The sequence below is a fragment of the Corynebacterium sp. HMSC056F09 genome, assembly GCF_001815785.1.
GTDB classification, from domain to species: Bacteria; Actinomycetota; Actinomycetes; order Mycobacteriales; family Mycobacteriaceae; genus Corynebacterium; species Corynebacterium hiratae.
Genome location: NZ_KV821915.1, coordinates 1 through 55,535, shown reverse-complemented (window position 1 = coordinate 55,535; position 55,535 = coordinate 1). Strand labels below are relative to the sequence as shown.

The following is a 55,535-nucleotide window of genomic DNA, read 5'->3' as shown; positions in this document are numbered from 1 at the left end:
TGATAAGGTTGATGCAGCTTCGCTGCGCGACGATATCCCGTCCTTCCGCCCGGGCGATACCCTTGACGTCAACGTCAAGGTCATCGAGGGCAGCACCGAGCGTACCCAGCTCTTCAAGGGTGTCTGCATCCGCCGTCAGGGCGACGGCATCCGCGAGACCTTCACCGTGCGTAAGGTTTCCTTCGGCATCGGCGTTGAGCGTACCTTCCCGGTTCACTCCCCGAACATTGCCTCCATCGAGGTAGTTCGCCGCGGCCGCGTGCGCCGCGCGAAGCTGTACTACCTGCGCGACCTGCGTGGCAAGAAGGCCCGCATCAAGGAGCGCCGCTAATTTACAGCGCGTCACAGCCCTTCGCCTTATCCTCATCGCGAGGAAAGGTGAAGGGCTTTCTTTTTTGGCTTCATCCTTCTAGCGCGCGCCGCGCGGGGCCCACAAGGCCCGTGAGGATAAGACACATTGCTAGGATTTAGTCCGTGGAAAAAGAAAACGACTTTACTGAAGGTTCCCAGGGCGCTGGGGGAGAGGCGTCGGAAAGCGCGGCATCCCCAACTGAGGACAAGAAGCAGATGCCTTGGTTGCTGGAGACTGTCATCGTGGTGGTCTGTGTGCTCGCGGTCGTTGGAGTTTTCCAGAACTTCGTGGGCCGGCAGTATGTCATCCCGTCCGGCTCCATGGAGCCGACACTGCACGGCTGCGAAGGGTGTAACAACGACCGTATCTTCACCGAGAAGGTTTCCTATTACGGCGACAAGAGCCCGGAGCCTGGTGATGTCGTGGTCTTTAAGGGGACCCCGGACTGGGACAGCAATTGGGTGTCGCCACGCTCCGATAACCCGGTGATCCACCGTATCCAGGATGCCCTGAGCTACGTGTCGCTCACCCCGCCCGACGAGAACACCTTGGTAAAGCGCGTCATTGCCACCGGTGGCCAGACGGTGTCCTGCCAGGAGGGGGATCCGGCAGTCATGGTGGATGGCAAGCCTATTGAGCAGGATTATGTGCAGGATCCGCCAACCTATCGCGTTGATGAGACCACCGGTTCCTACGCCTGCGGCGGCGCGTATTTTGGCCCCGTGACCGTGCCTGAGGGAAATATCTGGGTAATGGGAGATAACCGCACGGCCTCCGCGGACTCGCGTTATCACATGCAGGACGAGTACCAAGGAACTATCCCGCTGGAGAACGTTCGCGGCAAGGTGATGTTCATCTTCTTCCCCTTCAACCGCATCGGTGGAGTCGATGACCCGGACATCCAGTCTTAGAATTCGCGATGTCTTATGGGCGCTGGCAGTTACCTTCGTGGCGCTGGCGCTGATTCAGGCCTTCGTGGGCAGGATGTACCTCATCCCGTCCTCCTCCATGGAACCCACACTGCATGGCTGCCCGGGATGTACGAATGACCGCATCGCCGTGCAGAAGGTGAGCTATTACTTCAACGACCCGCGTCCTGGGGAGGTCGTGGTCTTTTCCGGGCCAGACTCGTGGAACACGTCTTTTGAGGTGAAGCGTTCCCGCAACGTGCTCCTGCGCGGCATACAAAACCTTGGTGCCGCCGTGGGGCTCGTTCCCAACGGCGACAACATCTTGGTCAAGCGAGTCATCGCCACCGGCGGGCAGACCGTGTCATGCCAGGAGGGGGATCCAGCCGTGATGGTGGATGGCAAGCCCACCAACCAGGACTTCGTTCTGAATCCGCCGGAGATACCTGTTGATGAACGCGTGGGCTCGCAGGCCTGCGGTGGCGCCTACTTTGGTCCCGTCACGGTCCCGGAGGGTCACCTGTGGGTCATGGGCGATAACCGCACAAACTCGCTGGATTCGCGCGCGCACCTCGGAGACAAACTGCAGGGCACCGTACCCGTGGAGAACGTTCGCGGGAAGGTTGCCGCCGTGGTGATGCCGTTCAGCCGCGCCCAGACTATCGATGCTCAACCGGTGTAAACGCTATGCGCCGTCTCAAACAGAAGAGAACCTATGAGGTTGCGCTCTCCAAGGCGGGGCTGGGGCCTGTCGCGGGGGTGGATGAAGCCGGGCGTGGGGCCTGCTGCGGGCCGGTGACGATTGCCGCGTGCATTTTGCCCGATCGCATCATTCCCGGTTTGGAGCGGCTCGATGACTCGAAGAAGCTCACGCCGGCGGCCAGGGAGAAGCTGGAGCCGCTGATCAAACGTCGCGCGCTGGCGTGGTCGGTGGTGCACGTGGGAGCAAAGGACATCGATGCCTTTGGCATCCAGCACGCCAACCTGTCGGGGATGCGCCGCGCGGTGGCACAGCTTAAGGTCCGACCGGGCTATGTGCTGAGCGACGCCCTCTTTGTCCCCGGCCTGCCTACCCCGCAACTGCCGATCATCGGCGGCGATACTGCCGCACGCTGCATCGCTGCGGCAAGCGTTGTGGCCAAGGTGTCTCGTGATCGCTTGATGGATGAGCTCGCGCAGCGCTACCCGGGCTATGCCTTGGAATCGCATAAGGGGTATGGCACCGCCGCACACCAAGAGGCCATCGTGCAGTTGGGAGCGACGCCGGAGCACCGCATGAGTTATCGCAACGTTGCTGGGGCTCATGCGCAATTCCTCGCGCGCGCCTGAAGCCTGAGGCGGGGTGCGGGAACTAAGCTGGTGCTCAATCTGTGACACCGTGATCCCGGTTGATTGTGAGCGAAGGAGAAGCACACCGTGAGCGCTGAGGAACTCGATAACTACGAGGCTGAAGTCGAGCTGTCGCTGTACCGCGAATACCGCGATGTAGTCAGCCAATTCTCCTATGTGGTGGAAACCGAACGCAGGTTTTACCTGGCCAATGCGGTCGAGCTCATTCCGCATACGTCTGGACCGGACGTCTATTACGAGGTCCGCATGTCCGATGCATGGGTATGGGATATGTACCGCTCGGCGCGCTTTGTGCGCTACGTCCGTGTGATCACTTACAAGGACGTCAACATTGAAGAGCTGGACAAGCCGGACTTTGTCCTCCCAGAGTAAAGCTCATGTGCGGGGTGCGGGTGCCAATAAAGTGGTGAGCCCGGACTAGTTATCCACAGATTTGGTGGGGGGAGGCTCAAAGCTCTCGCCAGGGGGATACCGAGTGAGGTGTTCTGGAAGTGCCGTAAGGGGGTGTGCGGCACAGGAATTGTCTTGTGTCGTGCTTGCGGCGTGTTGTGTACACGTTCAATTCCAAGGAGCACCATAATGACAAAAAATCTAGCGACTTCCGTGCATTCACCGAGCGTGGGGCAGACCATCCGCCCTGCGGATGCACTGGGGAAAGCGGGGGAGAAGTTCGCCGCTGACTTTTACCGAGCGCGCGGGGCTCAGGTGATAGCCGCGAACGTCCACTACCGTGTGGGCGAGCTCGACCTCGTTGTGCGCGAGCCTGATGGAACCATCGTCTTCTGTGAAGTTAAAACCCGGGCAACCCGCAACTTTGGCGTCGCTGAAGCGGTAACACCGCGCAAGCTGAAGCGCCTTCGCAAGGCTGCCGCGCAGTGGCTGAGCGCAAGGCGGAGTACTACCCAGCCCTTAAGCAAGGTTCGCTTTGATGTACTCGGGCTCGTGTCCACAGGGGCTGAGAAGGGGGAAACCTTCGACGTGGAGTATTTCCAGGGAGTTGACCATGGCTCTCGGTAGGTGCGACACGATTGCGCTAGATGGCGTGCTGGCCAGGGTGGTCACCGTGGAAGCCAACGTGGGTCCCGGGCTGCCCGGTGTCCATGTGGTGGGACTGGGTGATGCCGCGATTTCGGAGTCGCGGGATCGCATCCGGACCGCGGTGAGCAACTCGCACCTACCGTGGCCGAAAACAAAGGTCGTGGTGTCCATGTCACCAGCATCGTTGCCCAAGGCCGGCGCACATTTCGATCTCCCCATGGCGCTGGCTATCTTAGCGGCAGGCCAGAGCGAGAAAAGTCGGCTCAGCGGGGCGCTCGTGCTCGGCGAGTTGGGACTGGACGGGCAGGTTCGCCCGGTCTCCGGCATCATCCCGGCGATTCTGGCGGCGCGCTCGCAAGGCTATGACACGCTGATCATTCCGGTTGGTAATGCGGCGGAAGCAGCATTGGTTCCCGGCATGCGAGTGCTGGTTGCCGAAACCCTCTGGGATGCTTTCGCTTGGGTATGCGGGAGTGATTGCCTGCCGGACGCGCAGCTGATCACGCACGCTGCGGCGCCCGCGCGCGAACAAGTTGCAGACTTCAGCGAAGTAGCCGGACAGCGGGAAGCCAAGTGGGCAGCAGAGGTTGCCGCGGCTGGCGGCCATCACGTGATGATGGTGGGGCCACCTGGTTCCGGCAAATCAATGATTGCTTCGCGTTTGCCGGGCATCCTTCCGCGCTTGACCACGGAAGAAGCGGTGGAGGCTACCGCGATCCACTCGGTGGCGGGAGCCGTTGGCACCGCGATTTCCCGGGTCCCTTTCATCGCGCCGCACGCTTCGGTCACGAGGGCCGCGCTGATTGGCGGTGGATCGGGGCGCCCGCGGCCAGGTGCGGTGAGTCTGGCGCACCATGGAGTGCTTTTTCTCGACGAGGTCAGCGAGGTTCCGGCGCAAGTACTGGATAGCTTGCGCGCACCGCTGGAAGAAGGACAGGTGCGCCTGACTCGGGCTAGCCGCGAGGTAATTTTTCCCGCCCGCTTTCAACTGGTGTTGGCTGCGAACCCGTGCCGCTGTGGCGCTGAGGAACCGTCACGCTGCGAATGCCGGGCAGCAGACAGGATGAACTACCTATCCAACCTTTCGGGCCCATTGCGCGACCGCCTCGACATCATTGTGTCTTTGTCTGGGCAATCCGCGGTACTGCACCCAGAAGGGGAGGAAACCTCCGCAGACATTGCTCAACGTGTGTCCGCTGCCAGGGAACGGATGAAGGCGCGCTGGGAGGCCGATGGGCTGGGAAGCGTAGTCAATGGCGCCGTGTCCGCCTCCTACTTGCGACGTCATCGCCCAGCAGCGGAGTCGGCCATGATTATGCTTGCTGCCTACTTGGCTGAAGGGGAGCTCAGCCAGCGTGGGGTGGATCGTGTGCTGCGCTTGGCGTGGACGTTGGCGGACCTCGATGGAACCGCCCGTCCTGAGCTTGACCACGTCAGCCGCGCACTCGATCTCCGTGGCGCTGACACGATCGAAAGGCTGGCCGCATGAGCGAACTCAACGTGTCGACCAGCCGTCACACCTGGGCCTACCTCAACCGCGTGGTGGAAGGACCCTCACCAACCCTCCACGGTCTGCTGACCCAATACCCGGCTGAGGAGATAGCGCGAGGAATCTATAAGGGAGAGGACTGGATCGGACCCCTGCGGCAGGCTACGGCATCGCGGCGGGACTGGCTACGACAAGACGAAGACCTCGCCGCCGCAGAGGCGGTCGGAGCCCGGCTCATCACACTCGATGACGCGGAGTGGCCCGGGGAGGAATTTGCCCGTGCCTTTGGGTTCTACCACCAGGGGCTCGTCGATGCCCCGGCGACGTTTGATGACCAAGCAGTCCCGCCCCACAGCCTCTGGGTTCGCGGCGGGAACCTGCGCGAAGCGGTAGCCCAATCCGTTGCCCTGGTGGGCACGCGCGCCGTGAGCCGGTACGGCTGGGAGGTGGGCTCACTTCTGGCTGGTGGCCTCGCAGCGCACCAATGGACCGTGGTGTCCGGTGGGGCAGTGGGGGTTGATACAGCGGTGCACGAGGCAGCTCTCGACGCAGGTGGGCAGACCGTCGCGGTAGCAGCCTGCGGTATCGACATTTCCTACCCGGCGCGCAATGCGCGTCTCTTTGACAGGATCGCCGGGAATGGGTGCATCGTGTCCGAGTTCGCGCCGGGCACACGGCCACAGCGCTTCCGCTTCTTGTCCCGCAACCGCCTCGTGGCGGCGATGACCAGCGGCACCGTGGTGGTGGAAGCCGGGTTTCGTTCTGGCGCGTTGAACACGCTGAACTGGGCGGAGGCTCTGGGCCGGGTTGCCATGGCGGTGCCGGGCCCAGTCACGACGTCTGGGTCCTTGGGGTGCCACCAACGCATCCAGGATGGGCGAGCGCAACTGGTGGCCTCAGTCGACGAAATACGTGGACTCGTGGGCAAAGTCGGGGAAGTGGACGCTGCGGGTCAGTATGAACTTGAGTTCCAGCCAACCCCGGTGCAGCGCTTGTCCCGCAACGAGCTCAAAGTGTATGACTCCACTCCGCCGGAAAGTGCGGAGGAGGGAGCGAGTGCGGAGGATATCGCGGCTGCTGCGGGAATGCGGGTGGCGCTGACCATCCACCTGCTCGTGGCGATGCAAAAGATGGGGGTGATAACGCGCTCGGGCGCGATGTGGCAGCGCACCTGAGTACACTCATGTGACATGAGTGGAGCAAGTGGTAACGCCGAACGGCGCGTGGGCGGCCAGCTGGAGGAAGCGATCGAGGACTTTGCGGATTACCAGCGCATCGTTCGCGGCCGCTCCGAGGCGACTGTCCGTGGTTACTGCTCAGACCTGCGCCTGCTGGCTGCCGACGTCCCGAGTTTCTCGTCATTTACTCTGAGCGCCCTTCGCGCATGGCTGGCGGGTGCCGTCGATGAGGGAAAATCTCGCTCCACGCTGGCGCGGCGTACCGCGGCGGTGCGCGCCTTTTCCACGTGGGCTGCGCGCGAGGGGCACCTCGAGACTGATGTCGCCCAGCGCCTGGCTACGCCCAAGGTGGGCAAGCATCTGCCCACTGTGATGTCGCCCGCTGCCGCCGGGGAACTGATGGGCAATGCGGTCTCCGCCGATGAGATCCATTTCCTGCGTGATAGCGCCATGCTCGAGTTTCTCTATGCCACCGGCGCGCGCGTAGCCGAATTGGTGAGCTTGGACATCGGGGATGTGGATCTTTCCCGCCGCACCGCGCGCGTGACTGGTAAGGGCAATAAGCAGCGCGTCGTTCCCTTCGGGGACGCGGCCCACGACGCGCTGCGCGCCTGGCTGAAGACGGGGCGCCCCGAGCTCGCCGGTGAAACGGAAGCGGTCTTCGTGGGCACGCGCGGACGCCGAATCGATGCGCGCCAGGTCCGCCGCGTCGTCGAACGCGCCGCACAAGTCACGGGCGCGCCGGGGCTCACCCCGCACGGCCTACGCCACTCCGCGGCTACGCATCTGCTCGAGGGCGGGGCCGATTTACGCATCGTGCAAGAGTTGCTCGGCCATTCTTCTCTGCAGACCACGCAGGTCTATACGCACGTTTCTGCCCAGCGCCTTAAGGACGTCTACGCTCGCTCCCACCCGCGGGCTTGAGTCGAATGACGGGCTCGCCGAGGAGATCCAGCGGGTTGATGTAGTCCTCGCGACCTTTAATTGCGCCCCAATGGAGTCCCGGATAGCCATCCACGGACGGCGCGAGCGTGCCGATCACGTCTCCTTCCTGCACTCGGTCACCTTTCTTAACCCGCGCGAACACTGGTTGATAAGTGGTGCGTAGGCCGTTGCCATGAGCAATCGAAAGGGCTGGCTTACCCGCTATGGAGCCTGCGAAGTACACAACGCCGTCGCCAGCGGCACGCACCTTACCGCCGACAGGTAGATCCAGATCGACACCGCGGTGCCCGGCCATCCACCGCTTCTCAGGAGGTTCGAAGCCACGCAAGACACGCGAAGCAACCGGCTCCCCAGTGGTGGGGTCGACGAAGGCGGCGGCGAGGGGGACGTCGGCAAGCGCGGCCCAAACGCATAGCAGGGCAGATAAACAAAGTAGACGGTGACGCATGACCTCAAGCCTGCGCGTGAGCGCGGCTCGAGGGAAGGGGCTGCGCTCCGCCTGTGGATAAACTGGTGCTGAAGAAACTCATGGTGCGCTAGGGAAAAGTTTGTTAAGTCTGTCAACAATCCAGCGGAGGTGATTCGGTCGCGCCGTTTGGAATCACCGTGTGTGCAGTACTAAGCTAGCCCACAGCAGTCTGTGCTCGGCACCGAGTGGTTACCACATGGACTGACTACGCGCGGCGAAGTAGTCGCTTCCTGGGTTAAGGAAGAGACAGTCCGTGGTTGACGTGGTCCCCAGGATAATGGGGTGTTAACCAGGGCCTTCGTTGCTAGGGTGCGGAATAAAACACCGCACAATTTTTGCAAAACCGAAACAACGTATAGAAAGCGAGCGAATCATGGCAGTTGTAACCATGCGCGAGCTCCTCGACGCTGGTGTCCACTTCGGTCACCAGACCCGTCGCTGGAACCCGAAGATGAAGCGCTTCATCTTCACCGACCGTAACGGCATCTACATCATCGACCTGCAGCAGACGCTGACCTACATCGATGAGGCCTTCGAGTTCGTGAAGGAGACCGTCGCCCACGGCGGCACCATCCTCTTCGTTGGTACCAAGAAGCAGGCTCAGGAAGCCGTTGCTGAAGAGGCTTCCCGCGTTGGTATGCCCTACGTGAACCACCGCTGGCTTGGTGGTATGCTCACCAACTTCCAGACCGTCTCCAAGCGCCTGAAGCGCATGAAGGAGCTGCAGGCTATGGATGCAGCTGAGGACGGCTACAAGGGCCGCACCAAGAAGGAAGTTCTGATGCTGACCCGCGAGCGCACCAAGCTGGAGCGCGTCTTGGGCGGCATCTCCGATATGACCAAGGCTCCGTCCGCACTGTGGATCGTTGACACCAACAAGGAGCACATCGCGGTCAAGGAAGCCCAGAAGCTTAACATCCCGGTTGTTGCCATCCTGGACACCAACTGCGACCCGGATGAGGTCGACTTCCCGATTCCGGGCAACGACGACGCTATCCGCGCCACCAAGCTGCTCTCCGGCATCATCGCCACCGCTGTGGATGAGGGCAAGAAGGCTCGCGAGGAGCGTCAGCTTGCACAGGCCAAGGAGGCTGCTGGCGACACCGCTGAGAAGGACGCCCGCGACGCCGCTGAGGCTGCCGCTGCGTCTGACCCGGCTTCCGCTGAGAAGTCCGAGGACGCCGAGAAGTCCGCAGAGTAATCTGCATACCTGAAGCCCCCGTACCGCGCGGCCCCTACTGTCCGCGGCGATGGGGGCTTTTCTCACGTGTTTTCCGAAGCTTGCGAAGGCGCGTGACACACCACAGGGGTGAAACACCACGCGGAGGGTTTCCTCCGTTGGGGGAGTGGGAGAAAGCTAACACCCCCTCAACGCGACGTGGTGGTAGCGATTCAGCTACGCTGTTTCAACGAATACCGTTTAAATCCAAGGAGGATCGCTCCAACTATGGCGAACTACACTGCTGCAGACGTAAAGGCATTGCGTGAGGCCACCGGCGCCGGCATGCTCGATTGCAAGAAGGCTCTCGACGAGTCCCAGGGTGACTATGACAAGGCCGTCGAGTACCTGCGCATCAAGGGCGCAAAGAACGTGTCCAAGCGCGCTGAGCGTGAGGCAACTGAGGGCCTGATTGCTGTCTCCGGCAACACGATGGTGGAGATCAACTGCGAGACCGACTTCGTGGCCAAGAACGAGGCTTTCAAGTCCTTCGCTGCCAAGATCGCTGAGGCTGCTGGTGAGGCCAAGGTCAACTCCGGTGAGGAACTCAACAACCTGGAGATTGACGGCAAGAAGGTTTCCGAGGTCGTCGACGAAGAGTCCGCAAAGACCGGCGAGAAGCTGCAGGCCCGCCGTGCCGTCACCATTGAGGGTGACAACGTAGCTGTGTACCTGCACCAGCGTTCCGCTGACCTGCCGCCGGCAGTGGGTGTCCTGGTGTCCTACGAGGGCAACGCAGAAGGCGCTCACGCAGTCGCTCTCCAGATCGCAGCTATGAACGCTGAGTACCTCACCCGCGAGGACGTTCCGGCTGAGATCGTTGAGAAGGAGCGCGAGATCGCTGAGGCCACCACCCGCGAGGAGGGCAAGCCGGAGGCTGCCCTGCCGAAGATTGTGGAAGGCCGCCTGAACGGCTTCTACAAGTCTGTGGTCCTGCTGGAGCAGGCAGCACTGTCTGACTCCAAGAAGACCGTTAAGCAGGTCGCAGACGAGGCTGGCACCACCATTACCGGTTTCGTCCGTTACGAGGTCGGCGTCTAAGCGCTTCTGAAGCTTTCGCAGTCATGGCCGCATGTCGTGCGGCGGCTGCCTTCCGTTCCCTCCTCCACTCCTTTTCCCTACGCCGTGTGGCCAAAGGAAAGAAGTGGGGGAGGGAGTTCGCTGTTTTAGCCTGCCCCTGAGGGTGGGGCTCGCACGCAGCTGAGTATTAGCAAGCGGCTTCCTATGGTTAAGATGGAACAGAATTATTCAAGCGCTTAACTGAAGCGTCGCCATGCGTGAAGGAGACGATGAAGACCGTGACCAACCCTGAACCGAAGCGAACCGGATACAAGCGAGTCATGCTCAAGCTGGGCGGTGAGATGTTCGGCGGTGGCAAGGTCGGCATCGACCCTGATGTGGTAGAAAACGTCGCCCGCCAAATTGCCGAGGTGGCGCAGCAGGGTACCGAAATCGCCGTCGTTATCGGCGGCGGTAACTTCTTCCGCGGCGCCGAACTTTCCCAGCGCGGCATGGACCGCGCGCGCTCCGACTACATGGGCATGCTCGGCACCGTCATGAACTCCCTGGCGCTGCAGGACTTTCTCAAACAGCAGGGCATCGACTGCCGCGTGCAGACCTCCATCAACATGGCCCAGATCGCTGAGCCCTACCTCCCGCTGCGTGCCGACCGCCACTTGGAAAAGGGCCGCGTCGTCATCTTCGGCGCCGGAATGGGCATGCCGTACTTCTCCACCGATACCACTGCGGCGCAGCGAGCCCTAGAGATCGGCGCGGAAGTCCTCTTCTTGGCCAAGGCAGTCGACGGCGTCTATTCGGCCGACCCCCGGACCAACCCGGATGCCGAACTGTATTCCGAAATCACCCCGCGTGAGGTTATTGAGAAGGGTCTGAAGGTGGCCGATGCCACCGCATTCAGCCTCTGTATGGACAACAATATGCCGATTTTGGTCTTCAACCTTCTCACGGAAGGCAATATCAAGCGCGCTGTCAACGGCGAGCAGATCGGCACGCTGGTCCAGTCCTAGTACAAATGGGCTGCGACCTGCTAAATTCTTTCCCAGAACTTTTGACTATTTCAAGGGAGTTGTAACCCTCATGATCGACGAGATCCAGCTCGAAGCTGAAGAGCACATGACCGCTTCGGTAGAGCACACCCGTGAGCAGCTGCTCACCATCCGCACCGGCCGCGCCAACCCGTCCATGTTTAACGGCTTGGTCGCTGAGTACTACGGGGTTCCGACCCCGATTACCCAGATGGCCACCATCTCGGTCCCTGAGCCGCGCATGCTGCTCATCAAGCCTTATGAGCAGTCCGTGATGAATGAGATTGAGAACGCAATTCGCAACTCGGATCTGGGCGTGAACCCGACCAATGATGGTCAGGTACTGCGAGTGACCATCCCGCAGCTGACCGAGGAGCGCCGCCGCGACATGGTCAAGATGGCCAAGAGCAAGGGCGAGGACGGCAAGATTGCTATCCGCAACATCCGCCGCCGTGCCATGGAGCAGCTGAAGAAGCTGCAGAAGGATGGCGACGCGGGTGAGGACGAAGTTATCGCCGCCGAGAAGGAGATGGAAAAGATTACGTCCGGCTACATCGAGCAGGTGGACCAGCTCGTAGCCAACAAGGAAGAAGAGCTCATGGAGGTCTAGCCTCCGCGCTCACAGAGTTTTGACTTGCCGCCGCGCCAGGCACCGACCAGCACGGCGGTCTTTTCTGTGTAGACCTTGACTTACCCCACGATTGAATGAGGAGCACGCGTGAGCACTGAGCACTCGAGCCGAATGCCCAAACCCAAAAACTCCGCGGGTCGAGACATGCCCGCGGCGATTGCCGTTGGTGTTGGTTTGGGTGCGCTCGTTGTCTTTGCGGTGTGGGCTGGACCCCTTGTGTGGTACCTCGTCGTAGCCACAGCGCTGGGCCTAGCCATGTGGGAGGTTCTTACTCGGCTGCGGGAGCACTCCTACTACGTTCCGCGGACGTTGCTCATCGTCCTGGGCCAAGCCATGGTGTGGGTCTCGTGGTTCCTTAATGCCTCCGGCCTCGTCGCGGTTTATGTGGTTGCGGTCTTGGCGCTCATGTTCGGCCGCCTCTTTCACAACGGCAGACACCGCCCCCCGATCAACTATTTGCGCGATATGTCCGTGGGTATTTTCGTTCTCACCTGGATCCCACTTTTTGGCACTTTTGCCGCGATGCTTTCGCGGGTGGAGACCCCCTTCGCCTCGGGGGCGGCGTCGATTGTCGTGTTTATGCTCTGCGTCGTCGCCTCAGACACCGGTGGTTTCATCGCCGGCGTGATGTTTGGATCGCACCCCATGGCCCCCGCGGTGAGCCCCAAGAAGTCGTGGGAGGGCTTTGCCGGCTCGGTAGTTTTCGGCACCCTGACCGGTGCATTGAGTTTCGCGTTCCTGCTGCACCACACTCCATGGGTGGGCGCGCTCATGGGCCTCGGGCTCGTTTTCTGCGCCACCCTCGGTGACTTGGTGGAGTCTCAGTTTAAGCGGGAATTGGGCATCAAGGATATGTCTGCCTTGCTGCCCGGTCACGGCGGCATCATGGACCGCCTGGATGGCATGCTGCCATCCGCGATGGTCACGTGGGTGGCAATGAGCTTCCTGACCACCCTGGCGCCGTAGGTCTTAGCGGCGCGCTTGCTTGCGTACCTGGCGGCGCAACTCGAACATGCGCCAGCCGCCCACCAGGGCCATAATGAGCGCGCCGGCAATGGCGCAGATGAGGTAAGTGACACCGGCGGGGAACTGCACTGACCAGTTAAGGAAGTTCAGCGGTACTTGGTGCTGGTTCTGCAGGATGAAGATGATAAGGACGATGAGCAGCAAGAAGCCCACGATGAGGGCAATCCACGTGCTGGCGGCGAAGGAGCCCTTGACCTTTCCGTCATTTTTATTGTCATAGTCGGTTGCGCGCGGAGCCGGCTCCACCGCACCGCCACCGGAAGTGGTTTCCGCAGACAGGTCGGTCAGCGGCTCGTCGGCCGGAGCGGTGGTGCGGAATTCCTCAGGGGAGTTTTCTGGATTCGTCATGCATCTATTAAATAGGTTGAGATGTCACTTTCGCCACTCCAGCAGAGCCTAGATTGGATAATGTGGCTGAAAACGTGGAAAATGGGCTCTACCATGGCTGAACCACTGAAACTGAATTTCTCCGCTCCGCGCCGCGGGCTACCCCCGAAGCACTTCGCGGACCTGACCGAGGCCGAGCGCATTGAGGCGCTCGCGGAACTTGGCCTGCCTAAGTTCCGGGCAAAGCAGCTGGCCAAGCACTACTACGTCCACCACACCGCCGATGTTTCCGAGATGACGGATATCCCGGCTGCCTCCCGTGAGGCAGTCCAGGAGCGTTTGTTCCCCACGCTCATGCAACCCATCCGGCAGACTTCCACCGACGACGGCGAGACCACCAAGTCCCTGTGGCGTTTGCACGACGGCACGCTGCTGGAGTCCGTGCTCATGCGCTACCCAGGGCGCGCCACCCTGTGTATCTCCTCCCAGGCCGGGTGCGGCATGGCCTGTCCGTTCTGCGCCACCGGCCAGGGCGGGCTGGACCGCAACCTGTCCACCGCGGAAATCGTGGAGCAGTTTAGGCACGCTGCTCGCCTTATGGAAGAGGAAGGCGGGCGCTTAAGCAACGTTGTCTTCATGGGCATGGGCGAGCCGCTGGCCAACTACAAGCGCGTGGTTCATGCGGTGCGCCAGATTACCGGACCTGATCTCAGCGGCTTCGGCCTGTCCCAGCGCAACGTCACTGTATCGACGGTGGGGCTGGCCCCGGCCATCCGCAAGCTCGCGGATGAGGATTTGTCCTGCACCCTCGCAGTGTCCCTGCACACCCCGGACGACGAGCTGCGCGATACTCTCGTGCCTGTCAACAACCGCTGGCCGGTCGAGGAGGTGCTCGACGCCGCCAAGTACTATGCCGATAAGTCTGGCCGCCGCGTCTCCATCGAGTATGCGCTGATCCGCGATAAGAACGATCAGGATTTCCGCGCCGACATGCTGGGCCGGAAGCTCCATGCGGCGCTGGGCTCCAAGGTTCACGTCAACGTCATTCCGCTTAACCCCACGCCGGGTTCCGAGTGGGACGCCGCTCCGAAGGCGCGCCAGGACGAGTTCGTTCGCCGCGTTATCGCGCAGGGCGTGCCGTGCACCGTGCGCGATACCAAGGGCGATGAAATCGCTGCGGCCTGTGGCCAGCTTGCCGCCGACGAGCGCGAGACGGCTTAAGCACCCTGCTTACAGTTTCCTAACAATAATTTTGCTGGAGAACAAAGCATTAATGGTTCTTGATACCGTTAATGCTTATGACTTATCCTTATCGTGCGGACTTAGCCGCTGATCCGCGCACCCAAGCTCTTGCGGTGCGCGACCTGCGCAAGTCCTTTGGTTCTCAGATCGCTGTCAATAGCCTCGACTTGGATGTTCCACGCGGATCCATCTACGGGATAGTGGGGCCCAATGGTGCGGGCAAGACCACGATGCTGACCATGGCCTGTGGTCTCCAGCGTCCCGATTCGGGCTCCAGCTTCATCGCTGGTCACAATGTGTGGGAGGAGCCCATTCCCGCCAAGCGGGCCATGGGTCTGCTCATGGATGGTGCGCCGGTCTTTGACCGCCTCACGGGCGCTGAGTATCTCCACTACCTCGGTGCTTTGCACAAGCTGGAACGCGCCGAGTCGCTGCGCCGTGCGCAGGAGCTTCTCGACGCCCTCTCCCTCTCCGATGCCGCCGACAAACGCATCGCGGATTATTCCGCCGGCATGACCAAAAAGATCCTCTTGGCCGGCGCCGTCCTGCACAACCCGGAGGTGCTCATCCTCGATGAGCCGCTGGAAGCCGTGGATCCGGTCTCCGGGCGCCTCATCCAGCAGATGCTGCGCGCCTATGCTGCGCGTGGCGGCACGGTTATTTTGTCTTCGCACGTCATGGAGCTTGTTGAGGGGCTTTGTGACCACGTTGCCATCATCAACGGCGGCCAAGTCATCACCGCAGGCCACGTTGAGGATGTCCGCCAGGGCCAAAGCCTGAGCGATCTGTTCATCGCGGCCGTTGGGGGACGGGATCTGGACGTCTCGAAGTTTGGGTGGCTGCGCTCCCCGTCGGCAGGTGAGCGCGAATGACGTCCACTCTGTTCAGGCTTCACCGCACCCTGTGGTGGCGCAGTGTCGCCTCCAACCCGTCGACGCTCATCATGGGGCTGATGATGCTTCTCTACGGGGCTATCGGTCTCGTTTCGCTCGCCTTCATGGTGTATTCCGATATCACCACCCCGGGTCACGGTTACCAAGCGCTGACCGTCGGGGTGGCAGGCGGCATGCTCATCTACGTTCTCCTCGCTCTTTTCATGCCGGCGGGGGAGAACCAGTTGAGCCCGACAACCCTGGGAGCTCTTCCTCTGACTCCCCGCGAGGTTCTTCCGGGCCTCTTCCTTTCCAGCTTGTTGACTACCCGCGCCATCATGTCGGTTGTCTTTTCCCTGGTATATGCGATCATCGGCAGCATCTTCCTTATACTGACGGGGCCTGGGTGGGCCGCAGTGCCCTTCGTCGTCGGCATGGTTCTCTCGTGTGCGACGACCATCATCTTCGGCGAATGCCTTGGCCAAGTGGCTTCCGCCATCGCGGATTCCCAGAAATCCCGCACCCAAATCGCGGCGATGGTGGTTATGGGCCTGCTCGTCTTTGGCATGCTGCAGGCGCAGAGCGTCCTGGAGTCTTTGCCGCCTCTTCACGCGGTGGGTGCCGTTAGCGCCTGGACCCCGTTTGGTGCAGGGGTGGGGTGGGCGCTCGCGCTTGCCGACGGCCACTTCCTCACCGCCCTAGCCCAACTGCTCATCGCGGTGGCCAGCCTTGGCCTGTTGGCATGGGGGTGGTCCCGTCAGATAACCGGCCTCATGCGCAATCCGGGAGCGGGTGGTGACGCAGCCAGCGAGGTGACGGGCAAGGGAGTATCCAAGTTGGAGTTGGGCGCGTGGTCTTATTCCAGTCCGGCGGCGATGGAATATACCCGCGCGTTGCGTTATCTCACCCGTGACAAGCGGCAAACAGGCATGCTGTACATGATGCCTCTGTTTGGCGTGGTGACGCTCTATCAGCTGTGGAAGGGCGATGATTTCACCGCCTATTTTATGCTGTGCTTCAGCGCAATCGTGCTCTCTTCGCTCTTGGCTAATGATTATGGCTTCGATGGGCCATCGAATTGGGTCCATATGGTGGCGCCGGTTGCCCCGCGCACCATCCTTCATGCGCGTCACCTCGCACACGTGACTATTCCCTTTATTGGGTTTGTTCTGCTCGCCGTAGTGGCTCTTGTCTTTAGCGAGAACTTCACCTTGGGCTTGTTGAGCACAGCTGTGGCCCTAGGCGTGTTCATCTCCACCGCGGCGGTGGGTTTGGGCCTGACCGTGCTTAACCCTTATCCCTTGTCCGCTCCTGGGCAGAACCGGTGGAATGATAAGTCTGGCTATTCTGCTGGTGCTTTTCTCACTGCGTTCGTCGGCATGCTGTTGGTATGGGTGCCCGCGCTGCCCGGCATCGTGGTTTCTGCCCTCGTTTACGAGCGAGGAGGCTGGCTGCTTTACGTTGCGGTGATGGTTTCGCTACTGGTCCCGGCGCTGGTTTACGCCGTTGTCTGGCGCTTTGCCGGAAACAGAGCGCAGGAGCGAACCCCGGAAATCTACGCGGTGGTCAACCGTTACGTGACCTAGGGGGCGAAAAAGATAAAACAAAGCTCCCTTTTAGCAGGCCATTCGTGAACTGCAGAAAGGGAGCTTTGCGTAAAGCGAAGAAGCGTTAGTTAGCCACCGGCTTGGCAGCGTGGCGGCCTTCGGTCACACCACGAAGGTGGGCAACGCGAGAAGGCTCGATGTTGAGGGCACGTAGCTCATCATCGGTCAGGGAAGCGTAGACGTTGTGAACGGTCTTCTGCTCGTATGCCCAGTCCGGCTCCTCGTGGCCTACCGGCTTGTTGCGGGCGGTCAGGGTGCGCACCTGGGAGAGCTTCGGCTGCAGGGCGTAAATCACCAAACCGAGGGCGATAAGGACTGCCAGGGTGATGAGCCAGATCGTCTCCACGTGGCCCTTGTGGTTACCAAAGTTATAAGCAAGCAGGAACACGACGGACGTCCAACCGGCGATCTGTACGCCCGAGCGGCTGATGCGGGACCAACCGAAACCTGCGGACGGGACGTCATCGGTGGATACGCCGTCGAAAACCTGCGATGCCGGCTTGTGGGAAGACACTTGCTCTCCTTTGCGTGTACATGCAGCTCACCCTGGTTAGAACTTGTTGACTCGAGCGAGCGCACGAAAAATGCCAGTTATTCTGTGTAGTAGTTTAAATGATCCTGCCGACAACCGCGATTAAACACCCCCGCCTTTCGCTATCGGAGCGCCTATGACTCCGGCTAGGGTGAACAGGGTGAGTACCCAACGCATTCTGATTCTCGGCTCTACTGGTTCGATTGGCACCCAGGCTCTGGAAGTTATCGCGGATAATCCGGATAAATTCACAGTCGTGGGTATCGCTGCTGGTGGGTCCAACCCACAGCTCGTCATAGAGCAGGCCCGCGCTCTCAACCTTTCGTTTGACCACGTGGCCGTCGCTAAGCCCGAAGCAGCCCGCACCGTTTCCGAGGCTCTCGGCGGCGCTGTGCTGTCGGGCCCAGACTCCGCAGAACAACTTGTCAAGGCCATCGATGCGGATAAGGTTCTCAACGCGCTTGTTGGATCCATGGGTTTGGCATCCACCATCGCCACTTTGGAGAAGGGCGAGCTGTTGGCGTTGGCGAACAAAGAATCTCTCGTCGCCGGCGGCTCCATCGTCACCCGCTTGGCGGGGGAGGGGCAGATTATTCCGGTGGATTCCGAGCATTCCGCCATGGCGCAATGCTTGCGTGCGGGCAGCGGTGTGGAGCTTGAGCGCCTCGTTCTTACCGCCTCTGGCGGTCCTTTCCGCGGGTGGACCCGCGAGGAGATGTGGGATGTCACCCCGCAGCAAGCAGCGCAGCACCCGACGTGGTCGATGGGGCAGATGAACACCCTGAATTCGGCGACTTTGGTGAATAAGGGCCTTGAGCTCATCGAGGCGACCTTGCTGTTCGACATCCACCCGGACCTTATTGATGTCACCGTTCACCCCCAATCCATCGTGCACTCCATGGCCACCTTCACCGATGGCTGCACGATTGCGCAGTGTTCCCCGCCGTCGATGAAGTTGCCGATCTCGTTGGCGCTGGACTGGCCACACCGAGTACCCGGCGCTCAGCCGGCGTTGGACTTTTCCGCCGCTCATGACTGGCGCTTCGAGCCGCTCGATGACGAAGCCTTCCCAGCCGTTCGCCTTGCCCGCGAGGTGGCCGCTGCCGGCGGCACGCATGCCGCTGTATATAACGCTGCGAACGAGGAGGCAGCGGCTGCTTTCCTGGCGGGCCGCATCCACTTCCCGGAAATTGTTGACGTGGTTAGCCACGTCGTGGGTCAGGCCTCGGAGTTCGCTGGTGTACCCTCTAGCGTCGATGATGTCCTCGCCGTGGAAGGTGAGGCCCGCCGTCGCGCAAATGCGTTGGTGGATTCACTCGCTCGTTAGAAAGCCGTCTACTTTATGGCAAATGTCCTCGGCATAGTCCTCTTCGCCTTGGGGATCGGCATTACCGTTGCCCTGCACGAGGCCGGCCACATGTTCACCGCCCGTGCCTTCGGTATGCGTGTGCGGCGTTACTTCATTGGCTTTGGTCCGCGCGTCGCATCCTTTACGCGCGGCCACACCGAATACGGCCTCGCAGCTCTTCCAGTGGGTGGCTTTTGCGATATCGCGGGCATGACGGCGCAGGATGAGTTCCTCACAGAGGAGGAAGAGCCCTACGCCATGTACAAGAAGCCGGCGTGGCAGCGCGTCATCGTGCTGGCCGGCGGCATCACGGTGAACCTCTTGTTGGGTTTCATTATCCTGCTGCTCATCGCCATGACCACGGGCCTGCCCAACCCAGACGCGGATGTCCGTCCGCGCGTTGGTGAAGTGTCCTGTGCTGTGAACCAGAAGGCTGACGGCACCCTAGATTCCTGCCAAGGGCTGGGCCCAGCTGGTGAGGCGGGCGTGGAGTCCGGGGATATCGTCCTAGCACTCAATGGCGAGACCATGGACTCCTTCGCGCAGCTGCGCGATACGGTCATGAACTATCCCGGCGATACCGTCACCCTCACCGTTGAGCGCGATGGCGCTCCGCGTGACTTCGATATCACCCTGGCGACGGTGACCCGGCTCAACGCCGAGGGGCAACTGGTGGAGGTCGGTGCCATCGGCATGAGTAACCAGGTAATCGACATCAGGGAGACCTACTCCTTTGTCGACGCTATCCCGGCGACCGCCCGCTACTCGGGCTATGCACTCAACGCCACGGTCCAAGGACTCGCGCAATTCCCAGCGAAAATCCCTGGCGTGGTGGCTTCCATCTTTGGGCAGGAGCGCGATGTCAACGGGCCGATGTCCGTGGTGGGTGCTTCCCGCGTAGGCGGTGAACTGGTGGAGCGCAGCCTGTGGTCTTCCTTCTTTATGATGTTGGCCACCCTCAATTTCTTCCTCGCGCTGTTTAACCTCATCCCGTTGCCGCCTTTTGATGGTGGTCACATCGCCGTCATCATCTATGAGAAGATCCGCGATGCTTTGCGCCGCCTCATGGGCAAGGAGCCGAAGGGGCCGGCAGACTATACCAAGCTCATGCCGATTACTTATGTGCTGGCTTTCCTCCTCATGGCGGTGGGCGCGCTCATCATGATTGCGGATGTGGTCAACCCGATTCGGCTCTTTGGCTAGTGATCCCGCTGTCTTGTGCGGTGCTAGAGTGGGGGCGTTAAACCCCAATTAGCAAGGAGCGCACATGTCGACCCCTATTGGTCTTGGAATCCCCGACGGCCCACCTCCTACCTTGGCGCCGCGCCGCAAGACGCGCCAGCTCATGGTTGGCCAGGTGGGCGTGGGCTCTGATCACCCCATTTCAGTGCAGTCGATGACCACGACGAAGACGCACGACGTTAACGCCACCCTCCAGCAGATTGCCCAGCTGACCGCATCGGGCTGCGACATCGTTCGCGTTGCCTGCCCGAAGACGGTTGACGCGGAGGCTTTGCCCGCGATTGCCAAGAAGTCTCCGATCCCGGTGATCGCCGACATCCACTTCCAACCCAAGTACATCTTCGCTGCCATCGACGCCGGCTGCGCCGCTGTTCGCGTTAACCCGGGCAATATTAAGGAATTTGATGGTCGCGTGAAGGAAGTTGCCAAGGCGGCGGGCGATGCCGGTATTCCGATTCGCATCGGCGTCAACGCAGGTTCCTTGGACAAGCGCATCATGGAGAAATACGGCAAGGCAACCCCAGAGGCCCTCGTCGAGTCCGCACTGTGGGAAGCTGGCCTCTTTGAGGAGCACGGCTACGGAGACATCGCTATTTCCGTAAAGCACAATGACCCAGTCGTCATGGTAGAGGCCTACCGTCAGCTCGCCGCTCAGTGTGACTACCCGCTGCACCTTGGCGTCACCGAGGCCGGCCCCGCATTCCAGGGCACCATCAAGTCTTCGGTTGCTTTCGGCGCCCTGCTTGCCGAAGGCATCGGCGACACCATCCGCGTGTCCCTCTCGGCGGATCCGGTGGAAGAAATCAAGGTCGGCGACCAGATCCTGCAGTCCCTCAACTTGCGCCCGCGCAAGCTGGAGATTGTTTCCTGCCCGTCCTGTGGTCGCGCGCAGGTGGACGTGTACAAGCTGGCCAACGAAGTTACCGAGGGCCTCGACGGTATGGAATTCCCGCTGCGCGTGGCCGTCATGGGCTGCGTGGTGAACGGCCCGGGCGAGGCCCGCGATGCAGACCTCGGTGTGGCCTCCGGTAACGGCAAGGGCCAGATCTTCGTCAAGGGTGAGGTCATCAAGACCGTTCCTGAATCCAAGATCGTGGAAACGCTCATCGAAGAAGCGATGCGCCTGGCGGAGGAGCAAGGCCTCGAGGCCGTGGAAGGCGCCAAGGCTGAGGTTCGCGTTACCAAGTAGCACGCCCTGCGGTGTGGGGTGGCCGCCGCGCCGCCCCAGGCTGCTACGCTGCCCAAGCATGAAGAGGTTCGTGGCGCTGCTGGGTGCGGTAGGTTTCGCGGCGTCGTCTGTGGTGGGATGTACCCCCAAGCCGGTGTCCGCGCGCCCAATTGCAGAAGAGTTTCTTGAGAGCATGGAAACTCGCAACAATGAAGAGCTGGTACAGCTGATCGATGACGGAACCACCGCCACGAACACCCTCGACGCCACCTTCGCGGGCCTGCAAGCAGAGGGCCTCGACGTCGAACTGACCGGCGTAGACCAGGAAGAAGCCCAGGCCACCGCGCACTATTCAGTGACGTGGACTCTGCCGCGTAATCGTTCCCTCCGCTATGACACGTCTATGGCCTTGACTCGCAAGGACAAGGACTGGACTGTCCGCTGGCAGCCCAGCATCATTCACCCCGATCTCGGCGCACACCAGCACCTCGAGCTGCGCTCAGTCGCGCCGAAGCGCGCAGGCGTGGTCTCCTCCGATGGCGTCGAGCTGATGTCACCGGGGCTGCAATACCGCCTTGTTGTCGATACCGACGCTGTCGATGACCCGCGTCCGCTGGCAGCTAAGATTTCCGGCGCTTTGAGCCAAGCGCATCGGGAGGATGATTCCATTCCGGAGGTTGATTCTGGCGAACTTGCCACAAACCTCGAAGGAATCGATGGCTCCTACTCGGTCACCATGCTCAACGAGGCCCAGGCAGCGAGGCTGCGTCCCGTCCTGGAAAACCAGAAGGGGATTCGCTTCAATGAGGAGCCGGCGCTCATCACTCGCGATACCGGCCTGGCACCCGACATCCTCTCCCGTGTGCGATCCATGGTTTCTGAAGAAGTCGATGGCAAGAATGGTTGGTCCGTCTCTGTCGTGAACGAACACGGGGCTGCGCTATCCGACGTCGAGTATCACGAGCCCGAAGCGGCTCCGTCCATCAAGGTTTCGCTGGATTATGACGTTCAGCGTGCTGCGCAAGAAGCCATTAATCTGCACCCCGGGTACGAGGCCATGATTGTGGCCATGCGCCCCTCCACGGGCGAAATTCTGGCCGTGGCGCAAACCCCGGAAGCAGATAAGAAGGGCGACATCGCCCTCCAAGGCCAGTTCCCTCCCGGATCGGTCTTCAAGATTATTACGGCCTCGGCGGGCGTCGACAAGCAAGGCCTGTCCACAGATTCCATCGTGCCCTGCCCGGGCACCATGGATCTGTACGGGCGCACCGTGACCAACTACAACGGGTTCTCGCTCGGCTCGGTACCGCTGCGCCAAGCCTTTGCACAATCCTGCAACACCACGTTCGCGCAGATCTCGACCGACCTCCCCAAGGGTGAGCTTCGCGACGTGGGCAAGCAATACGGGCTGGGCATCGACTATGAGGTGCCGGGGCTCTCGACGATTACCGGTTCGATCCCAGAGGGAGAAACCCCGCTTGAACGCACGGAAGCCGGCTATGGCCAGGGCCTTGACCTTGTCTCTCCCTTTGGCATGGCGCTTGTTTCTTCGACAGTAGCGGCTGGCAGGACCCCGACGCCGACTCTCATCGAGACACGGGAGACCAAGGTTTCCGAGGAGGTCCCCGCGCCGAGTGAGGAGACGCTGAATCAGGTACGGGACATGATGCGTCAGGTGGTGGCGAGCGGTACTGCGGCGGGTATGCAAGCACAGGGAACCATTTATGGAAAGACCGGTGAGGCAGAAATCAACGACGGCTCGCACGCGTGGTTTACCGGTTTCCGCGATGATGACATTGCTTTCGCCACTCTCGTGGTGTTGGGTGGTGGCTCGACGATTTCCGTCAACATCACTGATAACTTCCTACAGCGTTTGGATGCCCTCCGCGCGGAAGGCCACGGCGAGGTTGCTCCCGCACAAGAGCAGTAGCGCGCGCTCATGAGTGTGCCAATGGTGCTCTTTGTCGGGTGCTGGGGAAGAGGGCTACCATGAGTAGTTATGACTAAGCGCGCGATGCTGAAACAAGAAAAAGATACTCCAATCCGCACGGTACCGAAGGATATCGAACGCCCAGAGTACGTGTGGAAAGATACGGTCCAGGAAGCGCAGGGCGAGCCATTTGTGCAGACCCCGGAGGTCATTGAGGCCATGCGTGAGGCCTCACGCATAGCGGCCAACGCTCTGCAGGAAGCCGGAAAGGCTGTGGCTCCCGGTGTGACCACGGATGAGATTGACCGCGTTGCGCACGAGTATATGTGCGATCACGGTGCCTACCCGTCGACGCTGGGGTACTTGGGCTTTCCGAAATCCTGCTGCGTGTCCCTCAATGAGATTGTCTGCCACGGCATCCCGGATACCACGGTGATTGAGGATGGCGACATCGTCAATATCGACGTCACTGCCTTCAAGAATGGTGTGCACGGCGATACCAACGCCACCTTCCTCGCCGGCAATGTCTCGGAGGAGCACAAGCTGTTGGTGGAGCGCACGAAGGAAGCGATGATGCGCGGCATCAAGGCGGCGAAGCCCGGCCGTGAGATTAACGTTATTGGTCGCGTTATTGAGTCTTATGCCAATCGTTTCGGCTACAACGTGGTTACCGATTTCACTGGCCACGGTGTGGGCCCGACCTTCCACAACGGCCTCGTCGTGCTGCACTACGACTCGATGACCTACCGCGACATCCTTGAGCCAGGAATGACGCTGACCATCGAGCCGATGATCAACCTGGGCTCGCTGGACTATGAGATTTGGGACAACGGCTGGACCGTCCAGAACACCGATGGCAAGTTCACCGCCCAGTTCGAGCACACCATCGTTATCACCGATGACGGCAACGAGATCCTTACCCTGCCTGGTGAACTCGACTAGCTAAGAGGCGGTAAGGCTCGGTCTTAAGACAGTACCTCTTAAGACGCACAGAGCTGCCCTTGTTGACGAAAGTGCTCCGGATTCTTCAAAGGATCCGGAGCACTTTCGTCAGTTTGGAGGGGGTGCGTGCGCCCGTTGCGCCAGAGGTCGGAGATAGACAAAGCGCCCACCTCCGTAAAAGGAGATGGGCGCTTTCTAAGGCGCTGAGCTAATCAGCGAGTCCGCGTACTAATTAGCGGCGGAAGATCGGGTCCAGCACGTGTGCCGGGATAATGTGGTTGTACACAGCGAAGTTGTACGCAGCGAACAGGGCACCTGCGATGGCGGAGCCGATAGCAGCGTAGGTGCCCTCACGCCAAGCCTTAGCCCAGGTCGGGTTGGTGGTGTCATCAGCGGTGTTCTCGCCGAAGAGGTCAGCGCCGGTGACCTTCTTGTCACCCTCGGTAGCGTCGCCCCACTTGGAGGACAGGGTAGCGTCGCTGTCGTCCTCCTTGACCTTCTCGTTTGCGGAGGACAGCTCGGAGGAGAGGGAGGTTTCCTCGGTGTTCTCAGCAGCGAAAGCAACGGAGGTGCCAGCGAAAGCAACGGAGGCGGCGGTTGCAGCAGCAACAGCGGCGGTGCGGAAGTTACGCATGAAGTTTAAGCCTTTCGGAAAGTGTGTGTGGGGCGTCTTAGAAGGACGGGCCGTGGACGAAGAAGTTGTAGACCACGCCGATGAGGCCGGCGATGGAAGCGACGGCGCTAGCAACGCCTACGCCGTAGAAGGTCTTGGCCCAGGTCGGCTGGTCGCCGATGGTGGTGCACTCGCCAGCTTCGCCCTCATCGCAGTGCTCAGACTTGGAGGAACCAAAGATGGCACGGCCGTCAGCCTCGGTGCCGATGTTGTCGTTCTCGTCGACGTTGAACCAGCCGCCAACCTTGGAGGACAGGGAGCCCTCAGGCTTGTCGTAAGGCTGACCGCCCTTTGCGTCTTCGACAGCTTCGGTGGTGTTGGAGCCGTCGAAGGTGGCTGCGGTGGCAACGGTGGAGCCGCCGAAGGCAACTGCGAGAGCGGTAGCGCCGGCGAGGGCTGCATTGCGGATACGCATATCAAAATTCCTTAATGTCGTACGTGCAAGGCCTCCTGGCGGAGGAGCCTCGATTCACAGGGATAGGGATGAGTTTGGTATCCCCAAAACACACTGAGCCGACAGAGACCATCGACTCGTTCCGGTGTCTGTATAAAACCTATCCAACGGTCAGCCAAAATGCACGCTAGTTGGAGCGTTCTTTTACGCAAGCGGCAGGGGTACCCCCAAATTGGGTTAAACCCTGAAAGCTGGCTGAGTGATGTTGCGGGCGTTAAGGTGGCCTTGTAATGCCAATAGATAAATAAGGGGAAAGTAGTTCAAGGGTAGTGTGAAATAAATCACTGAACGATCTGTAACGATCACTCTAGCCACTCTAGTCCCAAAACGGCATTTTCGACGACCTCCGGCAACGCCGGGTGGATCCAATACTGTGAACGGGCGAACGTGCGCATGTCGAGGCCGCAGCTCATTGCGGTGATTAACTGTTGTATGAGAGTGGAGGCTTGCGGGCCCATGAGGTGAGCGCCGAGGAGCTGACCGGTCGAGCGGTCGGCGATGAGCTTGCAGACGCCCGTTGAATCCTCCATGGCCCAGCCATAGGCGACATCGCCGAAGTTCTGTACCTTCACTGTGACGTCGTAGCCCTGCTCGCGGGCCTGGGCTTCGGTGAGGCCCACGGTCGCAATCTGCGGGTGGGTGAAGACGGCGGCGGGAACGTGCTCGTGGGGCATGGGCTGAAGATCCTCTGGGTGCAACAGATTGTGCTGCACTGCTCGCTGCTCCGCGTTGGCGACGTGCTTGAGCATGTAGGGCGAGGAGACGTCGCCCAGCGCCCACACGCCCTCACAAGTGGTGCGGCCGTACTCGTCGACCTTGATGCGTCCGTCCTCGTGCATCTCGATCCCACTGGCGGAGAGATCCATCAGGTCGCCGTTAGGCTGGCGGCCGGTGGCGACAAGGATTGCCTCTGCTTCCAGGACGTCACCGTTATCCAAGGTGAGGCGGACACCGTCTGCGGTTTCTTCCACCGCCGTGGCGCTACCGATGCGGACATCGAAACGCTCTCGCAGGATGACGTTGAAGCGTGAGCGTAGGTCTTCATCGAGGAAGCGGAGGAATGTCTCCGAGCGGTTGACCACGGTCACCTTGGTGCCCAGGCCGTCAAAGACATGGGCGAACTCCATAGCGATGTAGCCGCCGCCGACAACGATGAGGCTGCGGGGCTGTTTATCCAGGCGCATGATGTCTTCGTTGGTATGGATCGGGGCAGTTGCGCTGGCGTAGGGCTCAGGTAGTACCGGGCGCGAACCGGTAGCGATGACGATGTTGTCGCCAGTGATAATGTCATCGCCCACCTGCAGGGTCTTTGGCCCGATGAACCGCGCGTGTTGGTCAAAGACCGTAATATTTGGGGTCTCCTCCCCGCGGCGGTACTCTTCGCCGCCTTGGGCGATCAGATCAATGCGGTTGTCGAAAACGCGCTTGACAATGCCCTCCCAGTCCACAGCGTCCACGTGGGCGCTGACGCCAAGGCGCGTGGCTTCACGCGCAGCAAGCGCAACGTCGGCCGCATAGACGTACATTTTTGTAGGGATGCAGCCTACGCTGAGGCAGGTACCTCCGAAGGTTCCCTTTTCAATGATGGCGATAGATTTATCGTCAAACTCGGGGGAGGGGATGGAGTTTCCCGACCCGGTGCCGATGATGACGAGATCAAAGTGCTGTGCAGAAGTCATGGCGACCATTGTAAAGGTTCTACAGCCGCGGCTTCTGGAGGTCGAAGAGCGCGCAGCGCGCACACTTACTGAGCACGCTGTTCTGCGTTTATCGGCGCAACGACGCGAAGCCACTCGGCCGCGGCATTCAGCGCGTCCTCCAACGGTTCGGGCCGAGAGAGGAAAAGGTCGTGGCGGCCATCTTGGACGACGTGGAGGGTGTAGCGCGAGCTCAGCTCCTTAGCCCAGCGCTGACTTTGCCGGACATCGACGACGACATCGGCCGTGTTGGAGGACTCGCTATAGGGCTGATCAAGTTGTGAGCGCGCCGAGGTCATCGTCAGCAGTGGAACTCCAATGGTGATACGCCCGGAATGGATGGCGTCGAAGCCGTGGAAAACAGCAGCGACCCAGCCCAAGTATTTCGCGTGCCCGCCCAGCGGTTTCAAGCGGCGATCAAAATCCCACTCGCCCTGTTCGTGGGAATGGATGGATTCCCCGTAGGTGGTGAGATCCCCGGCGGGTAGTTCGACGCGTGGAGCGATAGCAGCGCCGGCATAAACTATGCGCTTGACCACCTCATAAGCGCCCTCCGACATTCCCATCATGGCCAGCCACGGGCTGTTGAAAACGACACCGGCGATACGGCTGAAACGCGCGGGGTCGTGGCGGCGAAGACGATCAAGCCACAGAGCGATGATGGTGCCGGCTGTGGAGTGTCCCATGATGACGACACGTGGGTTGGGGAGGGCGTCGAGGGCCGCGTTGAGGTCGGCATCGTAATACTGCACATCACTGATGTAGTGCCAGGTTTGCCCCTCCCGGCGGGAGCGACCACATTTGCGCAAATCGACTGCATAGAAGGCGTAGCCGAGCTCATAGAAGTAGCGGGCAACGTGCTCGTGGAAGAAGTAGTCTGTCATGCCGTGGACCCACACTAGAGCGGGGCGATCGTCGTGGGCGTTGGCGGCGGGGCAGTAGCGCACGAGAGTCGCGCAGACATCGCCTTCACCATCGGGATCGGTGCCGAGCTCGAGCGTGGCAGCCTGAAAGTCTGGGCCGAGAAGATCTTCTGACCATTCGAGTTTGTCAAATGTCATGGAGTTCATGATAGGTCGTGCGATCAGATCCGTTCGGATGGGCGGGGAGCTGAGCTGATATGCCCTGCACCTCAAAAGGGGTGGTGGTTTGGGATTCGGGCATTTATGTTTCGAGGAATGCCTATTTCGAAGGAAGGGGCGTAAGGTGGAATTAATGCTTGACGGACCTTCCTAAGCGGAGGTCTGTATGCCGGCTTGGCCTTAGCATCGTCGAGCGCTTTCTCACCGCGCCCTGCGCACCCACATGCGCAGGGCATTTGACCACATCGAATACATCGACTCTAAGAGGTAATAAGTACAGTGTCCTCCGATAAGAAGACAGCACAAGTAGTAGACGAGGTTGAGGTCGCACTCATTGGTGCAGGTATCATGAGCGCCACCCTCGGCGCCATGCTGCGTGAACTCGAGCCCAGCTGGACTCAGATGGTGTTCGAGCGCTTGGACGGTCCTGCTCTTGAGTCCTCCTCCCCGTGGAATAACGCCGGTACGGGCCACTCTGCACTGTGCGAGTTGAACTACACCCCGGAGAAGAACGGCCGCATTGACGTTTCCAAGGCCCTGAACATCAACGAGAAGTTCCAGGTTTCTCGCCAGTTCTGGTCCCACCAGCTCAATAACGGCATCCTCACTGACCCGAAGGCCTTCATCAACCCGGTTCCGCACGTATCCTTCGCGCAGGGTTCCATTCAGGTGGATTACCTGAAGCGCCGCTTCGACGCGCTGAAGGACAATCACATGTTCCCCAACATGCAGTTCAGTGATGATGACGCCACCTTCCAGGAGAAGCTGCCCCTGATGTCTGAGGGCCGCGATTTCGGCTCCCAGAAGGTGGCCATTTCGTGGACCGATGCCGGTACTGACGTTAACTTTGGCGCCCTGGCTAAGCAGTTCTTCACCGCAGCTAAGGCTGCAGGCACCGAGATCCGCTACGGCCACGAGGTCGTCGATATTAAGCGTGACGGTTCCAAGTGGCGTGTGGTAGCAAAGAACCTGCACACCGGTGATTACGAAGCTGTCCACGCCAAGTTTGTCTTCGTCGGCGCGGGCGGTTACGCGCTCGATCTGCTGCGCAAGGCAGGTGTCCGTGAGGTCTCTGGTTTCGCGGGCTTCCCGGTCTCTGGCCTGTGGCTGCGCTCCAAGAACCCGGAGCTGGTCAAGCAGCACCACGCCAAGGTCTATGGCAAGGCTGCCGTCGGTGCTCCGCCGATGTCCGTGCCGCATCTGGACACCCGTGTCATCGACGGTGAAGAAGGCCTGCTGTTTGGCCCCTATGGTGGCTGGTCCCCGAAGTTCCTGAAGAAGGGCTCTTACCTGGACCTGTTCAAGTCCATCCGTCCGGACAACATCACCTCCTACCTGGGCGTGGCAGCACAGGAGTTCGGCCTGACCAAGTACCTGGTTACTGAGGTCCTCAAGGACTTCGACAAGCGCGTCGAAACCCTCAAGGAATACGTCCCGAGCGCCGATCCGGCCGATTGGGAGACCGTCATCGCTGGCCAGCGCGTCCAGGTCATTAAGCCGGCGGGTGCACCGCAGTTCGGCTCCTTGGAGTTCGGTACCACCCTCATCAACAACCCCGAGGGCAGCATCGCCGGCCTGCTCGGCGCTTCCCCGGGTGCCTCCATCACCCCGGCCATCATGGTCGAGCTGCTGGAGCGCTGCTTCGGTGAGCACATGATTCAGTGGGGCGACAAGATTCAGGAAATGATTCCGTCCTACGGCACCAAGCTCTCCAAGGACAAGAAGCTCTACGAGGAGATGTGGGAGTACACGCAGAAGACCCTGCAGCTTGAGTCCAAGTAGTCCCGCTTTTCGCTTCGCAGGTAACTCTCAGTAACTGGCAGGAAGCGTCCAGTGCATCGGAACGCTTCGCCAAGGAGGATGCTCCATACTTATGTTGTGCGTTTGAGAGAGCGCATGCGAGAGATAGAGAGAACCCCAGCCGCGCGGGGCGGTCGGCCTGAGAAACCGACTGGGAGCGTGGCAGTGAAAGATAGAGACACACCACCGCCCCGAGACTCCGTTTCCTTTCCTACGGAGAACTCGGGGCGGTGGTGTGTTCCCTTCTGTTTTGCACTCTTAGGTGCCGCAGTAGGTGAGATACCCCTCCGTGCCACCGGGCTGTTCATAGTCCGGTGCGGGGTCGAAGGGGTGGGTCGTGGCCTGGAGAAGGCGGGAGAACTCATCAAGATCGCCCAGCGCGGCTTCGACCAGACGCGGGCGGGGAATCACACGCGGCACGCTTCGCTCGAGTCGCGCAACGTCGGGGCCACTCGCGCAGTAGGCGTCAACGAACTGCGTGCCCGCGAACGCCTCATAAGCGGCTGCCGGTGTACCTGCCGCGGCGCTGACGAGAGCTCGGTGGGCCTGAGTGAGGTCTGGGCTCGCCTCAGTGAGTGCGGTGCTGTAGTCCCGAAAAAGCTCTTCAGGCATCTGCAAGCGCTGCAGTGCTTCGGCTCGCCGTGCTTTCTCGAAGCGTTCCGCAAAGGAATTGATGGCTTCCTGGGCCCAAGCGAGGGCGGAGTCAGGGGAGTCGTCGAGAAGCGGCAGCAGGGATTCAGCGAGCCGCGCGAGGTTCCATCCCACCATGTCGGGCTGGCGGCCAAAGCGGTAGCGGCCCTGCGTATCGATGGAACTAAACCAGGTATCGGGATCATAGTTTTCCAGGAATGCGCAGGGGCCGTAGTCGATGGTCTCGCCCGATAGCGTGGTGTTATCCGTATTCATCACGCCGTGGATAAAGCCCAGCTGCATCCATCCGGCGACCGTAGCGGCTTGCGCATCCATGGCACGGATGAACAATTCCTGATAGTCGGCACCGGGGTAGTGGCGTTCAATGGTGTAGTCAGCGAGCTGTTCGAGCAATCCGGGCCGCTGAGACTGCGCGGCGAAGTGAAAGGAGCCGACGCGAATGTGGCTTGCGGCCACGCGCACCAGCACGCCCGCCTCCTCCACCACTTGGCGTTGAATGGGGCGGCCGGTGGCAAGGACCGCGAGGGGCCGAGTAGTGGGTACCCCCAGGGCATGCATCGACTCGGAGAAGAGATACTCGCGCAGCATCGAGCGCAGTGTGCCACGACCATCAGAGCCGAAGCGCGAGTACGGTGTGGGTCCCGTCCCCTTGGCGTGCAGATCCCACAGACCTGCCGGGTTATGGGGAGCGGTGGGGCCTGTGACCTCTCCCAGTAGGAGAGCGCGGCCATCACCCATGGATGGGTTGTACTGCCCGAACTGAAAGCCGGCGTAGGCCATGGCGTGGGGAGCGATGGGGCCGCGGCCGAGGAGAAACTCCACGCCTTCGTCGCTGCGCAGCCAGTCTGGGTCGAGCCCGAGCGCAGAAGCCAGCTGTTCATTGAGCACCACGATCCGCGCCGCGGGCTGTTCCTCCCCTCGGGCCTCGGAGACGAAGTGGGGCAGGCGGTGGGCGAACTCAGTGTGCAGCTCGAAGGGAAGGGAAGGTTTAGGCATCGCAGGACTCCAGAGTGCCGCGAACGCGCACGTGGACGTTGCCGCCCACCCAGATGTTCCCGCCGTCGTCATCGATGAAGACTCGACCAGCGCGTCCTACCTGGCGACCTTGGGCCGCGGTGTAGCGAGCAGGAACTGCATTCTTGGCGCGGAGGAATTGGGCAGCCCCGCCGTTGAAGGACCCGGTGACGGGATCCTCGAAGTGCCCGGTAATGGCTCGTACTTCATACGCGGGGGCATCACCACCGGTGAGGCCGATCACGCCGACCTTCACGCCAGGCGTGGGTGTGGGGTTGAGTTCGCGTACTGCCTCGGCGGAATCCAGCTGGATGAGGCGCCATCCGGGGCCGTTGTCTACCCAGCCGGAGTCAACGATGCGGTCGACGTCAACTCCGAGAACTGCAGCTGCATCGGCTCGTTCGGCATCGCTGAGAGCCCCCTCGCGCACCAAGGGTGGGGTAGCGAAGGCGAAGCGTCCGTCCTCCTGGCGCACGGTGACCAGGCCTACACCGCATTCCTGAATTAAGGTGCCGCTTTTTTCAAGCAGCTCTGCTGCCACCCGGGCGGTGCCCAGCGTGGGGTGGCCGGCGAAAGGAAACTCTTCGTAGGGGGTAAAGATCCTCACCCGGTAGTCCGCGCGTGGATCCGTAGGCGAGCACAGGAACGTCGTCTCAGAGAAATTGGTCCAGTGCGCGATGCGCTGCATCTCTTCGGTGCTCAAGTCATCGGCATCCGCGACCACGGCGAGGGGATTTCCGCTGAACGGACCAGTGGCGAAGACATCTACTTCAAAGAATCGGTGCTGCATGGACCCCAAGCCTAGTCGCACCGGTGGGTGCGGAGGTCTACGCTGGGCTGCATGAGCGAAGCACTCTTTAGCCGCGTCGAGCCCATTCAAACCATGGCTGATGGGACCGTCAAGCAGGTCAACCCCTTCTCCGGAACGGAGGTGTGGACGGTGCCTGGCCGCGGCAACCGCCCGCTCGCGCATCCAGCACAGGACCCACAACCGCTGGCGGCCGATGCTTTCACGCACACCTGCGCCTTTTGCTCAGGCCGCATGCTGGATACCCCACCGGAAAAGTCCCGTATTCTGGCTTCGGGGGAGATTCAGCGCGGCCTCCTTCCTCACGAGCTGGATGAGTCCGTACCAGCCTTTCGCCGCGTGCCCAACCTTTTTGAGATCGTGTCCTATGACTATTGGCACGAGAACTATGGCTTCACCATGGACCCCGACGTGGCCCGCCACAAGGAGCGCTACGAGTCCGACGAAGCTGGGCGCCTGCATGTGCTCAATGTGGTGCGCACCAAGCTCAAGGCGGCGGGGAAGGATGCCGCGCTGGACGACGAATCCCTGCTCGCCCTCGCCGATGGCTTCTTCGGAGGTGGCCACGACGTCATCATTTCTTCGCGCCACTTTGTGGAGGGTGCGGTCGATGATAGTCAGCTCGCGTCCTCCGGCACGCTGAGCCCCGATGAGCACTTCCTGCTGACAACATTCACTGCGGAATCGACGCGCGAGCTCTACCAGCGCAACCGCTATGCCTCTTATGTCGCCGTGTTCCAGAACTGGCTAGCACCGGCGGGCGCGTCCTTCGATCACCTGCACAAGCAGCTTGTCGCTATTGACGCCTTAGGTATGGCTGCCCACCAAGAAAACGCGATTCTGCGGGCGCACCCGAATATGTACAACGATTGGGCGGTTGGCTACGCGGCAAAGCGCAACCTCGTTATCGCCGAAAACGACTATGCGGTTCTCTTCGCCGGCTTTGGCCACCGCTATCCCACACTGGAGATCTTCTCCAAGTCGCCGCGCTGTGAGCCCTGGGAGCAGACCCCCGGTGAGGTTCGCGGGATGTCGGACCTTATCCACGCAGCGCATGCCGCTGTGGGTCCGGATGTGGCCTGCAATGAAGAGTGGCACCACCGCCCGCCCAGCGTGGATCTGCCGCAGCCGTGGCGTGTGATGATCAAGCTCAGGGTATCGACCCTGGCCGGTTTTGAGGGCGGCACGAAGGTGTACATCAACACCATCGATCCCTGGGGATTGCGCGATCGCATCGTGGATGCCATGTTCCGCCTGCGCGAGCGCGGCAAGATTGCCTCCGGTATCGCGATTGCCACTGAGTGCGAGCTCAAGCGCAACAGCTTGCGCTATAACCCATTGGTTTGAATGGCCCCGCTTCTCCGGAGGCAGATAAATTGATAAATAGATAAATCGGCGAGCGTTGATAAATTGATAAATAGATAAATCAGACCACGAGCACGAGCTCGGTGCCGCGCAATTCGGTGCTCATACCTGCCTCCTGCGCAACACTGGCCGCATCCTTGAGGGAGGAGACGCCTTCACCGTGGAGGGCAAGCACGCGGGCGAGCTCACCCTTGTAGTGCTTGTTGAAGTGAGAGACCACCTTGCGGGAGCCATCCTCTTGCACCGTCTCCACGCGCACGGTGGCGGCGTCCTTGAGCTTGCCCAGTTGCTGGTAGGTGCCCGAGCGCATGTCGATGAGGAACTCGCCTGCGGCGACAAGCGCGCGCAGCTCATCCGTGATGGCCGTACCCCATCGCGACTTCAGCGTCCGCCCGCCCAGTTTCGTACTACCGGAGAGTCGGTAGTGCGGGATGAGATCATCGGCGCGCACTAGACCAAATAACGCATCGCCCACGGCGAGGTAGCGCCGCGCTTCCGGGGGAAGGGTAGGGGCGTCGAGGGCGTCATACAGCACTCCGGTGAAACGCTCCAGCGCGGGCATGGTCGGGGAGGATGCCAACTCGCGGTTAGACTCGGCTTCCCCACGCAGCTTCTCAGAGAGTTTGAGCACTTCCAGCGCTTCATCGACGTCGAGGGAGGACAATTCTGCAGCGATTTCTTGGCGGATCGGATTCAACGCGGGAAAAGAAAGCTCGTCCCAATTCAGGGCCGCGCCGTTGCCGCCGTGTGCTTTGGTCTCAGAAGGAGGGAGGATGATCAGCATGGCTACATGCTAGCGATGTAAACTGAGCAACCATGATTACACGTCTTTCTGAGCTTTTCCTCCGCACTCTTCGTGAGGATCCGGCTGATGCCGAAGTCCCCAGCCACAAGCTTCTCGTCCGCGCAGGTTATGTGCGCCGCGTCGCGCCGGGTGTATACACCTGGCTGCCACTGGGGCTGCGCGCCATGCGCAAGATCGAAGACGTAATCCGTCAGGAGATGAACGCTATCGGCGGCCAAGAGATGCTGTTCCCGGCGTTGCTGCCGCGCGAACCCTACGAGCAGTCGAACCGCTGGACGGAGTACGGCGATAACCTCTTCCGTCTCAAGGATCGTAAGGGCGCTGACATGCTCCTAGGCCCGACCCATGAGGAGATGTTCACCACCGCAGTGAAGGATATGTACTCCTCGTACAAGGATTTCCCGGTCACGCTGTATCAGATCCAGACGAAGTACCGCGATGAGGAGCGTCCGCGCGCGGGCGTGCTGCGCGGCCGCGAGTTCACCATGAAGGACTCCTATTCCTTCGACATGACGGATGAGGGGCTCGATGAGTCCTATGCCCGCCACCGCAAGGCTTACCAGAACATCTTCAATCGCCTGGAGATTGATTACGCGATTTGTAAGGCCACCTCTGGTGCGATGGGAGGCTCGGCCTCCGAGGAGTTCCTCGCCGTGTCTGAGGTAGGCGAAGATACCTTCGTGCGGGCCACCGAGGGCGATTACGCCGCCAACGTGGAGGCCGTGGTCACTCAGGCTCCAGAGGAAATCCCCTTCGACGGCCTGCCGGAGGCACAGGAGCATGAGACTCCGAAATCCGAGACCATCGAAACGCTGGTGGAGTGGGCTAAGAGCGCCGGCATTACTGTCGCCGACCGCGAGGTCACCGCAGCGGACACCCTCAAGTGTATGATGATCAAGGTAGCCGCCCCTGCAGCTACGGAGGAAGAGAAGGAATGGGAACTCGCGGCTGTTCTTATTCCGGGCGACCGCGCGTTGGATGAAAAGCGCCTGGAGGCTTCGCTTGAACCGGCCGAGTTCGAGCTCGCCAGCGATGAGGATTTCAAGAAGAGCGACTTCCTGGTCAAGGGCTACGTTGGGCCGCGCGCTCTTAACGCCCACGGCATCAAGGTCTACGCCGACCCGCGCGTGGTTTCCGGCACCTCCTGGATTACCGGTGCCGATGCCCCGCAGCGCCACGTCGTCGGTTTGGTGGCTGGCCGCGACTTCACAGTGGATGAGTTCATCGAGGCGGCCGAGGTCAAGGAAGGGGACCCGGCACCGAACGGCCAGGGCACTCTGACCCTGGAGCGCGGCATCGAGCTGGGCCACATCTTCCAGCTGGGTCGCAAGTACACCGAGGCTTTCGACGTCCAGATCCTGGATGAGAACGGCAAGCGCGCCGTGCCGACCATGGGTTCCTACGGCATCGGTGTTACGCGCATGCTCGCGGTGCTGGCGGAGCAGCGCCACGATGAGAAGGGCCTCAACTGGCCGGTGGCTGTGGCCCCGTACCAGGTGCACGTGGCCGTAGCGAACAAGGATGCCGCTGCCCTCGAGGCAGGCCAGAAGCTGGTGGAGGATCTGGACCGCGCAGGCGTAGAGGTGCTTTTCGACGATCGCCCCAAGGTCTCCCCGGGCGTGAAGTTCAAGGATGCAGAGCTTCTGGGCATGCCGTTCATCGCCATCCTGGGCCGCGCCTTTGCCGACGGCATCATTGAGCTGCGCATCCGCGGCGGCGAGACCCGTGAGGTCCCCGCAGACTCCATCGTGGACACCTTAACGGAGCTCATCCGCGGCTAGGTGCGTTAAGCGCGTAGGCTCGCGGGTATGAGTTCCCACAACCCCGCACTGACATATTCAATGGCTGCAGCACTCTCTGCCATGGGAGTGCTGCATTTTGCTAAGCCGAAGCCCTTCGAGTCCATCATCCCGCCACAGCTTCCAGGGTCGGCTCGCTTCTACAACTTCACCTCTGGCGCCTGGGAAGTGGTGACCGGTGCACTCCTGGCGAACCCATCGACGCGGCCTGCAGGCGGCCTTTCAGCCCTAGCTTTGCTCGCTGCCGTGTGGCCGGCGAACTTCTACCAAGCCTACAGGGACTTAGAAAGCGGCAAGGCATCAACCGGCAAGAAGATCTACCACGCGGTGCGTCTGCCGTTGCAGATTCCGGTCATGCGCTATGCCTGGTCGCTGTACGCCGAAAAGAACGCCAAACGTCGGTAGCTCAGGAAAATCGAGCTCGCGAGGGAGGAATTAAGCTGCACTGATGCGGTGAGATTGGGCGGCTACAGAAATAAGCCAGCTTCGCCATTCAGCATTGGGTGCCGCTTGGTCGGGCACCTCCTGTGAGGCGGCGGAGGCCCATGTCACCGTGTCACTATGCGCGACGTCGTCAAGGAACGCGCGCGCTGAGGCGGCGTCTACGGGCAGCTCACCGGAGGTCGAGGTGTAGGCCGCTGCGGGCTGTGGCACTGGTCCGATTTTGGCTACTGCTTCTTGGAGCGCGAGGACGCGGTTCTCGTGCAGAGCGAGGCGCTCATCAACCAGCTCTTCGACGTCAGGTGTGACATAGGAACGAGCAAAGTCCAAGGCATACACCTGCCGGTATTCCCAGTCCAAGAGTTCGGTGGCGAGGTCAGCGTCATCCTCCGTCAGCTCCGGCACAGCGCCCGGTTCATCGGTGGAGCGGGCCTCCATTGCGATGGCTTGGGCGACGAGCAAGGGCCGAGATTCCGGGGAGACCGCGTCAAGTTGCTCTTCAATCGATGAAGAAGCTGCGGCAAGCACGGCAGCCGCATCAGTGGCCTCGTATGCTTCACCCTCACGATTCACTTCGCAGGAGCGCGGAACGTGTCCTTCCTCGTCGCGGCCGCAGAGGCGCTCAATTTCGGAGTAAAGCTCGTCTGCGTGCTGCGCGCGCAGGGACGCGGCATCGGGATCGAGTTCCTGCAGTGCGTGGGCGTCGGCGCTGGCATCGTGAGCCAGAGAGGTCAACGTAGGGTCCGCGTGGGGGCCAAAATAGTCCACGATCGCGTCGGTGGCTTGGCAGCCGCCCAACCATGGGGCGGCGCAGACAAGGAGGGCGGGCACAACTACTCGGCGGTTCACGCGATAGACCCTACCCGTGTGACCTAGTCTAGAGCGCATGGCATTCCCAACACCCGCACAACTGACCGAAATCCTCCAGCCTGTTGCCGCCGCACGCGGCCTCGACATCGAAGATGTGAAGACTACACGAGCTGGTAAAAAGTCGCAGGTCATCATCCGCATCGATGGTGATGAACGTCCGAGCTCCGATCTCATCGAGGAACTTTCGCAGGAGATTTCCGAGTTTTTTGATGCACAGGAGGAAGCGGGCACTCTTAACTTTGGGGCAGGCTACACCCTGGAGGTGTCGACCCCCGGCGTGGATTTTCCGCTCAGCGCACCACGCCATTGGCGTCGGAACCAAGGAAGGCTGGTCGGCTATGCGTTGAGCGACGAGCCCAGCACCACCCGTGTTGCCAGAATCGGTGCTCTCTCCGCGGACGAAGAATCAGTGGCGCTCATCACGACCGTGAAGAAGGAGGTGCGCTATCAGGTCGAGCGATTGGAAAATGTAAGCCGTGCAGTGGTAGAAATTGAATTTGCTCAACCTCCAGCACAGGAGCTGGAGGCGGCAATGCAGACGTTCGACTTCGCCGAGCAGAACTCGGCAACCCGAGAGGACTAACAAGTGAATATTGATCTAGAGGCACTCCGCACGATTCAGCGCGAGCGAGGCGTCCCGGTGAAGGACCTGCTTGAGGCAATCGCGGGTGCCCTTTTGTATTCCTATCTGGATCACCGTGCCGAGTCTGCTGAGACGAAGGCAGAGGGGACAAAGTCCCGCGTGGATATCGACGCCGATACCGGCGCCGTTGCCGTCATCGTGACGGAAAGCGATCCGGAGACCGGAGAGATCGTCAGCGAATACGACGACACCCCGGATAACTTTGGGCGCGTCGGCGCCCAGGCTGTCCGTGATGCCATCCTGCGTAAGCTGCGCGAGAACGAAGCGGAGCGGACCTATGATTCCTATTCTGAACTGACCGGAACGGTTGTGTCGGGCGTCGTCCAGCGCGATATCCACGCGAACAAGCGCGGCGTCGTCGTGGTGCAGCTGGGTACCGAGCACGATTCGCAGGATGCTTTCCTGTTGCCGGCCGAGCAGCTGCCGGGAGAGAAGCTTGAGCACGGCGACCGCGTTAAGGCTTATGTCGTGGGTGTAAGCCGCAACGGGGCCAAGGTGCAGATCACGCTGTCGCGTACCCACCCAGAGCTGGTTCGCGGCCTGTTCGAGCTGGAGGTCCCAGAGGTGGCCGACGGTGCAGTAGAGATCATCGCCATCGCCCGCGAGGCAGGGCACCGCTCGAAGGTGTCCGTGCGTGGCCACGCCAAGGGCCTCAACGCCAAGGGTGCATGCATCGGCCCGAAGGGTTCCCGCGTCAGCAACGTGATGCGTGAGCTCGGCGGTGAGAAGATTGACATCATCGATTACAACGAAGACCCAGCCGTCTACGTGGGTAATGCTCTCGCCCCGTCGAAGGTCGTGCGCGTAGAAATCCTCGATGAAGAAGCACAGGTAGCCAAGGTAACCGTGCCGGATTACCAGCTCTCGCTGGCCATCGGCAAGGAGGGGCAGAACGCTCGCCTCGCAGCTCGCCTGACCGGATGGAAGATTGATATTCACTCCGATGCCGCTCGTGACTAGCTTTCCAACCTACCTGCGGTGGGATTAAAGGTTTGGCCTATTTTCGCGTAGACTAGACAACGGCCCACATGCAGGAATGCTGTGGCGTAGTAGTAGTGGTGATTCGACGTAAGGAGTGGGATGTCTCAGGGACAGCGACTCCGCACCTGTATCGCCACGCGTCAAAAGCATCCCGACACGGAATTGCTCAGGGTTGTCGCCGATAGGGACGATCCCACAGGAAGCCGTGTTGTTCCGGATCCGCGCCGCCTCCTCCCCGGCAGGGGAGCGTGGATAAGGCCAGATCTGGAGGCAGTAGAGCTGGCGGAGCGAACCCGTGCCTTCAGGCGCGCGCTCCGATTGTCCACAGACGTGGACACAGGTCACGTACGTGAGTACCTCGCTGCTCAGCAGCAGGTGCAGTCGGCGGGCAACAGCCCGTGCGACCCAGAGTTAAAAAGGAAGACCGAACACTGATGAGCGCACAACCATGAAGCAGCATCAGCGATGAAAGTCCATAGCCATTAACTAGGGGTCAAGCCGTATTCCGCGGCCTTGGCTCCTAGAAAGATTAAAGAGGAGACAAGTGCCCGGAAAGCTACGTGTACACGAGTTGGCAAAGCAGCTCGGCGTAACCAGCAAGGAACTACTCGCCACGCTGAAGGAACAAGGCGAGTTCGTCAAGACCGCATCCTCGACCATCGAACCGCCGGTGGTCAAGAAGATGCGCGCACATTATGAAGCTAAGGGTGGCAACGACAAGCCGGCGGAGAAAACCGTGCCGGCAGCCTCCCCGGCTTCTGCTGCCAAAAAGGCGGCAGAGAAGAAACCAGCAGAGAAGCAGCCGGCTACCGCCGCTAAGCCTGGTCCGAAGCCGGGGGCAGCGCCGAAGCCGGGTGCCGCTCCCAAGCCGGGCGGCGCCCCGAAGCCGGGAACTGCGCCTAAGCCGGGCGGTGCCCCGAAGCCGGGTGCACAGCGCAAGAATGCTGACAAGCCTGGCGAGCGCGCAGTTACACCGCGCTCCATGCCGAAGCCTGGTGGTACCCGTCGCGTCGCCAATAACCCGTTCTCCACGGGCGGCTCGAGCGATCGCCCCAGCCCCGGACCACGTCCGGGCGGCAGCAAGGGGCAGCGCTCCGCCGGCAAGCCTGGTGATAACCGCGGTGGCAAGGGCGGAGCACGCCCGCAGGGTGATGGCAATCGCAGCGGCGGACGCCGCCCATCGCCGGCCATGATGCCTTCGCATCCGAACCCGGCCAGCATGCCGTCGAAGGCCGCAGGCAGCGGCGGTGGCGGTCGCGGCCGAGGTGGTCGTGGCGGCGGACCGGGCCAGGGCGGCCCAGGCCACGGTGGTTTCCGTGGCGGACGCGGCGGTCGCCGCGGTGGTACCGCTGGTGCATTCGGTCGCCCTGGTGGCGCACCGCGTCGCGGCAAGAAGTCGAAGCGTCAGAAGCGCCACGAGTTTGAAGAGCAGCAGAAGCATGAGGTAGGCGGCGTACGCCTGCCTGACGGCGGCGGCAAGGTAGTTCGCCTGCGCCGCGGTGCTTCCCTGGCTGACTTTGCCGAGAAGATCGGTGCGGATCCCGCAGCATTGGTTCAGGCACTGTTCAACCTCGGCGAGATGGTGACGGCTACGGCCTCCGTATCCGAGGACACCCTGCAGCTTTTGGGCTCGGAGATTAATTACGAGGTCCAGGTTGTCTCACCGGAAGACGAGGACCGTGAGCTGCTCGAGTCCTTCGACCTGCAGTTCGGTGAGGACGAGGGCGGCGAAGAAGCCCTTGAGAAGCGCCCGCCAGTCGTTACCGTGATGGGTCACGTTGACCACGGTAAGACCCGCCTTCTGGACACCATTCGTAAGACCAACGAAGGTGCGGGTGAGGCCGGTGGCATTACCCAGGGCATCGGTGCCTACCAGACCACGGTGAATCTCGAGGATGGCCCGCGTACCATCACCTTCCTGGATACACCGGGCCACGAGGCGTTTACCGCCATGCGTGCCCGTGGTGCCAAGTCCACCGACTTGGCCATCCTGGTGGTCGCCGCTGATGACGGCGTGATGCCGCAGACCATTGAGGCGATCAACCACGCCAAGGCAGCGGACATCCCGGTCGTCGTCGCGGTCAACAAGATTGATAAGCCGGAAGCTTCCCCGGATAAGATCCGTGGTCAGCTCACTGAGTACGGTCTGGTGCCGGAGGAATACGGCGGCGACACGATGTTCGTGGACATCTCCGCGAAGAACAACATCAACATCGACGAGTTGCTGGAGGCTGTCATCCTGACGGCGGACGCTGCACTCGAGCTCACCGCTAACCCGGATATGGATGCGCAGGGTTCTGCGATCGAGGCTCACCTCGACCGTGGCCGCGGTCCGGTGGCAACCGTCATCATTCAGCGCGGTACGCTGCGCATTGGTGATTCCATCGTGGTTGGCGATGCGCATGGACGTGTGCGTCGTATGCTCGATGAGTTTGGCAACGACGTGGAAGAGGCCGGCCCGTCCCGCCCGGTCCAGGTGCAGGGTCTCAACGGCGTGCCTGGTGCCGGCGACAACCTCTTGGTTGTCGAAGATGACCGCGTCGCTCGCCAGATTGCCGCACAGCGTGACGCGCGTAAGCGTTCTGCTCTGCAGGCCAAGGCCCGCAAGCGCGTCTCCCTCGAGGATCTGGATGCAGTGCTCAAGGAAACTTCGACGCTCAACCTCATCCTCAAGGGCGACAATGCCGGTTCCGTCGAAGCTCTGGAAGATGCCCTGCTGGACATCGAGGTCGACGACGAGGTTCAGCTCAACATCATCGACCGTGGCGTCGGTGCTGTGACGCAGACCAACGTCAGCCTGGCTGCGGCTTCCGACGCCGTCATCATCGCCTTCAACGTTCGCGCTGAAGGCAAGGCGACGGAGGAAGCGAATGCCGAGGGCGTTGACATCCGCTACTACACCGTGATTTACCGCGCCATCGAAGAGGTTGAGGCAGCTCTCAAGGGCATGCTCAAGCCCATCTACGAGGAGCGGGATACCGGTGCGGCGGAGATCCGCGCGCTGTTCAAGTCCTCCGCCGTCGGCACCATTGCCGGTTGTATGGTCACCGAGGGCAAGGTCAAGCGCAACGGCAAGGTTCGCCTCGTGCGCGACGGAAACGTCATCGTCTCCGATGCCAAGATCGAGTCCCTGCGCCATGAGAAGGATGACGCAAACGAGATCAACGCCGGCTACGAGTGCGGTATGGTCCTGTCCTACCCGGACATCCAGGTAGGCGATATCATCCAGGCCTACGAGGAAGTCGAGGTCCCGCGCGACTAATTACATCTGAGCTCTCCGCTCACTAAATGCGCTCAGATAACAAAGCCCAGCCAGGAAAGTTTCCTGGCTGGGCTTTAATCATTTCGGCCGAAAGGTGCAGAATCGGTATCCTAGACTAGTTGCCAGTACCCGTACGCAAAGGAGCTTCACCATGGTTGATCACGCACGCGCCGCGCGCATGGCAAAGCGCATTCAGACAATCGTTGCCAGCGCTATTGAACGCCAGATTAAGGATCGTCGCCTTGAGCTTGTGACCATCACGGATGCCCGCGTTACGGGTGACCTGCACGATGCCACCGTGTACTACACGGTGCGCGGCGCGGATATCGAATCCGAGCCGGATTACGATCAGGCTGCCGAGGCTCTCACGCGAGCTAAGGGGCAGTTGCGCAAGATCGTGGGCGACGAACTGTCGGTTCGCTTTACGCCGACGCTGTCCTTTGAGCTTGACACTGTCCCCGAGGCGTCCGCTCACATGGAGGATTTGCTCGCCCGCGCCCGTGCCCGCGATGCGGAGTTGGCCAAGTTGAAGGAAGGCGCGCAGCCGGCTGGTGATGCGAATCCGTACAAGACCTCGGATAAGGAAGAGGACTAAGTGTCACGAACCAACTACGAAGCCGCAGTTGATGCGCTGGTGCAGGCCAGCAGTATTTGCATTATCACGCACTTGCGCCCAGACGCCGATGCTGTCGGCTCTGCGGCGGCCCTCACCTTGGCGCTGCGCCAGCGCGGGAAGCAGACCCGCACCGTGATCGGGCAGCGCCGCGATATTTCCGCCAACCTATTCTCCATTCCTACCGTGGACGAGATTGAGCTGGTGGATGAGCTTCCGCAGGGCTACGACCTTTATGTCACTGTGGACTGCGGCTCGATAGATAGGACGGGTTCGGTGGCCCGGGAGATCGAGAAAATGGCCGCCGTCGGCCGCGTCCTATGTATCGATCACCATGCTTCTAACGACGGCTTCGGTGCCATCAACGTGGTGGATCCAGTGTGTGAGTCCACCACGGTGGTTCTGCTCGATATCCTGGATAGGCTTTCTATCCAGATCGATCGCGTCATCGCGCACTGCCTGTACGCGGGCCTTGTCACCGATACCGGTAACTTCCGTTGGGGCCGCCCAGCGATGCATGATATCGCTGCGCGCCTGATGCTCTATGGGCTCGACACCAAGCAGATTGCGCTGGAACTCATGGACTCCAGCACGGCCGATGACCTGCAGATGATCGGACGCGTGCTCTCAGGCCTCAGGATTGAGGAAGCGGGGGAGCACCGCCTGGCTGTTCTCTTCGTGCCGCATGAGGAAGTCGCGTCTCATGCCGATTCCGCCATTGAGTCTTTTGTCGACTATGTCCGCGCATTGAAGGGCACTGACATTGGAGTGGTCTTCAAGGAACAGGCGCCCAATGTGTGGGCAGTATCTTTGCGTTCCTCTGCGGTCAACTGCGCCGAAGTGGCCCTCACCTTCGGCGGCGGTGGGCATGTTCCGGCGGCTGGCTATACCGCGCACGGAACGCCCGAGGAGGTTATCGCGCAGCTGGTAGGTGCGTTGTCCTAAATGGCTTCCGAGCAACCAGTCAAGGTATCTGCCGCGGAGGTTTTCCGTCTTGCCGTGCCCGCTCTGGGAGTTCTCGCGGCGATGCCGCTTTATTTGCTCCTGGATACCGCGGTGGTGGGCCGGCTTGGAGCGGAGGATTTGGCCTCGCTGGGAGCTGCGGCCACGCTACATTCCGTGGTCACTACCCAGCTGACCTTCTTGTCTTATGGCACGACCGCGCGAGCCTCTCGTCTATTCGGTGCGGGTAAGCGGGAAGAGGCCGTGGCGGAGGGCGTGCAAGCAACGTGGGTTGCCGTGGGCGTGGGGTTGGTGCTCGCTATCATCATGTGGCTCTTCGCCGGCTTCTTTGCGATGTGGTTGACTGGCAATCCAGATACGGCGCGGGGGACAGCACAGTGGCTGCGAATCGCCTCCGTCGCGATTCCTTTTACCCTCATCAACATGGCCGGCAACGGCTGGATGCGAGGTGTTCAAAACACCCGCAAGCCTCTCTACTTCACCCTCGCAGGTATGGTTCCTGGCGCCATCGCGGTGCCTATTTTCGTGCACTTCTGGGGTCTGCCGGGCTCAGCTCTGGCCACGGTGCTGGGCATGGGGATCATTGCGGCGTTTTTTGTGGCGGAGCTGCGCCGCGAGCATGCCGGATCGTGGGAGGTCCGCTGGAGCGTTGTGCGTCGGCAGCTCGTGTTGGGGCGTGACCTCATCGTGCGTTCGTTGAGTTTCCAAGTGGCATTTTTGTCGGCGGCAGCGGTGGCCTCGCGTATCGGAACTGCCCAGTTGGCTGCGCATCAAATCATGATGCAGATGTGGAACTTCCTGTCTCTCGTTCTGGATTCCCTCGCTATCGCTGCCCAAGCATTGACCGGCGCGGCATTGGGGGCAGGGTCAGCGCGCTATGCCCGCACGGTGGGAACCAAGGTGACGCTCTACTCGACGTCCTTCTCCCTCGCGCTCGCAGTGGTACTAGGCCTCGGCGCCGGTGTCATCCCGCAGATTTTTACTACGAGCCCGGAGGTCCTTGAGGTCATTTCCGGCCCGTGGTGGGTTATGACTTTCCTCGTCATTATTGGCGGCGTCGTTTTCGCCCTGGACGGCGTCCTCCTAGGCGCTGGGGACGCAGCCTTCCTCCGTACGCTCACCCTCGCATCGGTGCTCTTGGGCTTCCTCCCCGGTGTCTGGTTGGCTCTGGTTTTCGGCACCGGCCTGACCGGGGTGTGGGGCGGAATCGCCGCGTTCATCCTCATCCGCATGGTGGGCGTGGTGTGGCGCTTCTACTCCATGCGGTGGGCGCAGGTCTAGCCCTGTGGTAAAAGTAGAGAGAATGTTTGTGTGAAGGAGGCGCTATGACCACGTTGTGGGCTGTCTCCGATCTCCACGCGGCGGTGCGAGTCAACGGGGACCGTATCGAGGAACTCGTTCCGCCGAATCCGAATGACTGGTTGATTGTGGCGGGCGATGTGGCCGAGCGCATTGACCTTGTCATCAACACCTTGGCGCGGCTGAAAAACCGCTACGCCACCGTGATCTGGGTGCCCGGCAATCACGAGCTCTTTTCCCGCGGCCAGGACGCGTATCAGGGACGTGAAAAATACGATCGGCTCGTGGAGGGCTGCCGGGAGATTGGCGTGGTTACCCCAGAAGACCCTTTCCCGGTTTTTGGAGGGGTTACTGTCGTCCCGCTTTTTACGCTGTATGACTACAGTTTTCGTCCGCCGGGAACAACGGTAGAGCAGGCGCTCGCGAGCGCGAAGCAGAAGCAGATCATCATGACCGATGAATTTGCTATCGCCCCGTTCGTCGATGTCCGCGCGTGGTGCTGGGACCGCTTGGCGTATTCCATCAAGCGCCTATCACGGGTTGAGGGCGAGACCGTCCTGATCAATCACTGGCCGCTGGTGCAGGAGCCAACCCTGTACCTGCGCTGGCCCGAGGTGGCGTTGTGGTGTGGAACCCGCCACACGCGTTCCTGGCCGCGGCGCTACAACGCCAAGGCGGTCATCTACGGTCACCTCCATATGCCTAACCGAGCCAACATTGATGGAGTAGACCACATTGAGGTGTCTCTGGGCTATCCGCGTGAGTGGCAAGCGCACGGACATCTCCAGCCGTGGCCATATCCGGTGCTGAGTATCGATGAGAAGACAGGGAGGGCAGAGCATGCTTGAGCCTTCCCTCTTCCCGGAGTCAGCGCGATATTGCTATGTGCGTACAGACGAGTCGATGACCGATCTGCTCAATTACAACCACCTATCCCCGGAGGAGCGCTCCGTGGTCTCCCAAGCCGTGGACGTGCGCAAGTCCGAATTTGGGGATGCACGCTGGTGTGCCCACCAAGCCTTGAAGGAGCTCAACTACACCGACAATGAGCCGATTCTGCGCGGCGAGCGAGGCATGCCGCTGTGGCCGGAGGGCTATACCGGATCGATGACGCACACCGAAGGCCTGCGTGCAGCGGTAGCAGCGCCAACCACCCACGTGCGCTCGATGGGGCTGGATGCCGAACCCGCGGAGCCTTTGCCGGAGCATGTGCTGACGATGATCGCTCGGCCGGGGGAGATGCCGCAGCTGGCTCAGTTACAAGCGGCGGGTATTTCCTGCCCGGACCGCCTGTTGTTCTGTGCCAAGGAGGCCACCTACAAGACGTGGTTCCCCATGACCCGGCGGTGGCTTGATTTTGACCAAGCGGAAATTGACCTGCGCCTAGACGGAACGCTCGTCTCTTACCTCTTGGCGCGGCCGACTCCAGTGCCGTTCATTACGGGGCACTGGATCATCCGGGATGGCTATGTCATCGTTTCTGCTGCCGTTCCAGCGCTCAACTTTGACAGGTAAACCGGGGCGTTAAAGCGTCGAGGGCCGCGCGACGAAAACCGTGGCTAAGCGCTTTCCTTTCTCCTTGATCAGGGCGATCGACCGTCCCTGCGGATCGACGGCCGCGTACGTGCCTTGCAACCCGCGCGGCTCCAGCCACTTGCCCATAGCCAGGGCTTGGGCCTCATCATCGGTGACTTCTAAAACCGGATAGCTGCGAGCGAGAGCCTCGTCGAGACTCAGGGACAGCGTCGGGGAGTCCTCGAGAGCAGAGAGGGGGAGGGCGTCGTCAAGCGTGAAAGGGCCCACCTCCGTGCGGCGCAGCGCGGTAAGGTGCCCGCCGACGCCGAGGGCCTCACCCAGATCCCGAGCCAGCGAGCGGATGTAGGTTCCCGAAGAACACGCGACCGACACGTCCAAATCTACGAACTCGCCGCAGCGCCGCGTATCGAGGATATCGAAGCGGCTGACCGTGACCGGGCGAGCTGGAATCTCAACCTCTTCGCCCGCCCGCACTCGTTCGTGGGCACGCTTGCCATCGATTTTGATCGCGGACACCGCTGCCGGCCGCTGCAGAATATCGCCGGTCAGCGCAGCAATTTCCTGCGAAATGGCAGAATCCTCCACTGCGGTTGCCGGTTTGCCCCACGTAGCTTCACCTTCCGCATCGTCGGTGTGGGTAGCCATGCCGAGGCGAATCGTGGCGTCGTAGGCCTTGGTGGAGGCCACCATGTGCGCGAGGAACTTGGTGCCACGTTCGAGGCCTACAACGAGCACTCCCGTGGCCATCGGATCTAGCGTGCCCGCGTGCCCCACCTTGCGGGTATGGAAGAAGCGACGCAGTTTTCCCACGACGTCGTGCGAGGTCATGCCGGCGGGTTTGTCGACGACCACGAGGCCGGAACGTTCGAGCGGATCAGTCATGCCCTGCAGTCTAGGGCACCGGCTGCGGTGGGATAGCATGGTGGCCGTGGATATTTGGTACGGAATCAATAGCATCCCCGCTGACCTTGGCCCGACATCAGTGACGATTGGTGTCTTCGATGGCCTGCACCGCGGACACCAACAGTTGGTCACAAAGGCCGTCGAGCATGCGCGCACGCATGGCCAACGCCCAATCATGGTGACCTTTGATCCGCACCCAGTCTCCGTGTTCTTGCCGGAGCGCGCGCCGCTCTCCGTGATTACTTTTGAGCGCCGCATGCAGTTGGCGGAAGAGATGGGCATCGAGGCCGTGCTCGTCATCGACTTCACCGAGGAACTCCAGGGCGTCGAGCCGCGCGAGTACGTGACGGAACTCCTGGTGGGGCGTTTGCACACAGAACACGTCGTGGTGGGGGAGAACTTCACCTTCGGCGCAGGTGCATCCGGCACCGCGGAGGCGCTAGCGAAATTCGGTGCCGAGTTCGGGTTCGACGTTGACATCGTGCCTTTGCTTGACGACGAGGGCGAGCGCATCTGCTCCACCAACATCCGCGCCGCTCTTGCTAAGGGCGATATTGCGCGCGCCAATTGGGCGCTGGGACGCCACTTTACGGTGACCGGGCCCGTTGTGCGCGGTGCAGGACGCGGCGGAAAGGAGCTTGGTTTCCCGACCGCCAACCAGTATTTCCCGGAATCCGTCGCCATCCCGGCCGATGGCGTCTACGCGGGCTGGTTCGTGGTTGAACCCACCGGCGCTCCACTCGAAGGCGACATGGAGCCCGGCGTTCCTTATCCAGCCGCTATCTCGGTGGGTACGAACCCCACCTTCGGCGACGAGGAGCGCTCTGTGGAGTCCTTCGTGCTGGACCGTGACGCAGACTTGTACGGGCACGAGGCCACCGTGCACTTTGTCGACCACGTGCGAGACATGGAGAAATTCAACTCCGTGGAGGAACTCCTGACGGCTATGGAGCGAGACGTTGCTCGAGTTCGTGAGATTCTGGCACGCGAGGTCTAAATGAAGATCATCCTCGACCTCGACACCGGAATCGACGATGCCCTCGCTCTCGCCTATGCCGTAGCGCACCCCGACCTCGAGTTGATCGGGGTTACGGGCACCTATGGCAACGTGCCGGTGGCGTTGGGAGTGCGTAACTCTCTGGCGTTGCTGGAGCTTCTCGACGCCGAGGATGTCCCCGTCTTCACAGGCCCGACACGGCCGGGCTTTAGCGTTGCTCCCATTTCTGCTTTCATCCATGGCCGCAATGGCCTTGGGGAAGTACTTCTGCCTCCGCCGCGCCGCAAGGCATACGAGGATGCAGTGGGCTTTCTTATCCGTTCGGTGCGCGAGCACGGGGAGGACCTGGTTATCGTGCCGACGGGACCGTCAACAAGCATTGCTGGCGCCATGCGCAAAGACCCGGACTTCGCCCGCAACGCCCGCATCGTCATGATGGGTGGGGCGCTGACCGTGCCCGGGAACGTCACGCCCTATGCCGAGGCCAACGTCTTCCAAGATCCCCAAGCCACGGACTATGTATTCCGCCATGCTCACGACCTCACGATGGTGGGGCTCGATGTCACGCTGCGCACGTTGCTCACCAGGGAGCACACGAAGCAATGGCGCGGTACACCCACTGGTCGTATCTACGCGGACATCGTGGACTACTACATTCGCGCCTACAAGACGACCTCGCCGCACCTTGGCGGTTGCGGGCTACACGACCCTTTGGCGGTAGCAGTAGCAGCCGATCCTTCGCTGGTTACATGCCTCGACCTCAACCTGCGGTGTGAGGACAGTGGGCGCACGATCGGCGATCCGGAACGCCTAGATAACCCCACCACTCGCGTGGCCGTTGCAGTGGATGACGGTCGCTTCGTTGATGATTTGATGTCGAAGCTGGGCAGCCTCTATACTTCTACTTCGGCTTGCTGACTGCGGTCCACAGTAGTCACGGGCAGCGCCTCACGGCGCAACATTTCATGTGGACTGAAATACAATAGGAGATTTTCCATGGCTTTGAGCACCGAGAAGAAGGCTGAAATCCTCAAGGAGTACGGCCTGCACGAGACCGACACCGGCTCCCCGGAGGCACAGGTTGCCCTGCTGACCTCCCGCATCAACAACCTGACCGAGCACCTCAAGGATCACAAGCACGATCACCACTCCCGCCGTGGTCTGCTTCTCATGGTTGGTCGTCGCCGCGGCCTGCTGAAGTACCTGGCAGCCAACGACGTTGACCGTTACCGCGACCTGATTTCTCGCCTGGGTCTGCGCCGCTAAGCGCTTAACTTTTCAACCCCCGCACTGCGTGCGGGGGTTTTCTTATCTCATCTGCTAAAATCCTTGGACGTTGTCAGAAAACATCGAAGAAGAGGCGGCACCGAAGATCGCCATGACAGCTCCAAGGAGAGTTACATCCATGAGCGCTAAGAACGCTAAAAAGCAACCGAACAATTCCGTCGAGTTTCTTATCGACGACGATTACGGCATCACCGAGGCCATCGCCACCCTGGACAACGGCGATTTCGGCACTCGCACCATCCGTTTTGAGACGGGCCAGCTGGCTCGCCAGGCCGGTGGCTCCGTGACCACTTACCTGGACGAGGACACCATGCTGCTGTCCACGACCACCGCTTCTAACCAGCCGCGCGAAGGCTTCGACTTCTTCCCGCTGACTGTGGACGTCGAGGAGCGCATGTATGCCGCGGGTAAAATCCCGGGTTCCTTCTTCCGTCGTGAGGGACGCCCTTCCACCGAAGCTATCCTGGCCTGCCGCCTCATCGACCGCCCGCTGCGCCCAACCTTCGTGAAGGGCTTGCGCAACGAGGTTCAGGTCGTTGTCACGGTCCTCTCCATGGATCCGGAGGAGTACTACGATGTCGTCGCTATCAACGGCGCTTCTGCCTCCACACAGCTCTCTGGCCTGCCTGTATCCGGCCCGGTGGGCGGCGTGCGCATGGCGCTGATTGCTGATGATAGGCACCCGAAGGGCCAGTGGGTGGCCTTCCCGAACAACGAGCAGCACGAGCGTGCTCTCTTCGAGATGGTCGTTGCCGGCCGCATCGTGAAGAAGGGCCGCAAGGACGACGTTGCCATCATGATGGTGGAGGCAGGCGCCGGCGTGAACGTGGCTGAACGCATCAAGGAAGGCGCCCCGGCACCCCAGGAATCCACCGTGGCCGAGGGCTTGGAAGCTGCCAAGCCCTTCATTAAGACGCTGTGTGAGGCTCAGGCAGGTTTGGCTGAGCGCGCCGCGAAGGAGACACAGGAGTTCCCGCTCTTCCCGGCCTACAGCGAGGATGTATACGAGGCAGTGGAGAAGGCAGCCTCCAAGAAGCTGCAGAAGCTGCTCACCATCCCGGGTAAGCAAGACCGTGATGATGCAACGAACGAGTACATGGAGCAGATTGAAGCCGATCTCCTTGACGAGTTCGATGACCTTGAGGAGGCGGATGCCTCCAAGCAGATCCGTAACGCCTTCAACGCTGTGATGAAGGATATCGTCCGTAACAAGATCCTCACTGAAGGCTTCCGCATTGATGGTCGTGGTGTTACTGACCTGCGTGACCTCGGCGTGGAGGTGGATCTCATCCCGCGTGCCCACGGCTCCTCCCTATTTGAGCGTGGCGAGACTCAGATCCTAGGTGTCACCACCCTGGACATGCTCAAGATGGAGCAGCAGATTGACTCCCTGACCCCGGTGGAGTCCAAGCGCTACATGCACCACTACAACTTCCCGCCATACTCCACGGGTGAGACCGGCCGCGTGGGTTCCCCGAAGCGCCGCGAGATTGGTCATGGTGCGCTGGCTGAGCGTGCTTTGCTGCCGGTTATCCCGTCCCGTGAGGACTTCCCGTACGCTATCCGCCAGGTCTCCGAGGCTCTGGGTTCCAACGGTTCAACTTCCATGGGTTCGGTGTGTGCCTCCACCTTGTCCCTGTACAACGCAGGTGTTCCGCTCAAGGCTCCGGTGGCGGGCATCGCCATGGGCCTTGTCTCCGGTGAGGTTAAAGGTAAGGAGAAGTTCGTTGCGCTGACCGATATCCTCGGCGCCGAGGACGCTTTCGGCGACATGGACTTTAAGGTCGCAGGTACCTCCGAATTCATCACCGCTCTGCAGCTGGACACCAAGCTGGATGGCATTCCTTCGCACGTGCTTGCCGACGCCCTCGAGCAGGCCCGCGATGCCCGCTCCGCCATCCTCGAAACCATGGCTGAGGTTATCGAGGGCCCGGACGAGATGTCCGGCCTTGCCCCGCGCATCACCTCTGTGACCATCCCGGTTAACAAGATTGGTGAGCTCATCGGCCCGAAGGGCAAGACCATCAACACCATCACCGAGGAAACCGGCGCTGACGTCTCCATTGAGGAAGACGGCACCGTCTATGTCTCCGCTGCCACCGGCGAGGCTGCTGAGGCTGCCATCGAGCGCGTCAACAGCATTGCCAATCCGCAGCTACCCAAGGTCGGCGAGCGTTTCCTCGGCACCGTGGTGAAGACCGTGGCCTTCGGCGCCTTCGTATCCCTGACCCCGGGCCGCGACGGCTTGGTGCACATCTCGAAGCTGGGCGGCGATGAGCGTATCGAAAAGGTCGAAGACGTGGTCAACGTCGGCGACAAGATCCAGGTCGAAATCGCGGACATCGATAACCGCGGCAAGATTTCCCTGGTCCCGGTTGAGGAAGACTAATTCCCAAACCTCATAAGCCAGAGCCCCGCTCTCCAGCTCGTTCATGGGCTGCGATGGCGGGGCTCTTAGCTTGTTGGGTGCTAGCTGCTAGTCCTGGAAATCAAGTACAAGTCGTTTGGGGTCCTCGAGAAATGTCACCGAGTACGGAGTCCTCTTCTGCAGACCAATGATGAATTGCGATTGTGACTCAAATGAGCTGGTGTAGACGACCTCACTCACGACTCCAGTTCCAGGAGTAGTTCCCTGCTGAATATGCCGTTCCTCGAGCTCAGGCGTAGATGGCCAAGGAGTTCCCTCGATTCCGACGTCGAGAAAAGCATTTCCTTCTGCCTCAACGGGGTAACCGGAGGCCTGCTGAGTTGGGCTGTCTGTGTAGGTGGTAAACCAGCCCGGTTCGCCGTTTCCCTCGAGATCAATAACTACGCGGGTAAAGCCATTGTGAGCCCCCACACGCACCGTAGTTGGCGTGAGATCTCCAAGCCGTTCGGGCATGTGATGCCGATTATCCAGGGCTGCTGTACCCATGCCCGCAAACTGTGCTGCAGTCATCGCCTCCGAGCTGCTTTGCGCGCCCGAGTCCTCTGAGGCCATTTCTTCACTGGCTGGTGCTTCAGCAACTCGCGGGCTGGATTCAACCGAACTAAAAGCAGGTGAATTTGTGGAGTGCGAACCTCCCTCAGAGCATGCGGTGATGGTCAACGCACATCCGGCAATGATGACCCCGAAGACGGTGGTCGGTGCAATAGAGCGAGTCATATTTTCCCTTCAGCTGTGACAGCAGGATCCAGCTTCCTAGACCATCATAACGAGCAGCAACACGTGGGCATCACTGCGTAACCCCGCTGGACCCCGAGGGGCATTCTCAGGCCATCTAGCCTCCCTAACTCTTAAAAGTTCCGCTCAGTTCCAAAAACTGCGCCGACTTTTTACCATTAGGGAGGCTTTTCTTTATCTCCCTCCGGCCCCGGCTCCCGCGACCCTTCGTCGTTTGATTCGACGGCTTGGGGTTGTGCGGGGTGAGTTTTGGGTTCATCGTTTGTTTCGACGGCGCGGGGCTTATCCGTGTGTTCATCCTTCTTAGTTATGCGTACCGAACGGAGGTTCTATGGATTTGAGAGGACTTTCCATCTACTGTCATGAGTGAAGTGCATTCCCAACGCTAAGAAAGGTAAAGAGTATGGTTAAAAAGTCTGCAAGAAAAGTTCGTTTGGCATTGGTTTGTGGTGCTGTCTTGGCTCTTGCCGCCCCCAGTAGCGCGTTTGCTCAGGATGCAGAAGCGACCTTGGATGGTGATACGGTTCCTGCTGCAGACAGTGAATCGGGATTTGAGTTGTCTTCCGGAGAAACCAAGACTGTAGACCTGTCGGATGCCAAGGAGAAACAGTCAGCGGAAATCCATGTGGAAGGTGAGCCGACTATAAGCTTCTATGATGCATCAAACACTGCCCCTGCGTGTGTGTCTGCTGAGCATCATCAAGCTGAGATCAAAATTCGGAATAATTGCCCTACACCTGTTCGGGTGAAAGTCATCATGACGGGTTGGGTGGGTTCTCAGGATATTGAGTGCACAGGGGTTGCCCCGGGCGCTGAAGAAACCGTTTCCAAGTTGAAGGTTCCAGGTATTACTCGCATCGATCGAGTGGAGAATTGCTAATGAAGAAATTACGTGCTTTGGCGCTTACACTCGCTCTTCCTTCTGCAGTGTTTGCTCAAACGCAAGTCGCGCAAGCAGCGGGTGTTGTTAAAAATGAACTAGGCATGATCACCATGAAATGCCAGGTAGTGGAGAATGCCCCCGGCAATCCTATTGTGGGCTTTGTCATAGGTAATCATCCAACAGATCCTAATGCTGCCAAATCCGATGCAAATTTGTATGAAAGCAAGTTTAACAATGCCCATAAGAGGCATTGCTATCCTCAGCGGAAGTACCGTCCGTCGGGTGCCTATGACACGAGTTGGAACCCTAAATGATGTCCAGCGAAATTACCCTGACAAAGACCTATTTCCTTGCGAGAGAAGAGGATTTGCCTCGGTTTTATCAGCGCTATCTTGAACGAGTGGAGCGCGTGAAACAGTTCACGACCGTCTATCTGGTCGCTGATGTGGAGATTGATGAGTCGGATTCCGTTGTGAAAAAGAACTTGCTCCATGATCTCCAGGCTCAGAGTGATGAACCGGTTAACGAGGATGAATGGAATATGTATAGCTATTCCACCGCATTAGGGACGATCGACGAGCCTATTGAGCCTGGGGCGGCTGTGTCACGTTTGTGGGAGGACATGCTTTTGACCGACGATGAGGAGTGGCCTCGGTCTTTTATCAGCTCTGTTGATTTCGCGTCGTTTATGTCACGGCCGAAGTAACGGACTGGAAGCCGTTCGGTGCAGGTGGTGAAGTTTTGTCGAGGGAGTCACGCTTAACGTGACTCCCTGAGCTATTGTTCTCTATTTTTGTGAAGCTAACCCGTTAAGAACATTTGTTCCATCTTTCCAGAGAGTGTGTCTCCCTCCTGTTATATAATCAATAGTGCTTCGCGGGTTGAGCTAAGCAGTGATCTAGGACTCGACATCCTAGGTACCTTAGCAATAGCAGTGTTATACCTGATTGCTCTTTGGATTATTAAAAGTGTAGGTCAGCCTTTTTCAAAGAAGTTTCTTGTTCGCATAAATAAAGAAAAGGAGCAGAGAATGGGTCATAACAATCGCAGTCGCATTATCGCGTCAATTGAAAATATAGGTACTGGAGCAATCGGTAGCTCACTGCTCATGCTGAACTCGTGAAGCAAAGGTTAGAAGCCCTAGAACCGTTTATACGAATCTAGGGCTTCTTTGTCGTTTTAGAAATTTCGTGCGAGATCTTCCGGGTTATGATTGCGAAGCCTTCATGACCTGATGTCCAACGAGCCGTAGGCGAGGCGGGAGAAGGATACTCGTCATGCTCCTTCAAAGCGCGTGATAATCTGTCGTTTCGTTGGCGCATTAGGGTTTGCACACTCTAATGCGACCATTACTACATGGTGAAGATTATTCATGTTTCAGACCAGAGGTTACGACCGTTTCGTACGGCCAAGCAATTTGAGTTAACTGAGCGAGATCGGCTCCTCTTGACTGTTTGGTTGCGTTTGAAGCTATGGCGCGCGACCACGTTGCCAGGCTGTGGGGAATTTACGATTCGGGAGCTTGTAAGCGTCTTCGATTGCTCCGGGACAAAGGGTTCATTGACGATAAAAGCGTTTTCACGGGCTTCCCCAGCATTCTCACCATCACCAGCAAAGGCTGCAGGCACAGTAGATGGACGCACATTACTGATAAAGGGGCCCTTCCGGTTTTAGAGTGCGTTGATT

At 60.5% G+C, this 55,535-nt stretch carries 55 protein-coding genes (1 of these 55 running past the window's edge); 42 read left to right on the top strand and 13 right to left on the bottom strand.

What is annotated here, in order from left to right; genetic code table 11:
- The 9 genes from rplS to HMPREF3056_RS04055 all read left to right on the top strand — a co-directional run.
- Positions 1 to 331, top strand: partial view of a 50S ribosomal protein L19 gene (gene rplS, locus HMPREF3056_RS04095; RefSeq protein WP_046648044.1) — the 3' portion only. The gene continues 14 nt to the left of window position 1, outside the view; the window shows 331 of its 345 coding nt (coding positions 15-345); the start codon falls outside the window, past its left edge; it ends in the stop codon at positions 329 to 331.
- A gap of 236 nt (positions 332 to 567) precedes the next feature.
- On the top strand, positions 568 to 1,263 hold the full coding sequence (lepB, locus tag HMPREF3056_RS04090) for a signal peptidase I (RefSeq protein ID WP_158396197.1): 696 nt from the start codon (positions 568 to 570) through the stop codon (positions 1,261 to 1,263).
- Positions 1,241 to 1,942 carry a signal peptidase I gene (gene lepB, locus HMPREF3056_RS04085; RefSeq protein WP_070754157.1) on the top strand — a complete coding sequence of 234 codons (702 nt, stop codon included), beginning with the start codon at positions 1,241 to 1,243 and terminating at the stop codon, positions 1,940 to 1,942. Before lepB (HMPREF3056_RS04090) ends, lepB (HMPREF3056_RS04085) begins: the two co-directional genes overlap by 23 nt.
- Before the next feature lie 5 nt (positions 1,943 to 1,947).
- The gene (locus HMPREF3056_RS04080; protein WP_046648047.1) at positions 1,948 to 2,589 is read left to right on the top strand and encodes a ribonuclease HII; all 642 of its coding nucleotides are present in this window, start codon (positions 1,948 to 1,950) and stop codon (positions 2,587 to 2,589) included.
- An 87-nt stretch (positions 2,590 to 2,676) separates the two neighbouring features.
- Positions 2,677 to 2,982 carry a DUF2469 domain-containing protein gene (locus tag HMPREF3056_RS04075; protein WP_005528899.1) on the top strand — a complete coding sequence of 102 codons (306 nt, stop codon included), beginning with the start codon at positions 2,677 to 2,679 and terminating at the stop codon, positions 2,980 to 2,982.
- Between the two features lie 207 nt (positions 2,983 to 3,189).
- Positions 3,190 to 3,627 (top strand): YraN family protein, encoded by a 438-nt coding sequence (locus HMPREF3056_RS04070; RefSeq protein ID WP_049155384.1) that lies wholly within the window; start codon positions 3,190 to 3,192, stop codon positions 3,625 to 3,627.
- Positions 3,614 to 5,137 (top strand): YifB family Mg chelatase-like AAA ATPase, encoded by a 1,524-nt coding sequence (locus HMPREF3056_RS04065; RefSeq protein ID WP_070754155.1) that lies wholly within the window; start codon positions 3,614 to 3,616, stop codon positions 5,135 to 5,137. The genes HMPREF3056_RS04070 and HMPREF3056_RS04065 overlap by 14 nt, the downstream gene beginning before the upstream one ends.
- The gene (gene dprA, locus HMPREF3056_RS04060; RefSeq protein WP_049155388.1) at positions 5,134 to 6,312 is read left to right on the top strand and encodes a DNA-processing protein DprA; all 1,179 of its coding nucleotides are present in this window, start codon (positions 5,134 to 5,136) and stop codon (positions 6,310 to 6,312) included. Before HMPREF3056_RS04065 ends, dprA begins: the two co-directional genes overlap by 4 nt.
- 15 nt (positions 6,313 to 6,327) lie before the next feature.
- Positions 6,328 to 7,239 (top strand): tyrosine recombinase XerC, encoded by a 912-nt coding sequence (locus tag HMPREF3056_RS04055; protein WP_070754153.1) that lies wholly within the window; start codon positions 6,328 to 6,330, stop codon positions 7,237 to 7,239.
- On the opposite strand, the gene HMPREF3056_RS04050 is transcribed toward HMPREF3056_RS04055, so the two are convergent.
- Complete coding sequence (locus HMPREF3056_RS04050) at positions 7,202 to 7,708, bottom strand: M23 family metallopeptidase (protein WP_070515659.1); 507 nt, start codon at positions 7,706 to 7,708, stop codon at positions 7,202 to 7,204. The two genes, HMPREF3056_RS04055 and HMPREF3056_RS04050, sit on opposite strands and share 38 nt — an antisense overlap.
- A gap of 394 nt (positions 7,709 to 8,102) precedes the next feature.
- Between HMPREF3056_RS04050 and rpsB the strand changes: the two genes are divergently transcribed.
- From rpsB to HMPREF3056_RS04025, 5 genes are all read left to right on the top strand, one after another.
- Positions 8,103 to 8,930: a 30S ribosomal protein S2 gene (gene rpsB / locus HMPREF3056_RS04045; RefSeq protein ID WP_010190382.1), complete on the top strand. Its 828-nt coding sequence runs from the start codon at positions 8,103 to 8,105 to the stop codon at positions 8,928 to 8,930.
- A gap of 246 nt (positions 8,931 to 9,176) precedes the next feature.
- Positions 9,177 to 9,989, top strand: a complete 813-nt coding sequence (gene tsf / locus HMPREF3056_RS04040) for a translation elongation factor Ts (protein ID WP_046648053.1) — start codon at positions 9,177 to 9,179, stop codon at positions 9,987 to 9,989.
- 248 nt (positions 9,990 to 10,237) lie between these two features.
- Complete coding sequence (gene pyrH / locus HMPREF3056_RS04035; RefSeq protein WP_070512635.1) at positions 10,238 to 10,975, top strand: UMP kinase; 738 nt, start codon at positions 10,238 to 10,240, stop codon at positions 10,973 to 10,975.
- Between the two features lie 70 nt (positions 10,976 to 11,045).
- Positions 11,046 to 11,603 (top strand): ribosome recycling factor, encoded by a 558-nt coding sequence (gene frr, locus HMPREF3056_RS04030; RefSeq protein ID WP_046648055.1) that lies wholly within the window; start codon positions 11,046 to 11,048, stop codon positions 11,601 to 11,603.
- Positions 11,604 to 11,735: 132 nt separating this feature from the next.
- Positions 11,736 to 12,590, top strand: a complete 855-nt coding sequence (locus HMPREF3056_RS04025; protein ID WP_175973262.1) for a phosphatidate cytidylyltransferase — start codon at positions 11,736 to 11,738, stop codon at positions 12,588 to 12,590.
- Between the two features lie 3 nt (positions 12,591 to 12,593).
- Here HMPREF3056_RS04025 and HMPREF3056_RS04020 read toward each other — a convergent pair whose 3' ends face one another.
- Positions 12,594 to 12,998 (bottom strand): LapA family protein, encoded by a 405-nt coding sequence (locus tag HMPREF3056_RS04020; protein WP_046648056.1) that lies wholly within the window; start codon positions 12,996 to 12,998, stop codon positions 12,594 to 12,596.
- Positions 12,999 to 13,091: 93 nt separating this feature from the next.
- Here HMPREF3056_RS04020 and rlmN point away from each other — a divergent pair, with 93 nt between their 5' ends.
- From rlmN to HMPREF3056_RS04005, 3 genes are all read left to right on the top strand, one after another.
- The gene (gene rlmN / locus HMPREF3056_RS04015; protein WP_046648137.1) at positions 13,092 to 14,198 is read left to right on the top strand and encodes a dual-specificity RNA methyltransferase RlmN; all 1,107 of its coding nucleotides are present in this window, start codon (positions 13,092 to 13,094) and stop codon (positions 14,196 to 14,198) included.
- 71 nt (positions 14,199 to 14,269) lie between these two features.
- Entirely contained in the window at positions 14,270 to 15,091 is an 822-nt protein-coding gene (locus HMPREF3056_RS04010; RefSeq protein WP_070754151.1) for an ABC transporter ATP-binding protein, read from the top strand.
- Complete coding sequence (locus HMPREF3056_RS04005) at positions 15,088 to 16,677, top strand: ABC transporter permease (RefSeq protein WP_070754149.1); 1,590 nt, start codon at positions 15,088 to 15,090, stop codon at positions 16,675 to 16,677. Before HMPREF3056_RS04010 ends, HMPREF3056_RS04005 begins: the two co-directional genes overlap by 4 nt.
- A gap of 85 nt (positions 16,678 to 16,762) precedes the next feature.
- Here the strand turns inward: HMPREF3056_RS04005 and HMPREF3056_RS04000 are convergent, their stop codons facing one another.
- Positions 16,763 to 17,212 carry a DUF2631 domain-containing protein gene (locus HMPREF3056_RS04000; protein ID WP_046648059.1) on the bottom strand — a complete coding sequence of 150 codons (450 nt, stop codon included), beginning with the start codon at positions 17,210 to 17,212 and terminating at the stop codon, positions 16,763 to 16,765.
- A 154-nt stretch (positions 17,213 to 17,366) separates the two neighbouring features.
- Here HMPREF3056_RS04000 and dxr point away from each other — a divergent pair, with 154 nt between their 5' ends.
- The 5 genes from dxr (at position 17,367) to map (ending at position 23,860) form a co-directional block, all read left to right on the top strand.
- Positions 17,367 to 18,557 (top strand): 1-deoxy-D-xylulose-5-phosphate reductoisomerase, encoded by a 1,191-nt coding sequence (gene dxr / locus HMPREF3056_RS03995; protein WP_070512646.1) that lies wholly within the window; start codon positions 17,367 to 17,369, stop codon positions 18,555 to 18,557.
- 15 nt (positions 18,558 to 18,572) lie between these two features.
- Entirely contained in the window at positions 18,573 to 19,781 is a 1,209-nt protein-coding gene (locus tag HMPREF3056_RS03990; protein ID WP_049155399.1) for a M50 family metallopeptidase, read from the top strand.
- A 64-nt stretch (positions 19,782 to 19,845) separates the two neighbouring features.
- The gene (gene ispG, locus HMPREF3056_RS03985; RefSeq protein ID WP_046648061.1) at positions 19,846 to 21,009 is read left to right on the top strand and encodes a flavodoxin-dependent (E)-4-hydroxy-3-methylbut-2-enyl-diphosphate synthase; all 1,164 of its coding nucleotides are present in this window, start codon (positions 19,846 to 19,848) and stop codon (positions 21,007 to 21,009) included.
- Positions 21,010 to 21,067: 58 nt separating this feature from the next.
- Positions 21,068 to 22,918 (top strand): penicillin-binding transpeptidase domain-containing protein, encoded by a 1,851-nt coding sequence (locus HMPREF3056_RS03980; protein WP_070754146.1) that lies wholly within the window; start codon positions 21,068 to 21,070, stop codon positions 22,916 to 22,918.
- Between the two features lie 69 nt (positions 22,919 to 22,987).
- Positions 22,988 to 23,860, top strand: coding sequence for a type I methionyl aminopeptidase (gene map / locus HMPREF3056_RS03975; RefSeq protein ID WP_046648064.1), 873 nt, complete (start codon positions 22,988 to 22,990; stop codon positions 23,858 to 23,860).
- Positions 23,861 to 24,092: 232 nt separating this feature from the next.
- Here the strand turns inward: map and HMPREF3056_RS03970 are convergent, their stop codons facing one another.
- The 4 genes from HMPREF3056_RS03970 to HMPREF3056_RS03955 all read right to left on the bottom strand — a co-directional run bounded on the left by HMPREF3056_RS03970 (position 24,093) and on the right by HMPREF3056_RS03955 (position 27,745).
- Complete coding sequence (locus HMPREF3056_RS03970; RefSeq protein WP_070512652.1) at positions 24,093 to 24,494, bottom strand: hypothetical protein; 402 nt, start codon at positions 24,492 to 24,494, stop codon at positions 24,093 to 24,095.
- Between the two features lie 37 nt (positions 24,495 to 24,531).
- Positions 24,532 to 24,948: a hypothetical protein gene (locus tag HMPREF3056_RS03965; protein ID WP_046648066.1), complete on the bottom strand. Its 417-nt coding sequence runs from the start codon at positions 24,946 to 24,948 to the stop codon at positions 24,532 to 24,534.
- 341 nt (positions 24,949 to 25,289) lie between these two features.
- Positions 25,290 to 26,675: a mycothione reductase gene (gene mtr, locus HMPREF3056_RS03960; protein ID WP_070754144.1), complete on the bottom strand. Its 1,386-nt coding sequence runs from the start codon at positions 26,673 to 26,675 to the stop codon at positions 25,290 to 25,292.
- Between the two features lie 56 nt (positions 26,676 to 26,731).
- Entirely contained in the window at positions 26,732 to 27,745 is a 1,014-nt protein-coding gene (locus tag HMPREF3056_RS03955) for an alpha/beta hydrolase (RefSeq protein WP_070754224.1), read from the bottom strand.
- Positions 27,746 to 28,045: 300 nt separating this feature from the next.
- Between HMPREF3056_RS03955 and mqo the strand changes: the two genes are divergently transcribed.
- The gene (gene mqo, locus HMPREF3056_RS03950; RefSeq protein WP_046648068.1) at positions 28,046 to 29,548 is read left to right on the top strand and encodes a malate dehydrogenase (quinone); all 1,503 of its coding nucleotides are present in this window, start codon (positions 28,046 to 28,048) and stop codon (positions 29,546 to 29,548) included.
- A gap of 276 nt (positions 29,549 to 29,824) precedes the next feature.
- Here the strand turns inward: mqo and HMPREF3056_RS03945 are convergent, their stop codons facing one another.
- Both HMPREF3056_RS03945 and HMPREF3056_RS03940 read right to left on the bottom strand, forming a co-directional pair.
- The gene (locus HMPREF3056_RS03945) at positions 29,825 to 31,213 is read right to left on the bottom strand and encodes a protein adenylyltransferase SelO family protein (protein WP_070512658.1); all 1,389 of its coding nucleotides are present in this window, start codon (positions 31,211 to 31,213) and stop codon (positions 29,825 to 29,827) included.
- A complete protein-coding gene (locus HMPREF3056_RS03940; protein WP_070754143.1) occupies positions 31,206 to 32,021 on the bottom strand; it encodes a PhzF family phenazine biosynthesis protein in 816 nt (271 codons plus the stop codon). Before HMPREF3056_RS03940 ends, HMPREF3056_RS03945 begins: the two co-directional genes overlap by 8 nt.
- Before the next feature lie 51 nt (positions 32,022 to 32,072).
- Between HMPREF3056_RS03940 and HMPREF3056_RS03935 the strand changes: the two genes are divergently transcribed.
- Positions 32,073 to 33,386 (top strand): DUF4921 family protein, encoded by a 1,314-nt coding sequence (locus tag HMPREF3056_RS03935; RefSeq protein WP_180963892.1) that lies wholly within the window; start codon positions 32,073 to 32,075, stop codon positions 33,384 to 33,386.
- A gap of 79 nt (positions 33,387 to 33,465) precedes the next feature.
- On the opposite strand, the gene yaaA is transcribed toward HMPREF3056_RS03935, so the two are convergent.
- Entirely contained in the window at positions 33,466 to 34,188 is a 723-nt protein-coding gene (gene yaaA, locus HMPREF3056_RS03930) for a peroxide stress protein YaaA (protein ID WP_070754142.1), read from the bottom strand.
- 32 nt (positions 34,189 to 34,220) lie between these two features.
- Here yaaA and HMPREF3056_RS03925 point away from each other — a divergent pair, with 32 nt between their 5' ends.
- Entirely contained in the window at positions 34,221 to 35,990 is a 1,770-nt protein-coding gene (locus HMPREF3056_RS03925; protein WP_070754141.1) for a proline--tRNA ligase, read from the top strand.
- Positions 35,991 to 36,017: 27 nt separating this feature from the next.
- Complete coding sequence (locus tag HMPREF3056_RS03920; RefSeq protein ID WP_070754140.1) at positions 36,018 to 36,413, top strand: DoxX family protein; 396 nt, start codon at positions 36,018 to 36,020, stop codon at positions 36,411 to 36,413.
- A gap of 30 nt (positions 36,414 to 36,443) precedes the next feature.
- Here HMPREF3056_RS03920 and HMPREF3056_RS03915 read toward each other — a convergent pair whose 3' ends face one another.
- Complete coding sequence (locus HMPREF3056_RS03915; RefSeq protein WP_070515635.1) at positions 36,444 to 37,298, bottom strand: hypothetical protein; 855 nt, start codon at positions 37,296 to 37,298, stop codon at positions 36,444 to 36,446.
- A gap of 37 nt (positions 37,299 to 37,335) precedes the next feature.
- Between HMPREF3056_RS03915 and rimP the strand changes: the two genes are divergently transcribed.
- From rimP to HMPREF3056_RS03870, 9 genes are all read left to right on the top strand, one after another.
- Complete coding sequence (rimP, locus tag HMPREF3056_RS03910; protein ID WP_070754139.1) at positions 37,336 to 37,902, top strand: ribosome maturation factor RimP; 567 nt, start codon at positions 37,336 to 37,338, stop codon at positions 37,900 to 37,902.
- Between the two features lie 3 nt (positions 37,903 to 37,905).
- Entirely contained in the window at positions 37,906 to 38,922 is a 1,017-nt protein-coding gene (gene nusA, locus HMPREF3056_RS03905; protein WP_070754138.1) for a transcription termination factor NusA, read from the top strand.
- Between the two features lie 120 nt (positions 38,923 to 39,042).
- Positions 39,043 to 39,378, top strand: a complete 336-nt coding sequence (locus tag HMPREF3056_RS03900; protein WP_070754137.1) for a YlxR family protein — start codon at positions 39,043 to 39,045, stop codon at positions 39,376 to 39,378.
- A gap of 109 nt (positions 39,379 to 39,487) precedes the next feature.
- Complete coding sequence (gene infB / locus HMPREF3056_RS03895) at positions 39,488 to 42,205, top strand: translation initiation factor IF-2 (protein WP_070754136.1); 2,718 nt, start codon at positions 39,488 to 39,490, stop codon at positions 42,203 to 42,205.
- Positions 42,206 to 42,356: 151 nt separating this feature from the next.
- Entirely contained in the window at positions 42,357 to 42,800 is a 444-nt protein-coding gene (gene rbfA / locus HMPREF3056_RS03890) for a 30S ribosome-binding factor RbfA (protein ID WP_046648080.1), read from the top strand.
- Positions 42,801 to 43,763 (top strand): DHH family phosphoesterase, encoded by a 963-nt coding sequence (locus HMPREF3056_RS03885; protein ID WP_070754135.1) that lies wholly within the window; start codon positions 42,801 to 42,803, stop codon positions 43,761 to 43,763.
- Positions 43,764 to 45,062, top strand: coding sequence for an MATE family efflux transporter (locus HMPREF3056_RS03880; RefSeq protein ID WP_070681990.1), 1,299 nt, complete (start codon positions 43,764 to 43,766; stop codon positions 45,060 to 45,062).
- Positions 45,063 to 45,106: 44 nt separating this feature from the next.
- Positions 45,107 to 45,928 carry a metallophosphoesterase family protein gene (locus tag HMPREF3056_RS03875; protein WP_049155431.1) on the top strand — a complete coding sequence of 274 codons (822 nt, stop codon included), beginning with the start codon at positions 45,107 to 45,109 and terminating at the stop codon, positions 45,926 to 45,928.
- A complete protein-coding gene (locus HMPREF3056_RS03870) occupies positions 45,921 to 46,595 on the top strand; it encodes a 4'-phosphopantetheinyl transferase family protein (protein WP_046648085.1) in 675 nt (224 codons plus the stop codon). The genes HMPREF3056_RS03875 and HMPREF3056_RS03870 overlap by 8 nt, the downstream gene beginning before the upstream one ends.
- Positions 46,596 to 46,604: 9 nt before the next feature.
- On the opposite strand, the gene truB is transcribed toward HMPREF3056_RS03870, so the two are convergent.
- Positions 46,605 to 47,498 carry a tRNA pseudouridine(55) synthase TruB gene (truB, locus tag HMPREF3056_RS03865; RefSeq protein ID WP_070754134.1) on the bottom strand — a complete coding sequence of 298 codons (894 nt, stop codon included), beginning with the start codon at positions 47,496 to 47,498 and terminating at the stop codon, positions 46,605 to 46,607.
- A 37-nt stretch (positions 47,499 to 47,535) separates the two neighbouring features.
- On the opposite strand from truB, the gene HMPREF3056_RS13300 reads away from it, so the two are divergent.
- The 4 genes from HMPREF3056_RS13300 (at position 47,536) to HMPREF3056_RS03845 (ending at position 52,192) form a co-directional block, all read left to right on the top strand.
- Complete coding sequence (locus HMPREF3056_RS13300; protein ID WP_070754133.1) at positions 47,536 to 48,516, top strand: bifunctional riboflavin kinase/FAD synthetase; 981 nt, start codon at positions 47,536 to 47,538, stop codon at positions 48,514 to 48,516.
- Positions 48,517 to 49,434 carry a nucleoside hydrolase gene (locus tag HMPREF3056_RS13295; protein ID WP_070754132.1) on the top strand — a complete coding sequence of 306 codons (918 nt, stop codon included), beginning with the start codon at positions 48,517 to 48,519 and terminating at the stop codon, positions 49,432 to 49,434.
- Between the two features lie 78 nt (positions 49,435 to 49,512).
- The gene (gene rpsO, locus HMPREF3056_RS03850; protein WP_010190317.1) at positions 49,513 to 49,782 is read left to right on the top strand and encodes a 30S ribosomal protein S15; all 270 of its coding nucleotides are present in this window, start codon (positions 49,513 to 49,515) and stop codon (positions 49,780 to 49,782) included.
- 139 nt (positions 49,783 to 49,921) lie between these two features.
- Positions 49,922 to 52,192, top strand: a complete 2,271-nt coding sequence (locus HMPREF3056_RS03845) for a polyribonucleotide nucleotidyltransferase (protein WP_070754131.1) — start codon at positions 49,922 to 49,924, stop codon at positions 52,190 to 52,192.
- Positions 52,193 to 52,279: 87 nt separating this feature from the next.
- Here the strand turns inward: HMPREF3056_RS03845 and HMPREF3056_RS03840 are convergent, their stop codons facing one another.
- Entirely contained in the window at positions 52,280 to 52,948 is a 669-nt protein-coding gene (locus tag HMPREF3056_RS03840; RefSeq protein ID WP_158396518.1) for an AMIN-like domain-containing (lipo)protein, read from the bottom strand.
- A gap of 421 nt (positions 52,949 to 53,369) precedes the next feature.
- On the opposite strand from HMPREF3056_RS03840, the gene HMPREF3056_RS13290 reads away from it, so the two are divergent.
- Genes HMPREF3056_RS13290 through HMPREF3056_RS03835 form a run of 3 tightly spaced genes read left to right on the top strand, consistent with a single transcriptional unit; the run spans position 53,370 to position 54,555 of the window.
- Complete coding sequence (locus HMPREF3056_RS13290; protein ID WP_070672192.1) at positions 53,370 to 53,846, top strand: hypothetical protein; 477 nt, start codon at positions 53,370 to 53,372, stop codon at positions 53,844 to 53,846.
- Entirely contained in the window at positions 53,846 to 54,163 is a 318-nt protein-coding gene (locus HMPREF3056_RS13285) for a hypothetical protein (RefSeq protein WP_141754606.1), read from the top strand. Before HMPREF3056_RS13290 ends, HMPREF3056_RS13285 begins: the two co-directional genes overlap by 1 nt.
- Positions 54,160 to 54,555 (top strand): hypothetical protein, encoded by a 396-nt coding sequence (locus HMPREF3056_RS03835; RefSeq protein WP_042531285.1) that lies wholly within the window; start codon positions 54,160 to 54,162, stop codon positions 54,553 to 54,555. The genes HMPREF3056_RS13285 and HMPREF3056_RS03835 overlap by 4 nt, the downstream gene beginning before the upstream one ends.
- Positions 54,556 to 55,535 lie beyond the last annotated feature (980 nt).

Bases quoted from the DNA above. Each gene is read 5' to 3' on its own strand.
- HMPREF3056_RS03835 (WP_042531285.1), top strand. From the start codon at position 54,160: ATGATGTCCAGCGAAATTACCCTGACAAAGACCTATTTCCTTGCGAGA.
- rimP (WP_070754139.1), top strand. From the start codon at position 37,336: ATGGCATTCCCAACACCCGCACAACTGACCGAAATCCTCCAGCCTGTT.
- HMPREF3056_RS04050 (WP_070515659.1), bottom strand. From the start codon at position 7,708: ATGCGTCACCGTCTACTTTGTTTATCTGCCCTGCTATGCGTTTGGGCC.
- rbfA (WP_046648080.1), top strand. From the start codon at position 42,357: ATGGTTGATCACGCACGCGCCGCGCGCATGGCAAAGCGCATTCAGACA.
- HMPREF3056_RS13285 (WP_141754606.1), top strand. From the start codon at position 53,846: ATGAAGAAATTACGTGCTTTGGCGCTTACACTCGCTCTTCCTTCTGCA.
- HMPREF3056_RS03980 (WP_070754146.1), top strand. From the start codon at position 21,068: ATGAAGAGGTTCGTGGCGCTGCTGGGTGCGGTAGGTTTCGCGGCGTCG.
- HMPREF3056_RS04005 (WP_070754149.1), top strand. From the start codon at position 15,088: ATGACGTCCACTCTGTTCAGGCTTCACCGCACCCTGTGGTGGCGCAGT.
- HMPREF3056_RS03840 (WP_158396518.1), bottom strand. From the start codon at position 52,948: ATGACTCGCTCTATTGCACCGACCACCGTCTTCGGGGTCATCATTGCC.
- tsf (WP_046648053.1), top strand. From the start codon at position 9,177: ATGGCGAACTACACTGCTGCAGACGTAAAGGCATTGCGTGAGGCCACC.
- HMPREF3056_RS13300 (WP_070754133.1), top strand. From the start codon at position 47,536: ATGGTGGCCGTGGATATTTGGTACGGAATCAATAGCATCCCCGCTGAC.
- dxr (WP_070512646.1), top strand. From the start codon at position 17,367: ATGACTCCGGCTAGGGTGAACAGGGTGAGTACCCAACGCATTCTGATT.
- HMPREF3056_RS03900 (WP_070754137.1), top strand. From the start codon at position 39,043: ATGTCTCAGGGACAGCGACTCCGCACCTGTATCGCCACGCGTCAAAAG.
- pyrH (WP_070512635.1), top strand. From the start codon at position 10,238: ATGAAGACCGTGACCAACCCTGAACCGAAGCGAACCGGATACAAGCGA.
- HMPREF3056_RS13290 (WP_070672192.1), top strand. From the start codon at position 53,370: ATGGTTAAAAAGTCTGCAAGAAAAGTTCGTTTGGCATTGGTTTGTGGT.
- frr (WP_046648055.1), top strand. From the start codon at position 11,046: ATGATCGACGAGATCCAGCTCGAAGCTGAAGAGCACATGACCGCTTCG.
- HMPREF3056_RS03935 (WP_180963892.1), top strand. From the start codon at position 32,073: ATGAGCGAAGCACTCTTTAGCCGCGTCGAGCCCATTCAAACCATGGCT.
- HMPREF3056_RS03870 (WP_046648085.1), top strand. From the start codon at position 45,921: ATGCTTGAGCCTTCCCTCTTCCCGGAGTCAGCGCGATATTGCTATGTG.
- HMPREF3056_RS03845 (WP_070754131.1), top strand. From the start codon at position 49,922: ATGAGCGCTAAGAACGCTAAAAAGCAACCGAACAATTCCGTCGAGTTT.
- lepB (WP_158396197.1), top strand. From the start codon at position 568: ATGCCTTGGTTGCTGGAGACTGTCATCGTGGTGGTCTGTGTGCTCGCG.
- HMPREF3056_RS04025 (WP_175973262.1), top strand. From the start codon at position 11,736: ATGCCCAAACCCAAAAACTCCGCGGGTCGAGACATGCCCGCGGCGATT.
- HMPREF3056_RS04070 (WP_049155384.1), top strand. From the start codon at position 3,190: ATGACAAAAAATCTAGCGACTTCCGTGCATTCACCGAGCGTGGGGCAG.
- HMPREF3056_RS03970 (WP_070512652.1), bottom strand. From the start codon at position 24,494: ATGCGTAACTTCCGCACCGCCGCTGTTGCTGCTGCAACCGCCGCCTCC.
- HMPREF3056_RS04010 (WP_070754151.1), top strand. From the start codon at position 14,270: ATGCTTATGACTTATCCTTATCGTGCGGACTTAGCCGCTGATCCGCGC.
- yaaA (WP_070754142.1), bottom strand. From the start codon at position 34,188: ATGCTGATCATCCTCCCTCCTTCTGAGACCAAAGCACACGGCGGCAAC.
- HMPREF3056_RS04020 (WP_046648056.1), bottom strand. From the start codon at position 12,998: ATGACGAATCCAGAAAACTCCCCTGAGGAATTCCGCACCACCGCTCCG.
- rpsB (WP_010190382.1), top strand. From the start codon at position 8,103: ATGGCAGTTGTAACCATGCGCGAGCTCCTCGACGCTGGTGTCCACTTC.
- HMPREF3056_RS03965 (WP_046648066.1), bottom strand. From the start codon at position 24,948: ATGCGTATCCGCAATGCAGCCCTCGCCGGCGCTACCGCTCTCGCAGTT.
- rpsO (WP_010190317.1), top strand. From the start codon at position 49,513: ATGGCTTTGAGCACCGAGAAGAAGGCTGAAATCCTCAAGGAGTACGGC.
- HMPREF3056_RS03940 (WP_070754143.1), bottom strand. From the start codon at position 32,021: ATGCAGCACCGATTCTTTGAAGTAGATGTCTTCGCCACTGGTCCGTTC.
- HMPREF3056_RS03875 (WP_049155431.1), top strand. From the start codon at position 45,107: ATGACCACGTTGTGGGCTGTCTCCGATCTCCACGCGGCGGTGCGAGTC.
- HMPREF3056_RS04055 (WP_070754153.1), top strand. From the start codon at position 6,328: ATGAGTGGAGCAAGTGGTAACGCCGAACGGCGCGTGGGCGGCCAGCTG.
- HMPREF3056_RS03945 (WP_070512658.1), bottom strand. From the start codon at position 31,213: ATGCCTAAACCTTCCCTTCCCTTCGAGCTGCACACTGAGTTCGCCCAC.
- HMPREF3056_RS13295 (WP_070754132.1), top strand. From the start codon at position 48,517: ATGAAGATCATCCTCGACCTCGACACCGGAATCGACGATGCCCTCGCT.
- HMPREF3056_RS03990 (WP_049155399.1), top strand. From the start codon at position 18,573: ATGGCAAATGTCCTCGGCATAGTCCTCTTCGCCTTGGGGATCGGCATT.
- dprA (WP_049155388.1), top strand. From the start codon at position 5,134: ATGAGCGAACTCAACGTGTCGACCAGCCGTCACACCTGGGCCTACCTC.
- HMPREF3056_RS03880 (WP_070681990.1), top strand. From the start codon at position 43,764: ATGGCTTCCGAGCAACCAGTCAAGGTATCTGCCGCGGAGGTTTTCCGT.
- HMPREF3056_RS04065 (WP_070754155.1), top strand. From the start codon at position 3,614: ATGGCTCTCGGTAGGTGCGACACGATTGCGCTAGATGGCGTGCTGGCC.
- map (WP_046648064.1), top strand. From the start codon at position 22,988: ATGACTAAGCGCGCGATGCTGAAACAAGAAAAAGATACTCCAATCCGC.
- truB (WP_070754134.1), bottom strand. From the start codon at position 47,498: ATGACTGATCCGCTCGAACGTTCCGGCCTCGTGGTCGTCGACAAACCC.
- HMPREF3056_RS03920 (WP_070754140.1), top strand. From the start codon at position 36,018: ATGAGTTCCCACAACCCCGCACTGACATATTCAATGGCTGCAGCACTC.
- HMPREF3056_RS04080 (WP_046648047.1), top strand. From the start codon at position 1,948: ATGCGCCGTCTCAAACAGAAGAGAACCTATGAGGTTGCGCTCTCCAAG.
- HMPREF3056_RS03925 (WP_070754141.1), top strand. From the start codon at position 34,221: ATGATTACACGTCTTTCTGAGCTTTTCCTCCGCACTCTTCGTGAGGAT.
- HMPREF3056_RS03955 (WP_070754224.1), bottom strand. From the start codon at position 27,745: ATGACATTTGACAAACTCGAATGGTCAGAAGATCTTCTCGGCCCAGAC.
- lepB (WP_070754157.1), top strand. From the start codon at position 1,241: ATGACCCGGACATCCAGTCTTAGAATTCGCGATGTCTTATGGGCGCTG.
- ispG (WP_046648061.1), top strand. From the start codon at position 19,846: ATGTCGACCCCTATTGGTCTTGGAATCCCCGACGGCCCACCTCCTACC.
- rlmN (WP_046648137.1), top strand. From the start codon at position 13,092: ATGGCTGAACCACTGAAACTGAATTTCTCCGCTCCGCGCCGCGGGCTA.
- mtr (WP_070754144.1), bottom strand. From the start codon at position 26,675: ATGGTCGCCATGACTTCTGCACAGCACTTTGATCTCGTCATCATCGGC.